This window comes from Veillonella sp. CHU110 (assembly GCF_003992255.1).
Taxonomy (GTDB): Bacteria; Bacillota; Negativicutes; order Veillonellales; family Veillonellaceae; genus F0422.
Window position 1 is genome coordinate 57,672 of sequence record NZ_RQVA01000007.1, and the last position, 49,693, is coordinate 107,364.

Annotated in this window: 44 protein-coding genes and 1 other annotated feature (1 of these 45 running past the window's edge); of the genes, 40 read left to right on the forward strand and 4 right to left on the reverse strand. The window is 39.3% G+C overall.

Features of this window, described 5'->3' with window-relative positions; all coding sequences use genetic code 11:
• A protein-coding gene (locus EO122_RS04330; RefSeq protein ID WP_127009530.1) for an FprA family A-type flavoprotein crosses the window boundary here: on the reverse strand, positions 1-800 show its 5' portion. It extends 433 nt beyond the left edge of the window; only the first 800 of its 1,233 coding nucleotides appear in the window; the start codon lies at positions 798-800; the stop codon falls past the left edge of the window.
• A 234-nt stretch (positions 801-1,034) separates the two neighbouring features.
• On the opposite strand from EO122_RS04330, the gene EO122_RS04335 reads away from it, so the two are divergent.
• The 15 genes from EO122_RS04335 to EO122_RS04405 all read left to right on the forward strand — a co-directional run bounded on the left by EO122_RS04335 (position 1,035) and on the right by EO122_RS04405 (position 15,577).
• On the forward strand, positions 1,035-1,922 hold the full coding sequence (locus tag EO122_RS04335; RefSeq protein WP_127009531.1) for a LysR family transcriptional regulator: 888 nt from the start codon (positions 1,035-1,037) through the stop codon (positions 1,920-1,922).
• Positions 1,923-1,936: 14 nt separating this feature from the next.
• Positions 1,937-2,521, forward strand: a complete 585-nt coding sequence (locus EO122_RS04340) for a xanthine phosphoribosyltransferase (protein ID WP_127009532.1) — start codon at positions 1,937-1,939, stop codon at positions 2,519-2,521.
• 84 nt (positions 2,522-2,605) lie between these two features.
• Positions 2,606-3,136 carry a hypothetical protein gene (locus tag EO122_RS04345; RefSeq protein WP_127009533.1) on the forward strand — a complete coding sequence of 177 codons (531 nt, stop codon included), beginning with the start codon at positions 2,606-2,608 and terminating at the stop codon, positions 3,134-3,136.
• Positions 3,137-3,202: 66 nt separating this feature from the next.
• A complete protein-coding gene (locus tag EO122_RS04350) occupies positions 3,203-3,667 on the forward strand; it encodes a hypothetical protein (RefSeq protein WP_126936989.1) in 465 nt (154 codons plus the stop codon).
• A 261-nt stretch (positions 3,668-3,928) separates the two neighbouring features.
• The gene (locus tag EO122_RS04355; RefSeq protein ID WP_009353094.1) at positions 3,929-4,288 is read left to right on the forward strand and encodes a helix-turn-helix domain-containing protein; all 360 of its coding nucleotides are present in this window, start codon (positions 3,929-3,931) and stop codon (positions 4,286-4,288) included.
• A gap of 306 nt (positions 4,289-4,594) precedes the next feature.
• A complete protein-coding gene (locus EO122_RS04360; RefSeq protein ID WP_127009534.1) occupies positions 4,595-5,587 on the forward strand; it encodes a D-glycerate dehydrogenase in 993 nt (330 codons plus the stop codon).
• 138 nt (positions 5,588-5,725) lie between these two features.
• Positions 5,726-7,423: a glutamine--tRNA ligase/YqeY domain fusion protein gene (locus tag EO122_RS04365; RefSeq protein WP_127009535.1), complete on the forward strand. Its 1,698-nt coding sequence runs from the start codon at positions 5,726-5,728 to the stop codon at positions 7,421-7,423.
• 15 nt (positions 7,424-7,438) lie between these two features.
• Entirely contained in the window at positions 7,439-8,047 is a 609-nt protein-coding gene (locus EO122_RS04370; RefSeq protein ID WP_127009536.1) for a hypothetical protein, read from the forward strand.
• Positions 8,048-8,397: 350 nt separating this feature from the next.
• Positions 8,398-8,964: a DUF3793 family protein gene (locus tag EO122_RS04375; protein ID WP_127009537.1), complete on the forward strand. Its 567-nt coding sequence runs from the start codon at positions 8,398-8,400 to the stop codon at positions 8,962-8,964.
• 11 nt (positions 8,965-8,975) lie between these two features.
• Positions 8,976-9,392 carry a flavodoxin domain-containing protein gene (locus tag EO122_RS04380; RefSeq protein WP_126936984.1) on the forward strand — a complete coding sequence of 139 codons (417 nt, stop codon included), beginning with the start codon at positions 8,976-8,978 and terminating at the stop codon, positions 9,390-9,392.
• 191 nt (positions 9,393-9,583) lie between these two features.
• Entirely contained in the window at positions 9,584-10,378 is a 795-nt protein-coding gene (locus tag EO122_RS04385) for a DUF3100 domain-containing protein (RefSeq protein WP_127009538.1), read from the forward strand.
• A 1-nt stretch (position 10,379) separates the two neighbouring features.
• A complete protein-coding gene (locus tag EO122_RS04390; protein ID WP_127009539.1) occupies positions 10,380-10,841 on the forward strand; it encodes a hypothetical protein in 462 nt (153 codons plus the stop codon).
• 162 nt (positions 10,842-11,003) lie between these two features.
• Positions 11,004-12,323 (forward strand): amidohydrolase, encoded by a 1,320-nt coding sequence (locus EO122_RS04395; protein ID WP_127009540.1) that lies wholly within the window; start codon positions 11,004-11,006, stop codon positions 12,321-12,323.
• 90 nt (positions 12,324-12,413) lie between these two features.
• Complete coding sequence (locus EO122_RS04400; protein WP_127009541.1) at positions 12,414-13,931, forward strand: NAD(P)/FAD-dependent oxidoreductase; 1,518 nt, start codon at positions 12,414-12,416, stop codon at positions 13,929-13,931.
• Between the two features lie 482 nt (positions 13,932-14,413).
• Entirely contained in the window at positions 14,414-15,577 is a 1,164-nt protein-coding gene (locus EO122_RS04405; RefSeq protein ID WP_240632654.1) for a cation diffusion facilitator family transporter, read from the forward strand.
• Between the two features lie 263 nt (positions 15,578-15,840).
• Here EO122_RS04405 and sstT read toward each other — a convergent pair whose 3' ends face one another.
• Complete coding sequence (gene sstT / locus EO122_RS04410; RefSeq protein ID WP_127009542.1) at positions 15,841-17,061, reverse strand: serine/threonine transporter SstT; 1,221 nt, start codon at positions 17,059-17,061, stop codon at positions 15,841-15,843.
• Positions 17,062-17,240: 179 nt separating this feature from the next.
• Between sstT and EO122_RS04415 the strand changes: the two genes are divergently transcribed.
• Positions 17,241-17,981, forward strand: coding sequence for a class I SAM-dependent methyltransferase (locus tag EO122_RS04415; protein WP_126936978.1), 741 nt, complete (start codon positions 17,241-17,243; stop codon positions 17,979-17,981).
• 59 nt (positions 17,982-18,040) lie between these two features.
• Here EO122_RS04415 and EO122_RS04420 read toward each other — a convergent pair whose 3' ends face one another.
• Positions 18,041-18,682: a superoxide dismutase gene (locus tag EO122_RS04420; RefSeq protein WP_127009543.1), complete on the reverse strand. Its 642-nt coding sequence runs from the start codon at positions 18,680-18,682 to the stop codon at positions 18,041-18,043.
• A gap of 185 nt (positions 18,683-18,867) precedes the next feature.
• On the opposite strand from EO122_RS04420, the gene EO122_RS04425 reads away from it, so the two are divergent.
• The 23 genes from EO122_RS04425 (at position 18,868) to EO122_RS08230 (ending at position 47,129) form a co-directional block, all read left to right on the forward strand.
• Entirely contained in the window at positions 18,868-19,458 is a 591-nt protein-coding gene (locus EO122_RS04425; protein ID WP_127009544.1) for a hypothetical protein, read from the forward strand.
• Positions 19,459-19,678: 220 nt separating this feature from the next.
• Positions 19,679-20,989 carry a nucleobase:cation symporter-2 family protein gene (locus EO122_RS04430; protein WP_371413185.1) on the forward strand — a complete coding sequence of 437 codons (1,311 nt, stop codon included), beginning with the start codon at positions 19,679-19,681 and terminating at the stop codon, positions 20,987-20,989.
• A 171-nt stretch (positions 20,990-21,160) separates the two neighbouring features.
• Positions 21,161-21,604, forward strand: a complete 444-nt coding sequence (locus EO122_RS04435) for an MOSC domain-containing protein (RefSeq protein ID WP_127009546.1) — start codon at positions 21,161-21,163, stop codon at positions 21,602-21,604.
• Positions 21,605-22,567, forward strand: coding sequence for a GTP 3',8-cyclase MoaA (locus EO122_RS04440; protein WP_127009547.1), 963 nt, complete (start codon positions 21,605-21,607; stop codon positions 22,565-22,567).
• A gap of 5 nt (positions 22,568-22,572) precedes the next feature.
• Positions 22,573-23,601 carry an aldose epimerase family protein gene (locus EO122_RS04445; protein ID WP_127009548.1) on the forward strand — a complete coding sequence of 343 codons (1,029 nt, stop codon included), beginning with the start codon at positions 22,573-22,575 and terminating at the stop codon, positions 23,599-23,601.
• A gap of 28 nt (positions 23,602-23,629) precedes the next feature.
• Positions 23,630-24,805, forward strand: coding sequence for an iron-containing alcohol dehydrogenase (locus EO122_RS04450; protein WP_127009549.1), 1,176 nt, complete (start codon positions 23,630-23,632; stop codon positions 24,803-24,805).
• A gap of 142 nt (positions 24,806-24,947) precedes the next feature.
• Positions 24,948-25,421 (forward strand): transcription elongation factor GreA, encoded by a 474-nt coding sequence (gene greA / locus EO122_RS04455; RefSeq protein WP_127009550.1) that lies wholly within the window; start codon positions 24,948-24,950, stop codon positions 25,419-25,421.
• Positions 25,422-25,448: 27 nt separating this feature from the next.
• Positions 25,449-26,966, forward strand: coding sequence for a lysine--tRNA ligase (gene lysS, locus EO122_RS04460; protein ID WP_127009551.1), 1,518 nt, complete (start codon positions 25,449-25,451; stop codon positions 26,964-26,966).
• 228 nt (positions 26,967-27,194) lie between these two features.
• Positions 27,195-28,472 (forward strand): serine--tRNA ligase, encoded by a 1,278-nt coding sequence (serS, locus tag EO122_RS04465; RefSeq protein ID WP_127009552.1) that lies wholly within the window; start codon positions 27,195-27,197, stop codon positions 28,470-28,472.
• 13 nt (positions 28,473-28,485) lie between these two features.
• A complete protein-coding gene (fsa, locus tag EO122_RS04470; RefSeq protein WP_127009553.1) occupies positions 28,486-29,130 on the forward strand; it encodes a fructose-6-phosphate aldolase in 645 nt (214 codons plus the stop codon).
• Positions 29,131-29,153: 23 nt separating this feature from the next.
• Positions 29,154-30,116: a class II fructose-bisphosphatase gene (gene glpX / locus EO122_RS04475; RefSeq protein ID WP_126936966.1), complete on the forward strand. Its 963-nt coding sequence runs from the start codon at positions 29,154-29,156 to the stop codon at positions 30,114-30,116.
• Between the two features lie 171 nt (positions 30,117-30,287).
• Entirely contained in the window at positions 30,288-31,544 is a 1,257-nt protein-coding gene (gene murA, locus EO122_RS04480; protein ID WP_127009554.1) for a UDP-N-acetylglucosamine 1-carboxyvinyltransferase, read from the forward strand.
• Positions 31,516-32,688: a rod shape-determining protein gene (locus tag EO122_RS04485; RefSeq protein ID WP_127009555.1), complete on the forward strand. Its 1,173-nt coding sequence runs from the start codon at positions 31,516-31,518 to the stop codon at positions 32,686-32,688. The genes murA and EO122_RS04485 overlap by 29 nt, the downstream gene beginning before the upstream one ends.
• A gap of 162 nt (positions 32,689-32,850) precedes the next feature.
• Positions 32,851-33,144, forward strand: coding sequence for a biotin/lipoyl-containing protein (locus tag EO122_RS04490; protein WP_127009556.1), 294 nt, complete (start codon positions 32,851-32,853; stop codon positions 33,142-33,144).
• A 15-nt stretch (positions 33,145-33,159) separates the two neighbouring features.
• Entirely contained in the window at positions 33,160-35,049 is a 1,890-nt protein-coding gene (locus EO122_RS04495) for a SpoIVB peptidase S55 domain-containing protein (protein ID WP_127009557.1), read from the forward strand.
• A gap of 154 nt (positions 35,050-35,203) precedes the next feature.
• Entirely contained in the window at positions 35,204-35,965 is a 762-nt protein-coding gene (locus tag EO122_RS04500; RefSeq protein WP_127009558.1) for an ABC transporter permease, read from the forward strand.
• An 8-nt stretch (positions 35,966-35,973) separates the two neighbouring features.
• Positions 35,974-36,738 carry an ABC transporter ATP-binding protein gene (locus tag EO122_RS04505; RefSeq protein WP_127009559.1) on the forward strand — a complete coding sequence of 255 codons (765 nt, stop codon included), beginning with the start codon at positions 35,974-35,976 and terminating at the stop codon, positions 36,736-36,738.
• Positions 36,735-38,039, forward strand: coding sequence for an MlaD family protein (locus tag EO122_RS04510; protein ID WP_127009560.1), 1,305 nt, complete (start codon positions 36,735-36,737; stop codon positions 38,037-38,039). Before EO122_RS04505 ends, EO122_RS04510 begins: the two co-directional genes overlap by 4 nt.
• Positions 38,040-38,078: 39 nt before the next feature.
• Positions 38,079-39,503, forward strand: coding sequence for a TolC family protein (locus tag EO122_RS04515; RefSeq protein ID WP_127009561.1), 1,425 nt, complete (start codon positions 38,079-38,081; stop codon positions 39,501-39,503).
• 20 nt (positions 39,504-39,523) lie between these two features.
• Positions 39,524-43,804, forward strand: a complete 4,281-nt coding sequence (locus EO122_RS04520) for a translocation/assembly module TamB domain-containing protein (RefSeq protein WP_127009562.1) — start codon at positions 39,524-39,526, stop codon at positions 43,802-43,804.
• Positions 43,805-43,817: 13 nt separating this feature from the next.
• Entirely contained in the window at positions 43,818-44,453 is a 636-nt protein-coding gene (locus tag EO122_RS04525) for a sigma-70 family RNA polymerase sigma factor (protein WP_127009563.1), read from the forward strand.
• A 158-nt stretch (positions 44,454-44,611) separates the two neighbouring features.
• Positions 44,612-44,832 (forward strand) — a binding site (T-box leader).
• A gap of 81 nt (positions 44,833-44,913) precedes the next feature.
• Positions 44,914-46,824: a threonine--tRNA ligase gene (gene thrS, locus EO122_RS04530; RefSeq protein ID WP_127009564.1), complete on the forward strand. Its 1,911-nt coding sequence runs from the start codon at positions 44,914-44,916 to the stop codon at positions 46,822-46,824.
• A 146-nt stretch (positions 46,825-46,970) separates the two neighbouring features.
• Positions 46,971-47,129: a hypothetical protein gene (locus EO122_RS08230; RefSeq protein ID WP_164725962.1), complete on the forward strand. Its 159-nt coding sequence runs from the start codon at positions 46,971-46,973 to the stop codon at positions 47,127-47,129.
• Positions 47,130-47,242: 113 nt separating this feature from the next.
• Here EO122_RS08230 and EO122_RS04535 read toward each other — a convergent pair whose 3' ends face one another.
• Positions 47,243-47,962, reverse strand: a complete 720-nt coding sequence (locus EO122_RS04535) for an SIMPL domain-containing protein (protein ID WP_127009565.1) — start codon at positions 47,960-47,962, stop codon at positions 47,243-47,245.
• A 146-nt stretch (positions 47,963-48,108) separates the two neighbouring features.
• Here EO122_RS04535 and EO122_RS04540 point away from each other — a divergent pair, with 146 nt between their 5' ends.
• Positions 48,109-48,849, forward strand: coding sequence for an NADPH-dependent oxidoreductase (locus EO122_RS04540; RefSeq protein ID WP_127009566.1), 741 nt, complete (start codon positions 48,109-48,111; stop codon positions 48,847-48,849).
• Positions 48,850-49,693: the final 844 nt, after the last annotated feature.

Consider the following 49,693-nt stretch of genomic DNA (forward strand, 5'->3'; position numbering starts at 1 on the left):
CCATACATGGAACCGAAAGCGATCACAACGCCTTTTTTCTCTGCGTTATATGTGCTCCAGTGCATATATTTGTTCACAATGTAAGAGATGCTTTCAGGGGTTCTCCAAATTGGACCATGAAGAGGCGCAATGTTATTGATTTGTAAAGACAAAGCTTTTTTCATTGCGTTTTGTACTTGTGCACCGTATTTACCTACGATATTCGTGTAGTAACGACGCGCTTCGTCTTCGTATAGACGGTCAAAGTCTAATTGATCAGCGAAAATATTGCCGTTGATTGTGCCGAATGTACCGAATGCATCAGCAGAGAACAATGTACCTGTTGTGGATTCGTATGTGCAAGTTACTTCTGGCCAGTGAACCATTGGCATAGTATACGTGTGTAATTTATGATGGCCAAGGTCAATTGTGTCACCCTCTTTTACTTCATAGTAATTATCAGGAGCAGGACGACCATAGAATTGTTCAAAGAAACGGAATGTAGTTTTGTTACCTACCATCTTTACATTTGGATAGCGGTCTAGTAATTCTACTAATGTAGCGCAATGGTCAGGTTCCATATGATTTACAATTAAATAATCTAATTGGCGGCCATTTAATAAATGTTCTACGTTATCGAAGAACTCTTGACGAATGCTGTCATCTACAGAGTCTACGATACAAGTTTTTTCGTCATCAATAAAATAGGAATTGTAGCTTACCCCATGTGGAATTGGAAATAGGTTTTCGAACCGTTCAGTGCTCCAATCGTTGCTACCAATCCAATAAATATGATCAGTCAATTTTTGTGCGCAATGCATAGTTAAATTCCTTTCATACATACGGGGGATTGTTATGCCCCAGATTTTCTTATCAAATATATATTACTAGTTTATAGGCTATAAAGCAACTGTTTTATCGGTGCTTATAGGAAATTTTAGATATAATTGTCTTACATCATTTGACAACATTTATAAATCTAGGTAAACTTATAAGTAATTATAATAGTTGATTAGAGAGTGAAAGGGTACTTTCACAATAGATTTGAGGTCAGTATGTCTGTGTCTGCAGAATTATTGCGCTCCTTTGTGGGCGTAGGTTTGCACCTATCTTTTTCCAAGGCGGCTAAAGCAAGTGGGGTTTCACAATCAGCCATTAGCCAGAGCATTAAGCAATTGGAGAAAGATTTGGGGATTCCCTTGTTTGAAAGGACGACAAAATCAGTAGCATTTACAAAAGCCGGCCGTGAATTGTTTGAAACGGCAGTAGAAGCATTTTCAATGTTAGATAATGGTCTTATGCAACTGCGAGAACGTCTATCTCGCGAATATAAGAGCTTGCACCTGGCAGCTACTGATACATTGAGTAAATATTTTTTATTGCCCTATTTTAAAATGTGGCAAGAAAAAGACCTTGATATTAGCTTACGCATTACCAATCGACCATCCCGTGAATGTGTGGCTATGGTGGAAGCTGGCGAAGCACAGCTAGCAGTTGTTCATGCGTATGAAGGATTATATGATAATAATCATTTAGAAGTTGTTGATTTGGCTGCTGTACGCGATATTTTTGTGGGTGGTACTACATACAAGGATACTGAAAAGGTTTGGAGTATTGATGATATTTTGGCTGAGCCACTATTAGTACTCACAATGGGTGCTAGTAGCCGAAACTTTTTTGATGCTGTTACCTACAATCGATGTACGAAACCAGCCTTTGAGCTTGGTAGTTTAGAGGTTCTTATTGATTTAGTAGAAATTAACTTAGGTCTATCATTAGTGCCAGAAATGGTAGCACGCGAAAAAATACGCAGTGGTTCATTAGTAGAGTTACAGACTAATTTGCAAATTCCAGAACGGCGAATTGTATTAGTACGATCGAGGATGGATGCATTAACGGAAGGCGTAACGCAATTTATTGATATATTAGATACAGGAAAATAATAAGGAGGATCATCGTGGATTTATTAAAACAACGTATTGATGCAGAGGGAATTGTATTAAATAATCGAGTATTGAAAGTAGATGGTTTTTTAAATCATCAAATTGATCCAAAGTTATTTGTTCAAATTGGTAAGGAAATTGCAAGACAATTTGCGGATAAGCAAATCGATCGCATTGTCACTATTGAAGCTTCTGGTATTGCTATTGCATTGCAAGTGGCGATTGAATTGGATGTACCATTGGTATTTGCACGCAAGAAAAAATCTATTTTGATGACAGAAGATGTATATCATTCTGTAGTGTATTCGTACACAAAAGAAGAAAATTATGATATGACAATTTCTAAAAAATTCTTACCAGCTGGGGAAAAAGTATTAATTATCGATGACTTCTTGGCCAGTGGTGAAGCAGCTATGGGGCTCGCAAAATTAGTAGAAGGTGCAGGAGATACAGTAGAAGGTATTGCTATTGTTATTGAAAAATCCTTCCAACCTGGTCGTGATCGTTTAGAAAAAGCAGGGTATGACGTGCATTCCTTAGTGCGTATTGCACGCTTTGAAAATGATCGTTGTATTTATGTAGAGGATGAAACTTGTTAATGAATTGATATTTTATACCAATGTATGGTATGATTATGGTAATGAGTTTTAATTTTAAAAGTGTTAGTAAATGGAGTTAAGACAGTGAATAAAAAAGCAGAATTATTTCAACAGTTTATTGTAGAGAATGAATTAACAAATCTTTTCACGTTGCGTGAGATTGAAAATGACCAATATAATACAGTAGTATTTGATGCTAGTGTAGAATACAATGACATTGTATTCCCATTATTTGTTGTATTAGATGATACACCATTTGGAATTGTGCGTTTAGAAATCGCTGGTGGTCGTTTTACACCTGAGCAACGCAAAACTACATTAGAGGTGTTGAATCAATTAAATAGTGAATTTAAATGCTTCAAACATTATTTAATGGAAGAAAATGGTTACGAAGCAATTATCTTAGATGTAAGCTTGATGGCAGGAGAAGAAGAGTTCAATCCAGCATTAGTAGCGTATACTATCTTTGAAGTGTTGTATCCACATACTCAAAAAGATTTAACTCGTATCATTGCGGCGTTAGAGAGCGTAAAAGTGGAAGAAGCTCCTGTAGAAGGACAAGAAGCTAAAAAAGAAAGCAAGCCACGCAAAACGACTAAATCCAAAAAAGGTTAATACACAGAGATAATATCATATGGGGCATTGTGACAAGCAATGCCCCTTTTTTACGAGGTGATATTCATGAATGAAAAGGCGAGAGTATTTGAAGAATTTTTAATCGAAGAAAAAATAACATGTTTTGAAAAACGAGAGGTTGGGGATGATGATCATACAGTTGTGTTCCGATCCTATGTGCAAACTGAGTTGGGTGATATTCCCGTATTCCTATTGTTAGATGATACGATCTATGCCACTATTCGATTTTTAATTGGTGCAGGTGTAGTCACAAAAGAAAATCGTCAAGAGATTCTGACATTTATCAATCGTGAAAATAGTACTTATAAAAGCTTTAAATATTATATTGAAGAAGATGATGATAGCGTATACTTAGATTGTATCAATCAAAGTGCAAACTCTCATTTTGACCCAAGATTGTTATATGTGCTAATGTCTCAAATTGTAGAGTATATTCCAGGAAAAATTGAAACTATAGGAAATATATTTGGTGTTGAACAGTTACCTCCACCTGAGCATGCACATGAATAATATGATTCTTTTTCGCAAAAAGAAACAATATCAATCAAAATATGATTAACGGCGCTCAAAAACGCTCAGAAAAACATATGTGCAATTGGAGTAAACAATTCAATTCGTGTAATACAATTCAAAAATGTTAAAAAATGTTGATAGATACACAATTCGTGATATGCGAATTCAAATGTATCTATAGCAAATGTACTATGTATCGTGCTATAATATGTGTAGGTTATTTATACTATAGCATCACGTAGTATAAGGGGTGATACAATGGCATTAGGTGAAAATTTAAGACATGCCCGTAAACGAATTGGGCGGAGTCAACTAGATGTGGCTCGTGATATTGGTATTAGTAATGCTGCCCTGTCAAATTATGAAACAGGATATCGAGAGCCTGATTTAGAAACCTTGAAGCGATTAGCTAATTATTACGATGTGACCATTGATGAACTGGCAGGTAACGCAAGTATGGCCAGAGAAATACTCTATGATCTAAGTAGCATTGTAAAAAATGGGCGGATTGCACATAATGGTGTAGAATATGTATTAAGTGATTCACAACGATTAAAATTAAGACGCCAAATTGCACATGCATTTGAAATGTTCAATGAAGGAAAATCTAATTGGTAGGATAAACATGTTATTCTAGAGACGTTTGTGGAATAGCATATCATCGTATAGAAAGCGCAGGGGCTCTCGGGTACGTTTGAGAGTGCAAGTACTGTATCTACAAAATGAAAAGAACAGTTCTATGAAAATAGGACTGTCTTTTTTATTGTCCAAGTATATATGATATAATTTACATAAGATTATATACAGGTGGATGCTAAGATATGATAGACTGTGTATGATATAGAATTAGCAAGTAAGATAGTACATGGTACTATCTGAGCAAGAAATTAGTTAATTATGAAATAGAATAGAGAATATGAAAGGATGCTTATGAGTAAACCAATCGTAGTTGTACCAGGTTTGGTACGTAAAGATGTAATAGCTTACCTAAGTGAGCATGTGACAGTTCGTCAATGGACTGAAAAAGAAAAGATGCCAAAAGAGGTATTAAAGGAATGGCTTCGTGAAGCGGATGGATTGTGGAGTATTAATCATTTTACAGTGGATGAAGATCTAGTAAAAGATGCTCCTAATTTAAAGGTCATCGCTCAGGCTTCTGTAGGGTATGATAATATTGATATCGATGCCTTAACAGCGCGCCATATTCCGTACGGAAATACGCCTGATGTATTAACGGAAACAACAGCGGAGTTAGCTTTCACATTGATGGCAGCTGCGAGCCGTAGAATTTATGAGAATGCCCAGTTTGTGAAAGATGGAAAATGGGTGGAACGACCTTCGAATATAAAAGGCAAAGATTTAAGTCGTATGACATTAGGTATTATTGGCATGGGTAAGATTGGTGTATCTGTATCTCGCAGAGCGCGTGCTTTTGGCATGACGGTGCAGTATCATAATCGAAATCGCCGCAATGATGATAGCTTGCTGATGACGACGTATGTATCATTGGGTAAACTATTAACGACTAGTGATGTCATCTTGGTGATGGCTCCGCTGACAGAGGAAACCCACCATTTAATCGATGCAGAAGCTTTTGAAATGATGAAAGAAACTGCTTTATTTGTCAATGTAGGACGAGGGAAAATTGTAGATACCGATGCATTAGTACATGCTCTAGAAACAGGTCAAATCGATTACGCAGCTCTCGATGTGGTAGATCCAGAACCAATTGGTGCGGATCATCCGTTATTAAAAACAGGGAAATGCCTAGTGGTGCCTCATATCGGGTCTTTCACAGATAGAACTCGGAAGGAAATGGCTATGCTCACAGCCAATAATCTTATAGCTGGTGTACATGGTAAACCGTTGTTGACCTGTGTCAATGAAAGTGTCAATTATATGGCAACTGAAGAGTAATAGAGACAACGTAGCCGGTATGATACGAAATACTAGGATTTGCAAGAAATCCATGAAACATGGAGTAGCCTGTGGTATAATAAAAGAATGTGCAGAACTTGCACGTGTGTATAATCAATATAAGAGAGGAAGAATCACATGGAATCGAAAGAGACGATGATGAGTACGGAAGAAACAACGCCTCAAACAGTTAACTTTATTGAAGCGATTATTAATACAGACAACGAAGAAAATACCTATGGAAAACGTGTCCACACACGTTTCCCGCCAGAACCTAATGGGTATTTGCATATTGGCCATGCAAAATCTATTTGCCTTAACTTTGGTCTTGGCAAATCATACCAAGGTTTAACAAACTTGCGTTTTGATGATACGAATCCGGTCAAAGAAGATATGGAATATGTAGAATCCATTGAAGAAGATGTAAAATGGTTAGGCTTTACATGGCATGGTGATGTACATTATGCATCTGACTATTTCGGTAAACTATATGAATATGCTCAAGTGTTGATCAAGAAGGGAAAAGCCTATGTAGATGATCAAACACCAGAAGAAATTCGTGCTACTCGTGGCGATTTTACAACGCCTGGTACGAATAGCCCTTACCGTGATCGCAGCGTAGAAGAAAACTTACGACTCTTTCAAGAAATGAAAGAAGGCAAATATAAAGATGGGGAAAAAGTATTGCGGGCCAAAATTGACATGGCAGACCCTAATATCGTAATGCGAGATCCTGTATTGTATCGTATTTTACACGCTGATCATCATCGTACAGGTTCTGAATGGAATATTTACCCTATGTATGACTATGCGCATCCAGTATCTGATGCGATTGAACGTATTACCCATTCTGTATGTACCTTAGAATTTGAAGTGCATCGTCCATTGTACAATTGGGTATTAGAAGATTGGGAAGACACAGAAAAACCAAAACAGATTGAATTTGCCCGCTTGAATGTGACAAATATGGTCATGAGTAAACGTAAATTGCGTCAATTGGTTGAATTGAATCTAGTGAGTGGATGGGATGATCCTCGTATGCCGACAATTTCTGGTTTGCGCCGCCGTGGCTATACACCAGAGTCCATTCGTGATTTCTGTGAACGCATTGGCGTAGCAAAAGCAGATAGCATGGTAGAAGTAGGACTATTAGAGTTCTGTATCCGTGAAGATTTGAAATTAAAAGCTCCACGCTACATGGCGGTATTAGATCCTGTGAAAGTTGTCATCACAAACTACCCAGAAGGACAGACAGAAACACTTATCATTGAAAATAATACAGAAAATGAAGCGATGGGGCATCGTGAAGTGATATTTGGTCGAGAAGTGTACATTGAACGTGGTGACTTTATGGAAGAACCAGTGAAAAAATTCTTCCGCTTAGCACCGGGTAAAGAAGTGCGTTTAAAAGGGGCTTACATCATTGAATGTCAATCTGTTATCAAAGATACTGATGGCAATATCACTGAAATTCACTGTACATACGACCCAGCTACGAAATCTGGAACAGGATGTCAAAAGAAAGTGAAAGGTATCTTGCACTGGGTAGAGGCATCTACTGCGGTAGATATGGAAGTGCGTCTCTATGACTATCTATTGAACTCAGAAAATGAGGAGACTGCAGATAAAGATTTCTTACAACAGTTAAATCCAAACTCCTTAGAAGTAAAAGCTGCGAAAGGGGAAGCTGCATTCCGTACTACACAAGTTGGAGACCATTATCATTTCTTGCGTACAGGCTATTTTGTGACCGATAAGGATAGCACAGCAGATCATATCGTGATGAATCGTACGGTAGGTATGCGCGATACATGGGCTAAGATGCAAAAGAAATAAGATTAGGCGATTAGTATGATGAAAATATATAGTGTAGTATCCTTAGCGGCGATTGCGGGAATCTTTGTATGGGGAAGTATTGTGTCTGATGTAGATGCGGCGAATACCGCTACAATCCGATGGCCTAAACATATGGTAGTGCAAGAAGGTAGTAGTCAAAGTATTATTTCTACGGGAATTGCACAGACGTTGGAATCAGGGATGCAACAAATTGGATTCGAAGTGACAAAGTCCTATATGATACTGGATAAGTCTGGAAATAATTACTATTATGCTCGTTATGGGGAAGGTACATTGTTGTATGGATTTGGCCCAGAGGCTGCTGATAGTGCGCATCCATTCCCAGCAGGAGATCGTATGGGTGAGCAGATGGTTCAGGATTACCAAACGTATATGGAAAGTCACCCAGAACTATTTACGATTGTGACTCCATTACATGTTGAGGGGAATCGACGCTATCGCGGAGAAGTAATTGTAAATTCTTGGTATAAACAGGCGGAGTACCCACTGTATATGCAAGTAGTATTTACCGTAGAAAGTAGCCACCCGCCACGTGTGCAATACGTATTAACCAGTGTAGATGATATACATATGCGTGATAAGTTACAATCGATTCTAAAATAAAAGAAGACTTCGAGAGATAGGTATGGTGTATAGCCAATACTATATCTTTCGAAGTCTTTTTATTGTTTGCTATATCTTGGTTCCTATATCTGTGTGTAAGAATTAATGGTGTGAGTATGGTGGTAGATGAGTGTATGGTTATAGTTAGATTGTATATATAAAAAGATATAATTGCTCATAATAATGAAAAAAGTTCTCATACTTATTGACATGAGTGTAAAATATTTGTATCATATTAATAGAAATAATTTTCAATTATTTTAGCTATCTTTTGATGGCAAATCCGGATTATCTATTTGCTGTGAGAGCAAGTGTTCTCCCCAAAATACGTAAAAAGGCAGGTACAACAAATGGAATCCATCGAGCAGATTATCGGATATCATTGTGCACCCGCAATTCGAGGTATCAAAGTGGCTAATTTAGTGGCTTTACCTCAACATCTAGGGGTCCATATGATACAGAAGACAAATGAGTATAATGATAAATTTAATCAAAAAGGGCTGTTCTTTTATGAATTATGCCATTGTGAAAAACGAAAATTATTACTCGTATTCCGAGAACGGATGCTTGATGAGTATTTGAGACGACCTGATGTGCTAGCGTTTCTCCAACAGTATGGATATGAATCTTATGAAACATTACAAGAGTGGTTATTACACTTACGTCATCGTATTGAAATGAGCGATGTGTTTCCCCATGAGATAGGCGTATTTTTAGGATATCCTCTAGAGGATGTCAAAGCTTTCATACAATTCCGAGGAGCAGGCTATAAAGTTTGTGGAGATTGGAAAGTATATGGAAACCAAGCGTCTGCTATGCACGCATTTCATTGTTTTCGAATGTGCCGTGACTATTGTCATGCACAATTGAATAAAGGAAAATCTTTAGAGTCTTTGGTTGCCGTAACGGCATGCTAGGAGGTAACATTATGATCGCTGTAATTTATTGGTCTGGAACAGGTAACACAACTGCAATGGCGGAAGCTGTAGGTAAAGGTATCGCTGATGCTGGTCAAGAAGTAGTAGTAAAAGCTGTTTCCGAAATCACGGCTGACGAAGCTGCGGGTTATGAAAAATTAGCATTAGGATGTGCTGATATGGGTGCAGAAGAATTAGAAGATGCAGAATTTGCACCTTTCTATGATGCATTGGAACCAAAATTAGCTGGTAAAAAGGTAGTATTATTCGGCTCTTATGGTTGGGGCGGATCCTGGTTAGATGACTGGGCTGTTCGTGTTGAAGGTGCGAATGGTGTAGTGGTAGATAAATTACCAGTACTAGGTGAACCTGATGATGCAGGCAAAGAACAATGTGAAGCATTGGGTAAAGCACTAGTAAACGCATAATCCAAATATAAAGCATATAACAAATCAATATACTAGCTCTTACTCATAAGAGGTGGATAGGTAGATCTATTCACCTCTTATTTTAGTTTTGCAACCTTCTTGCTAATTCGGAATCGATGACACATTGACCATGCACGTTAAACTTTACTATAATAAAGAAATCATATAGTTATTAGTATAGGAGGTATTGTATGCAAGTATTACAAAATTGGAAATTACATGCGTTGGCTCTTCTCATCACCATCATTGCAGAAATGATTGGGATTCAACGATTTGGAGCAGTCGTGTTTTTGCCGCTTCTCTACGCGTTGATTATGGGTCTATTTGTATCGATTCCATCATTAAAAATTTTAACTGTGGAAACGATGGAAAAATCAGCCGATTATCTAGGGATTGCAGTGATGTTGTTAATGGTGAAAGTAGGCTTAGGTATTGGTCCCAACTTGGAAATTTTGTCTACCGCTGGATTGGCTCTTATGCTACAAGAGCTAGGTCATTTCTTTGGTACGATTTTATTCGGCTTACCAGTGGCATTATTAGTGGGAATGCGCCGTGAAGCGGTGGGTGCTTGTTATTCTGTAGACCGTGAACCTAATGTAGCGATTATTATCGATAAATTTGGTTTTAGCTCTCCTGAGGGTCGTGGTGTTATGGGTATGTACATCTGTGGCGTATTGATTGGTGCTATGTGGGCCTCTGTGCTAGCAGGTTTCTTTGCACAAATGGGCTGGTTCCATCCATTGGCATTGGCTATGGGTGCTGGCGTAGGCAGTGCTAGTATGATGGCTGCTTCTACAGCCCCTATCATTGCGGTATATCCAGAGCATGAAGCCCAAATTGCAGCCTTAGCGGGGGCAGCCAATTTATTGACCACCGTATTAGGTGTGTACTTTGGTATCTTTGTATCCTTACCGGTGATGGAAAAAACCTATAATTTCTTTACAGGCCGTACACGTGAACAAGATTTAGCAGAGGAGGGAAAATAAGATGACTATCAGCGAAAAAATTACACAATTTATCATTGTCATATGCATTGCAGCTATCATGACGGCTGTAGGTAATATCCTTGATGGTAAGCATCTATTGGGACCAAGTCTTGTGGGGGTCTTTGTCATTGCGGGCTTAGCTATCATTGGTGCTATTATTTCTTATTTGCCATTAGCGAATCGATTTCCTATGGTATTCTGGGTGTCTTTAGTAGGCGTGATTGCATCTTTGCCAATGATGCCAGGTCAAGCTTGGATTATTGCACAAACAAAAGAAGTAACATTCTTGGCGACTACCACACCAGTATTAGCTTATGCAGGTCTTTCCTTAGGAAAAGATTTAGGCGCTTTCCGTCGTCTATCTTGGAGAATTATTCCAGTAGCGTTAGCGGTAACGGCAGGTACATTTATTTGCGCTGCTGCAATGGCTCATTTTGTATTACATATGCAAGGCGTTATTTAATATTGAATAGATGCATATAGATTGTAGATGCACTTAATAAAAGAGAGTTGATGATTTCCTATCAACTCTCTTTTTGATTTCATGGTACAATAGAGTTCAAGAGTCATACATAGATACCTTTTTGTGAAGGGTATTTTCATACAATATAAAAGGAGACAAACTATGTTAACAAAAGAAGAAGTAAAACAACGTGTGTGTGATGCCATTGTAGCAGGACAAGATCGATTGCGTGCATTAGCTAGTGCTATTATGGATGAACCAGAATTGGGTTATAAAGAGCATAAAACATCTCAAAAAGTACAAGATATGTTTACAGAGCTAGGGATTGCTTTTACAACGGGGCATGCTATTACAGGTGTAAAAGGACGTTTACAAGGTGGTACATCTAAGAAAACTGTCGCCATGATTGGTGAACTGGACGCGATCGTATGTCATCGTCATCCAAAAGCAGATCCATTAACTGGAGCAGCCCATTGTTGTGGACATAATGTACAAATTGCTAACTTATTTGCAGTAGCTATGGGCTTACAAGCGGAAGGGGTTATGGAAGCTCTTGGAGGAGACGTAGTTTTATTTGCTGTGCCAGCGGAAGAAATGATCGAAGTCGATTATAGGAATACATTGCGTGAAAAAGGAACAATCAAATACCTTGGGGGCAAACAACAGCTTATCTATGAAGGTGCCTTTGATGATATCCATATGGCCATGCAAATGCATGTGGAAACAGCGGATACACCTACGGGAGAAATGAACTTAGGGAGTACCTCCAATGGATTTGTGGCGAAACTGATCGAATACCACGGAAAAATTGCCCATGCGGCGGCAGCTCCTCATGAAGGGATTAATGCATTAAATGCGGCCTTGATGGGTGTTATGGGGGTACATGCCATTCGTGAGACTTTCAAAGAAAGTGATTATTTCCGTTTCCATCCTATCATTAATCAAGGGGGAACATTGGTAAATTGCGTACCAGATTATGTGCAAGTAGAAAGCTATGTGCGTGCGTCGAATGTAAAAGCGATTGTGGATGGCAATCAACGAGTGAATCGTGCTTTGAAAGCTGGCGGCGATGCAGTAGGAGCTACTTGTGTGATTCAAGATTTACCAGGTTATTTACCGATGCGTGATAATCCTGATATGAATCAGTTATTGCGGTCTAACTCAGAACCGCTATTTGGTACAAACAATGTACGTCAACGGGTACATATGACAGCAAGTACAGACATGGGTGATGTATCCCATTTAATGCCTGTTATCCATCCTTGGGTGGGTTGTATTGAAGGAGTGCTGCATAGTGCGGAATACAATATCACAGTACCAGACGTAGCCTATATTAAAACGGCCCAAGCATTAGCAATGACTATTGTGGATTTATTATATGATAAGGCGCAGGTGGCGGAAGAGATTCTAGAAAACTTTGAAGCTCCGTTAACGAAAGAAACGTATATTGAATTGTTAGATTCTATCGCTAGTGGAAAATAGTAAAAATTCTCATATCTAAAATAGTCGATGTATGATATACTATATATTAAAGAATAAAGATTATCCATTGGTTTAGAAAGGATGACGTAAATGAAGCAATATGATGTAATCGTAATTGGTACTGGCGGTGCTAGTTTAGTAGCTGATGCAGCATTAAAAGCAGGTAAACGTGTAGCTGTTATTGAAAAAACAGGCTTTGGTGGCACTTGTTTAACACGTGGCTGTATTCCAACAAAAGTAATGGTTACTGCAGCTGATGTGGTACATGAAAGCCATGGTTGGAAAAAAATTGGTGTAGAAACTGCTACACCGACTCTTAACTGGGATGTAGTAAGCGAGCGTGTATGGAAAGCCATCAATAAAAGCGAAGGGGTTAAAGAATTTTATGAAAGCTTTGACAATGCTGATGTATACCATGGAGCAGCTACTTTTGTAAGTGATAAAGTATTATATGTAACATTACAAGATGGCACAAAAACAGAGGAAATTACTGCATCTACCATTATCATTGGTACTGGTGGTCATTCTAAAGTGAACCATGTGGACGGCTTAGAAGAAGCAGGATACATTACTAGTGAGAAATTATTTGGCAATGAATATCCAAAAGTACCATATAAACGACTAGCTGTATTTGGTGGTGGTCCTATTGGTACAGAATTTGCAGGTGTGTTTGCCGCAGCAGGTACGGAAGTGACGTTAATCCAGCGCAATGTGCGTTTATTGCCAAAAGAAGATGAAGCTATTTCTGCTCATATTTTAGAAGAAATGAAAGCCATTGGAGTGAACGTATTAACAGATACTGTATGTGATAATGTGCGAGTAGACAATGGTGATAAAGTGATCACTGTGAAAAACCGTACTACTGGTGAAGTCTCTGAAATTCGTGTAGATGAAATTTTGGTGGCTACTGGTATCGCTCCGTCTGTAGAAGATTTACACCTAGAAAATACTCACATTGAACAATTGCCAGGTGGTTGGATTAAAACGAATGAATTCTTAGAAACATCTGTAGAAGGTGTGTATGCCTTAGGTGATGTAAATGGTAATGCAGCGTTCCGTCATCGCGCCAACTATGAAGGGGATATTATCTCTCATAACTTATATCGTGCTACATCTCCAACAGACTATCGTTGGGCACGCTATGATTTGATTCCTATGGTGACTTTCACATACCCAGAAGTAGGTCGTGTCGGTATGACTGAAGCAGAAGCCAAAGAGGCTGGTTATGATGTGGGAGTTGGTATTAACCACTATTCTAACTCCGCAAAAGGTATGGCCCTTGGTATTGACAAAGGTGATGTACATGATGGATTTATCAAGGTAGTGGTAGATAAAGCTACGAATCGTCTATTAGGGGCTCATATCGTGGGACCACAAGCATCGATCTTGTTCCAACCATATGTACATTTGATGAATAGTGGTGAAGTGAAATTAGTTCCTGTTCATGAAGAAATCGGTTCTACTACAACGAAAGAATTACGTGCACAAGGATTGACACGGTACTTGGATCCACAATCTGTTATCTCCATTGGTGAGGCTATGGCTCCACATCCAACACTGTCAGAAGTTTCTATGTGGACACAAGTGTTCTACGAACATAAATGGTAATCTATTAATAAGATATTTACTAAAAACTGTAGTGATGGGAATACTATCACTGCAGTTTTTTTATATTGTCATATGATGATAATTGATAAGTAGCGGTGCTGTTCATAAAGAAATCGGACATGAGTTTTTTTATTATCACATGATGATAATTGATATATTGTACAGTACTTATAAATAGAATGCGTTTATTCTGTATAGGCAGATATGAGTATGATATGTTAGTAATGCTAGAGGTGTAAGATAGTATAAAGATAGTATAAAGATAGTATAAAGAAATATACCCTACCTTATTGCATGAGTATATGACATAGGTTATAAGTATTTTGAAATCAAATATTCTCAATTAAAATTATAGTTGATAATAGTTGGATAATAGTGTATAATGAGAAAGTAAATGAGAATAAAAAGCTACCTCTGAGATATAGCAGATTAGAAGGGGGTAGAATTGTAAGTATATGTTAAATGGATGAAAGAGGTGTAGTATGACAGAAGTATTAATCCGTTTATTTGTAAACAATAAAGATGAAGTCAAAGATACTAATGTACGCCAACAATATGGGATTATGGCAAGTATCACCGGTATTGTGGTGAATGTGTTAGTTTGTTTAGGGGAATTGATCATTGGTTTTCTTATCGGATCCATTGCTATGATTAGTGATGCTATCCATAATGTGGCTGATGCAGGGGGATCCTTAGTATCCTTTTTGAGTTTTAAATTGTCTGGACGTAAAGCAGATGCAGAGCATCCATATGGACATGGTAGAATGGAATATCTATTGTCCATTGGTTTTTCTATTTTGCTGTTTGTAGTAGCGGCTCAATTAGGTATTGAAGCGGTAGACCATATTATGAACCCAGAGGTAGTAGAGTTTTCTATGTCTGCATTAGCTGTGATGCTAGGCGCTATGGTGTTAAAAATTTGGTTATCTTTCTTTTTACGTTCCATTGGGAATCGCATTGATTCTCCTATCTTGCGTGCTAACGGGAAAGAAGCTTTATCTGATGTATGGGCTACAGCAGCCATTGCTATCGGCTTATTGTTGGGCGGTATATTCCAGTTGAGCGTGGATGGGTATTTAGGCTTAATTGTGGCGATTATCATTGCAAAAGCTGGTTTTGAAGTGCTGAAAGAAGCTACAGATCGTTTATTGGGATTTGAGCCCAGCGCAGAACGAGTACAAGAAATCATTGAATTTGTAGAATCTAAGCATGGTATTTTAGGAACGCATGATTTGATGATTCACGATTATGGTCCAGGTCATGAATATGCTTCTATCCACGTAGAAGTAGATGCGAAACAAGATGCGATGACCATCCATAACATGGTGGATCGTGTAGAACGACAAGCTTTGAAAGAATTGCAGTTAAAACTGACTATCCATATGGATCCAATCGTTGTCAATGAACAAACCCTAGCTTTACAACAGCGTTTAGTAGCAGTAATTCAAGCCTATGATGAAAGCTTTTCTTTGTATGATATCCGCATCGATGTAGAGAATAGAAAGATTGGTTTTGACGTACAAGTACCGCATGATGTGAAATATACGAAAGAGGAACTTTCACAAAAGTTGAGGCAATTAGTAGAAGCGGTATTGCCGACTTATGAAGTGAAACCAAATGTAGTGCATGGCTACACTGGAGTATAACAGAATATAGTCTATATATACTAAAGGCAAGTTGAGTAAGAGGGCTCAACTTGCCTTTTGTGTTTGAGGATGGTTATTGCTGCAGAAAATATAGTATAGAACCATAAAAAATATTATAGAGCGGATAAGAAAAGGACTGGTGCAGATTGTACCAGTCCTTATTAGTGCCTACTTTCATAAGCTATATGTAATTATAAATTCTATTGGGCATCCCATACCAAAGAACAAGTAGACCTTTCAAACACTATGTGTAAAGAATACACTTATACTTTATCTGTAGGGTAGCCATTACGTGCATAGTCTACAGCGGCTGTAAATAAGATATCTGTAGAAGAGTTCAGTGCTGTTTCAGTGGAGTCTTGGATCACGCCGATGATGAAACCAACACCAACAACTTGCATTGCTACGTCGTTAGAAATACCGAATAAGGAACAAGCAAGTGGAATCAATAATAGAGAACCACCAGCTACACCAGATGCGCCACATGCGGAAATTGTCGCAATAATGCTAAGTAAGATAGCAGTGGCAATATCAACGTGGATACCTAAGGTAGATACGGCAGCCAATGCCATAACTGTAATTGTGATAGCAGCACCACCCATGTTGATCGTAGCCCCTAAAGGAATGGAAATAGAATATGTATCAGGTGTAATACCCAAACGTTTTGCTAGGTCCATATTCACAGGAATATTAGCCGCAGAACTACGAGTGAAGAATGCAGTCACACCAGACTCACGTAAGCAACGGAATACAAGTGGATATGGATTGCGTTTCATTACGATAGCTACGATGATTGGGTTGATAATTAATGCTACAGCAAACATGCAACCAAGAAGCACTAATAATAATTTACCGTATGTTAGAAGAGCACCTAAGCCATTCTCTCCAATGGATTGTGCCACTAAACCAAGAATACCAAGAGGTGCAAATTTAATGATCCATTGTACAGAGGTAGTAATTGCATCAGAAATGGATGCCATCACATCTTTTGTTTCAGTAGATGCGTTGCGTAGAGCTGCACCGAATATTAAAGCCCACCCTAAAATGCCGATGTAGTTACCGCCTAAAATTGCTTTTACTGGGTTTTCTACTACGTTTGTTAATAGGGTAGAAAGTACAGCAGTGATACCACTAGGAGGTGCTGTGTCTGCAGGAGATGCAGTTAATAACAATGTAGTTGGGAATAAGAAACTGCCTACAACAGCTATCGCTGCAGAAGCAAACGTACCTACTAAATAGAGTACGATGATGGATCGCATACCTGTTTTTTGTCCAGAGCGATGGCGGCAGATAGCAGAAATTACCAAGAAAAATACTAATACCGGTGCGACACCTTTCAAGGCCCCAACGAAGATTGTACCTAATAGTGAAAACTTAACGGCTGCCTCCGGTGCATACACGGCAATCAAGGTGCCGATAATAAGGCCTACGCAGATTTGTTGAATCAGGCTGAACTTATTGATGAAATTAAATAATGCCCTCATAGAAAACTCCTTATACTTATAAATACTTAAAATCGAGTACAAATATCTACTCATAAAAGACATAAGGACATTATAAACGGATTGCTCAGTTTTGGCAAGAGAAAAATATCACATATTATGGAATATACTTAGTCATTCGTGTATAATGAGTGTCATTAGAGTAACATTGGAGGTAGACCGTGGAATTTAAAACACATGATGATAAAAAAGCCTATGTACAGGATGTCTTTTCTCATATTGCAAAGCATTATGATATGATGAACACATTGTTGAGCTTTAACCAGGATGCGAGGTGGCGTAGATTTGCCATAGCACAATTACAGTTATCAGAAGGGATGCGTATTGCAGATATTGCTTGTGGTACATGTATGCTCACAAAGACGGCATTACAAGAAATTCCGTCTCTCCATGTGGAGGGGTTAGATTTTAGTCCGGAAATGTTAGCGGTAGGCCAAGATCGTTTAGAACGTGAGGGCTATACAGATAGAGTTACGTTAACACAAGGGGATGCGATGGATCTTCCTTATGAAAGTAATTCCTTTGATGGTGCTGTATCCGGGTTCGCTTTGCGAAATGTGCCAAGCATTGAACAGACGATTCGAGAAATGAAACGAGTTGTTAAACCAGGAGGGAAAGTAGTCACTTTAGAATTGGCTAAGCCTACCATGTTTGGTTTTAAACAAGCGTATTATCTATATTTTGAAAAAATCTTGCCTATCTTAGGCAAACTAAGTCGAGATCAATCGTCGTATGCGTGGCTTCCTGAGTCCTTGCGAAGATACGTAGGGCAAGAAGGGGTATTGCAGATTTTTAAAGACGTGGGATTACAAGATGCCACATACCATGAATTAACGGGTGGTATTGTAGCTGTACACGTAGGCACGGTACCTGAAGAGACGGAGGCTAGCCTTGGTGAATAAATAAAAAGCTGTCATTTATTGTGCAATGGATGACAGCTTTGTGGTTTCCAATATGTTACTTATTCATGGCCGAAGCGAGTAGGGTTCTTTAACGTAGCATCATATAATTGATTTACTTTATCCCAATTGATGATGGTAAAGAAGTTACGGATATACTCAAGGCGACGGTCTTGATATAGTCCGTAATAGGCATGTTCCCATAGATTGATGCCTAAGATGGCTGTTTGCATTTCCATGATAGGGTTATCTTCGTTATTGGTAGTTGTGATAGCGAGAGTGTTGTCTGGATTGATCACTAGCCAAGCCCATCCGCTACCAAAGTGTGCCATAGCAGCTTCCGTCAATGCCGTTTGGAATGCTTCGTAGGAGCCAAATGCTTTATTGATAGCTTCCGCGATAGGGCCTTCATACTTTGAAGTATTAGGCTTTGTTAGGATCTCCCAGAATAAATTATAGTTTTTATAAGCGCCTCCATACTGACGGACATCTTGACGAATTTCTTTAGGCACATGGCTTAAGGCCCCTAATAAACAATCTATATGACCAAATCTAAGATCGGGATGCTGTTCTAAGGCGTGATTCAACTTGTTAGTATAAGCTTTGTGGAATTTTTCATATTGAACTTCCAAGCTTGTACAGTCTATAACAGGCTCTAAGAAATCGTAAGAGTAAGGTAAGAGTGGGACTTCAAAATACTTCATAGTAACCTCCTTAATGGGATTTTCGATAATGATATATATTATCATAGTTACTATTATAGTAAGATATGGAACTATAAAAGTCAATAAAGTAATCGAACATAACAGATTGAATAAAAGGACCATAATCTGTATAATAAAGGTATAGAATCAAATAGAAGCGTGTCAATTGTTGAAAGGAGTTTTGTATGAAAATGGAAAGTAAACATTGGATAGTAGGTGCGGCAATCGCAGGTATGATGACATTGGGACACACGGCTTATGCAGCAGCAGATCCTTTGATGTTACCAGAAAAAGAAGGGTTACAAGCAATTACGGAGATGCAAGCTAAGATTACGGTAGAAAGTCCTAATTGGGAAGTAAAACAAATAGTTGATACCTACACAACATTTGGACAAGAGCATAGTAAGCAATTATTTGAATTGCAAACGAATCAAGTAATAACAGCTGGACAGTTAGATGTATCTAATGTTTTATTCTATATGAATGTTCGTAAGAACTTTTATATCGAAAGCCACCGTTGGAAAAAAGATAGTTATGGACGAAAAGTATTAAATCGATTGTATGATGAATACCAAACATACTTTAATAACCATCGTTTCGTTCCTAAGGATCAAGTGAATACTTACAAAGAAGGTATTCTAGAGATTTTAGAACGCCACTCTAAAAATGTATATAATGATGAGTTGCGTACGTACATGAATGAAATGGTTATTTTCAGTTTAGAACAATCCATGAAAGACCATAATCCAACGATTAAAGTGTACACAGGTAAATAATACTTTCACTTATACTAGGTAATTATCCAACTTGCAAAGGGGCTGTAACAAAATGTACGTTTTTGCATTTTTGTTACAGCACTTTTTTATTGAGTAAGAAATAAAAGGAATACCAGTATTTAATAAAAGGTATTTTGACAAACTATATAAGTTATGGTTTAATATGAGTAGATTATAATTAGTATAACTTCTTAATGAATGGAGACATGACATGAGTGAAATGGCAAAACAAGTCCATCCTGTGGACGAGATGCTTCCCGTATCAAAGTTGTTTTCCTATGGTCTGCAACATGTGCTAGCAATGTATGCTGGAGCTGTAGCGGTCCCGATTATTTTGGCAAATGCATTAGGATTATCGTCGGCAGACTTAATTCGGCTTATTAATGCAGATCTATTTGCTTGTGGTATTGCAACGTTGATTCAGACATTAGGGATAGGCCCTGTCGGTGCTAGAATCCCAATGATTCAAGGGGTAACGTTCGCTTCTGTAGCACCGATGATTATCATTGGTTCAGAACATGGCTTGCCAGCTGTGTATGGTGCGATTATTGTAGCCGGGCTATTTACTTTTTTGATTGCTCCTTATTTTAGTCGTTTGATTCGTTTATTCCCGCCAGTGGTAACGGGAACGATTGTGACGATTATCGGCATTAGTTTAATGCCGGTGGCTATTATGTGGATTGCAGGGGTCAATCCTGCTGCGCCTGATTACGCAAGTCCAACAAATTTATGGTTAGCGGGACTTACATTGTTGATTGTTGTCTTAGTGAACCGATTTACAAAAGGCTTTATTAGTAATCTATCGGTTTTGATTGGATTACTGGGTGGCACGCTCATTGCCTATGCCTTAGGTGTTGTTAATTTTCACGAAGTAGGGCAGTCCGATTGGATGGCGTTAGTGACACCATTAGCATTTGGTATGCCAACATTTGATGTTAGTTCTATTATTGCCATGCTAGTCGTTATGTCTGTGTGTATGGTAGAAACTACTGGTGATGCTATTGCAATTGGTGAGATTGTAGATAAAAAGATTGATAAAAAGACACTTGGTTCTTGTTTGCAAGCTGATGGATTATCCACATGTATCGGTGGTTTCTTGAACAGTTTCCCCTATACGGCATTTGCACAAAATATAGGATTGATTGCAGTAACTAATGTAAAAAGCCGATTTGTAGTGGCTACATCAGGCATTATTTTGATGGTTCTAGGTTTATTCCCTAAATTAGCCGCTGTAGTGGCATCGATTCCGAGTCCTGTATTGGGCGGAGCAGGGATTGCCATGTTTGGTATGATTATTGCTAGTGGTATTCGCTCGCTGGGTAAAGTAGACTATGAAAATAATCATAACTTAATTATTGTAGCATTAAGTATTGGTGTGGCTATGATACCAATTGGAGCACCTGAGTTCTATCATAATTTCTCTGCAGCAGCAAAAATTATCTTTAAAAGTGGCATTACCTTTGGTAGTATCTTAGCAGTCGTATTGAATGTAGTGTTCAATGGACTGGGCAAAGAAGATACAAATCAATAAAGAGTGTGATAGCTAGCATTGTTACTAGTGTTGAGAAAGAAGAGCACGTCCTTTGGCTAATAAATTTTTATTAGAATCTTTGAGGGCGTGTTTTTTGTTATAGCTTTACAAAATAAACATGTTATAATATGAACTATATAGGTAAATTTAAATATACTAATCTAAGGAGATATAATGAGCGCTAAAATTATTGCTATATCAATTAGCAGAGCAAAAGGTCAGAAAAAAACGAATATTCCTGAAGCGGAATTGTTGGTCAATCACGGTATTGAAGGGGATGCGCACGCAGGCTCTTGGCATCGCCAGTTAAGCTTATTGGGCATTGAAAGTATTGAGCTCATGCGAAAAAGTGGAGCAGATGTAAACCCTGGTGACTTTGCTGAAAATATTACTGTGGAAGGACTAACATTATACCAGTTACCAGTGGGCACTAAGTTAGAGTTAGGCAAAACGGTTGTTGAAGTCACACAAATCGGCAAAGAATGTCATCATGGCTGTGAGATTATGCAACAAGTTGGAAGCTGTATTATGCCGACACAAGGTATTTTTGGACGCATTTTAAAAGGTGGCATCATTCGTGTGGGAGATGCAGTGAGAATTATCGAGGATCAATAAATGCAAGATAGTCAAGGGCGTGTCATTGAATATGCACGCATATCGTTGACCGAAGCCTGCAATTTTTGTTGTACCTATTGTCGTCCTCATGAAATTACAGAAGCTATGGCCCCCGTGTTGCCCGCATCTTTTTGGATGTCCGTGTTAGAAGCTTTGTGGTTAGGCGGAGTCAAAGCAGTACGCTTTACCGGTGGGGAACCTCTATTGTATCCACACTTATATGAATTGTTAGAGGCGGTGCAAAAAAAAGGATGGTTTTCTGATATTTCGATGACTACTAATGGGAGCTTACTTTCACAACAGGCAGACAAACTATATACGGCCGGCGTGCGTCGATTAAATATTAGCTTGGATTCCGTAGAGGAAGAAGGGTTTGCACAAGCCGTTGGACGCTCGGGACAATTAGAGCGTGTATTGCAAGGAATCGAGGCGGCAAAAACAGTAGGCTTTAAGAATATAAAAATCAATACAGTTGTACAAAAACCTATGTCTGATGAGGAAGTTCGAGTATTGTTACACTATGGTGATACATGGAATGTGGTGTGGCGGTTTATTGAGTATATGCCATTTCAAGGTAAACAGAGTCATGTTCCTACATTTCAAGAATGGAAAGCACAGTTGGAACGTATTGTAGGGGCTCCTCTAGAGCTTGTGACAGATCGATTGGGATTCGGTCCAGCTCAATATTTCCGCTTACCTAGTGGGCAACGCATCGGGTTTATCTTCCCTTTATCTAATCAATATTGCTCTTCTTGTAATCGGATTCGATTTACGGCAGATGGCTATTTGCGATTGTGTTTGCTTCGAGATGAAGATTTAGAACTAAAACGTATGGTGCAACAAGGTGTCGATGCTCAGGCTATATTGCATTGTATAGAGGAAGCCTTGCAAGGACGATACGCAAGTCATGATGGAGAAGCTATTGAGAAGGTGGAACGACCAATGTGGCGCATTGGCGGATAGGAGATATGATGAAAGTAGAATCATTTGGACACTTACAAAATGGTCAAGAAGCAAAATTATATACATTAGAAAACGACACATTGCGAGTGCAAATTAGCAATTATGGTGCTACCATTGTAGCTGTCTATGATAAAGTATTAGAACGTCATTTGGCATTGGGTTATGATTCTGTACAGGATTATGAAGTGCGCCATGGACAGTTAGGCGCTACGGTAGGCCGTGTAGCTAATCGCATTGCTAATGCAAACTATACGTGGAATGGAGTGGTCCATCAATTAGAGGCTAATAATGGGCCTAATTTATTGCATAGTGGAAAAGGAAATATTGGACATCGACTATGGGATGTAGTGGAAGAAGATTGCTCTGATGTATCAGTACATCTATCTCATACCATTACTTCCGAAGAAGATGGATTCCCAGGGGATCTCTATGTAGAAGCTGTCTTTAGAGTGGTAGAAGAAACACTAGTAGTAACATATGTGTACACAACCTCAGAGGACTCCTTTGTGAATTTGACGAACCATGTATACTTTAATTTACATGGAGAAGGTGACTTATCTGGTCATGTATTAGAACTAGGGGCCCATCAATATATGCCATTTGGAGAACACCAAATTCCACAGATAGAACCAGCATCGGTAGAAGGAACTCCTTTTGATTTTAGAAAGGGGATAGATTTGCAAAAAGCCTTGGACTATTATGCAGATGTATTACATCCTTACAAAGGTTATGATCATGACTTTGTAACAGCTTCCGTTGATGGGCTGGATACAGAGGATTCTGTTGTACCATTTGCAGTGTTACAAGCTAAGGATGTGACTGCTGTATTTCATACAGATGCACCACATTTTCAGGTGTATACAGGGAATTGGCTAAATGAGGAAGGTAGAGAGCGCCCGTATGGAAGCCATGCTGGAATTGCGATTGAACCTCAGTTTGTGCCGAATGATATTAATGTGAACGGTGAAAGCAAAACTAAGGCAGATACAGTTTATGAAAGAACGATAGCCTATTCATTTTTTCACCGGTCTTAATATCTCTTAGGAAGGAGACAAGGGTCTTATGAAACCATTTATATACCATAATCCAACAAAAATCGTGTTTGGGAAAGACTGTGTAGTAGAGTCTTTGGCTAGTGAATTAGAACAATATGGGAAACGAGTGCTAGTCACCTATGGTGGTGGAAGCATTAAGAAAAATGGTGTATATGATACTGTTATCAATGTACTGCAAGAGGCAGGAAAAGAAGTTTTCGAATTAAGTGGTATCATGTCAAATCCACGTACTACAAAAGTGCGAGAAGGAATTGCTTTGTGTAAAGATCATCAAATCGACTTTATATTGGCTGTAGGTGGTGGCTCTGTCATTGACTGCACAAAGTTTATTGCTGGTGGGGCTAAGTTACCTGATGGTGTTGATTTTTGGCAAACCTTCTTTTTAGAGCATCAGCCAGTAACAGAGGCGATTCCTTTTGGTGTTGTGTTGACGATGGCAGCCACAGGTAGTGAAATGAATAATGGCGGTGTTATCACAGATTGGGAGACACAAAAAAAATTAAGCGGCTACGGACCAGCTATCTTCCCGCAATTTTCTATGCTAGACCCAACATACACATATACTTTGCCAAGAGAACAGGTGGCGTATGGTATTGTAGATATGTTATCTCATTTGATGGAACAATATATGTCGACCCCAGATGATGATAATGTAACAGACTCTGCCATTGAAGGGGTGTTTAAAAATATCGTTCGCAATGGACGTAAATCTATGGAGAACTTAGAAGATTATGAAGCACGATCTAATATTATGTGGGGTGCAACTTTAGCATTAAATCGTTCTTTAGGATTAGGCAAAGATCAAGATTGGATGACTCATGCTTTAGAGCATGCCCTATCTGCCTTTTATGATATTCCCCATGGAGAGGGCTTGGCCATTATGCATCCAGCCTATTTGCGATGGATTTTGCCAAAGGCTACCAATCGTTTGATGCGCTTTGCTCGTGAAGTATGGGGCATTGAACGTGGAAGTATGACAGAAGAGGAGTATGCCCTAGCAGGGATTGAGGCACTAGAAGCGTACTTCCGTGAAATTGGTGCACCTAGTACGTTACAAGAAGTAGGGATCCCGAAAGAATCTTTGGAAGCCATTGCGGAGAGTTGTGTACGGTATCCGACAGCCTACAGTAACTTATCAGTAGAAGATGCACAACTAATTTATGAAAGTGTCTTTGAAAAATAAGGGTTTACATTGACATTTCAAGGGAAAATCAGTATAATTATAACCATTGTAAAGAAGAAATTTAAGTAACTTTTTCATATAAGAAGCAGTGTCTAGTGGCACTGTTTTCTGTATATGAAGGAAAAGAAATGGAGAGACATATATGGCAGAGGTAAAAGAAACATTACTTACAGCCGAAGGCTTAAAGAAACTGGAAGAGGAATTAAATCATTATAAATCTGTACGTCGAATCGAAGTAGCTGAACGTATTAAGATTGCCATTTCCTACGGTGATATTTCAGAAAACTCTGAATATGATGATGCAAAAAATGAACAAGCTTTTATTGAAGGCCATATCATTGAATTAGAAAATAAAATTAATACAGCTAAGATCATTGATGAGAATGTGAAAGGCGATACGGTAGCAGTAGGTAGCAAAGTATTGCTATTGGATGAAGAATTTGGCGATGAAGTAGAATATACAATTGTAGGTTCTTCTGAAGCGGATCCTTTCAACAATCGTATTTCTAATGAATCTCCTGTAGGCATGGCCATTTTAGGCAAGACAAAAGGCGATACAGTAGAAGTCAATACACCAGATGGTGTGGTTGCTTTTAAAGTTTTAAATATTCAATAAGGGTAAAAAAACAAAAGGAGGCCCCTCATGAGCGAAGAAAGACAAGTACCTGAACAATTAGATTTGAATGATCAAATGTTGGTACGCCGCGATAAGTTGGCGCAATATGAAGCAGATGGTATTTATCCATTTGGACAACGATTTGTTGTACAACATAAGGCTCTCCAAATTAAGGATGAGTTTCGCGATTTTGATGGTCAACCAGTCGTATTAGCTGGTCGATTGATGACAATTCGTTCTCATGGTAAAACAGCGTTTGCTAATTTACGTGACTTATCTGGTGATATCCAAGTCTATTTCCGTCAAGATGTGATGGGAGAAGACGCTTACAAGTATGTAAAAATGCTTGATATGGGCGATCTAGTAGGTATTGAAGGTCACGTGTTTAAAACACAAAAAGGTGAGATTACAGTCAAAGTTAACAAATTGACTTTACTATCTAAATCACTTCGTCCATTGCCAGAAAAATGGCATGGCTTAAAAGATACAGAGCTTCGTTACCGTCAACGCTATGTAGATTTAATTGTAAATCCAAGTGTTCGTGAAACGTTTGTAAAACGTACGAAAATCGTTGCAAAAATCAGAGAATATTTGAATCGCAATCAGTTCATGGAAGTAGAAACACCTATGATGCATGCTATCCCTGGTGGTGCGGCAGCACGTCCTTTCATTACCCATCATAATGCATTGGACATCGATATCTATATGCGTATTTCTCCAGAGTTATATTTAAAACGTTTAATCGTAGGTGGCTTAGAACGCGTATACGAAATCAACCGTTCTTTCCGTAATGAAGGTGTGTCTATTCGTCATAATCCAGAATTTACTATGATGGAATCCTACCAAGCCTATGGTAACTTTGAAGATGCGATTGCCTTAACAGAAGGTATCGTATCCTACTGTGCGAAAGAAGTACTAGGTACGACAAAAATTAATTACCAAGGTATGGATATTGATTTAACTCCTCCTTGGAATCGTATCACAATGCAAGAAGGTATTAAACAATATACTGGTGAAGACTTTGATGCAGTAGAAACATTGAGCGAAGCTCGTGCTATTGCAGACCGTCTAAATGTAGAATATGGTGATGCAGATGGCATTGGTAAAATCATGAATCTTTGCTTTGAAGAATATGTAGAAGAAAACTTGATGCAACCAACAGTTGTATATGGACATCCAGTTGAAATTTCTCCATTGGCAAAACAAAATCGTGAGAAACCATTAACAACAGAACGTTTTGAAATCTTCATTTATGGTCGTGAATTAGCGAATGGCTATTCCGAGTTAAATGATCCAATTGATCAAAAACAACGTTTTGAGTCTCAATTAAAAGAACGTGAAGCAGGTGATGATGAAGCCCATCGTATGGACGAAGACTTCGTAACAGCCTTAGAATATGGTTTACCACCAACAGCTGGTTTGGGTATTGGTATTGACCGTCTTGTGATGTTCTTAACTGATTCTGCATCGATTCGTGATGTATTGTTGTTCCCTCTTATGAAACCAGAAGTGGCAAAACAAGAAGAGGAAGCTACAGAAGAATAACATGATGTAATATGAGCGGCTATGATGGAAATCTCATAGTGCATACACAAGCGGCTAAACTTTGTATGAGTTTAGCCGCTTTTTTGTATCTTTGCAGTGTATGGGGGCTAGTTATATAAAAACTTACCACACGGTACGTGCTGTATAAGGTAGAAATGTAATGGCAAATGTGCTAATATTAAAGATAGATTAATGAAGTACTTATATGAATTCTATGAGGTCATGACTATGTTGGATTTAAAATATGTCCGTGATCATATTGACACGGTACAAGAAAACCTAAATCGTCGCCATACTACGGGCGATTTAGACAGTTTTGTAAAGTTCTACGATGAAAGACGAGCTATCATTCAAGAAGTAGAACAATTGAAAGCGGTTCGTAATGCAGTAACCGCTGAAATTAGTCAATTAAAACGAAATAAAGAAAATGCAGATGATAAAATTGCAGAAATGCAACGAGTGGGCGATGAAATTGGCGCTTTAGATGCTAAGTTACGTGAAGTAGAGATAGAGTTACAACAAGTCGCGTTGATGTTACCGAATATGTGTGATGCATCTGTACCAGTAGGGGCTGATGAAAATGACAACATCGAGCAACGCCGTTGGGGTACACCTCGTTCTTTCGATTTTGAAGTAAAAGCACATTGGGACCTAGGTGAATCTTTGGGTATTTTAGATTTTGAAAGAGCGGCTAAAGAAAGTGGTGCTCGCTTTACAATTTACAAGGGCATTGGTGCTCGCTTAGAACGTGCATTGATTAACTTTATGTTAGATATGCATGGCAGTGCAGGATTCACAGAGATGATGACACCATATATTGTCACTCGTGAAACACTAACGAACACTGGGCAATTGCCTAAATTTGCGGAAGATATGTATAAAGTGGAAGGAGAAAATTATTTCTTGATTCCAACTGCAGAAGTTACATTAACGAATTATCATGCGAACGAAATTTTAACTGCAGCAGAATTGCCTAAATACTATACTGCATTTACGGCATGTTTCCGTGCAGAAGCAGGTTCCGCTGGTCGAGATACACGTGGATTGATTCGACAACATCAATTCAATAAAGTTGAATTAGTCAAATTTGCTAAACCAGAAGAGTCTTTCCAAGAGTTAGAAAGCTTAACAGCACAAGCTGAAAGTATTTTACAAGCTCTAGAATTACCACATCGTGTGATCACACTGTGTACTGGTGATATGGGCTTTGGTTCTGCAAAAACATACGACATTGAAGTGTGGATGCCAAGTCAAGGCGTGTACCGCGAAATCTCTTCTTGCTCTAACATGACTGATTTCCAAGCTCGTCGTGGTAATATCAAGTTCCGTCGTGAACAAAAAGGTAAACCAGAATTTGTACATACATTAAATGGATCTGGCTTAGCCGTAGGCCGTACGGTAGCAGCTATTTTAGAAAACAACCAAGAAGCAGATGGCTCTGTACGCATTCCAACTGCTCTTCAACCGTATATGGGAGGCTTAGCCGTAATTCATCCAGAGGCTTAGAAAGGAGTTTACTATGAAATTCTTTATTGATACAGCTAATTTTGATGATATTAAAGCCGCTTATGAAATGGGCTTTATTGCAGGGGTAACAACAAACCCATCTTTGATTGTCAAAGAAAAACGTGATTTACATGAAGTGATTCAGCAAATTGCGGATCTTGTAGAAGGACCTGTTAGTGCAGAAGTGATTGCGACTACGGCTCCAGAAATGGTGAAAGAAGCACATGAGTTAATTAAATTAGGGGATAATGTAGTTATTAAAGTACCTATGACAGCAGAAGGCTTAAAAGCTGTTACTATCCTTTCCAAAGAAGGTATTAAAACGAATGTGACTTTAATTTTCTCTGCTAACCAAGCCTTGTTAGCAGCTCGTGCAGGGGCTACCTATGTAAGTCCTTTTGTGGGCCGTGTAGATGATATTTCTATGGATGGTATTCAATTAATTGAAGATATTGCAGAAATTTTCATGGTTCACAATATTGCTACAGAAATCATTGCAGCTAGCGTCCGCACACCAATGCATATGACACAATGTGCAAAAGCTGGCGCACATATTGCTACAGTACCGTTCAATGTGCTACAACAATCTTTAAAACATCCATTAACAGATGCGGGATTAGCACGTTTTCTTGCGGACTGGGAAGCAGCCAATAAATAGTAGACACAAGTGGGAGGATCAAAATGGATCGCACATTAGCGTTAGAATTTGTTCGAGTTACGGAAACAGCAGCATTAAAAAGTGGCCGTTTATGTGGCCGTGGTGCTAAGGATGCAGCGGATCAATTAGCTGTTGATGGCATGCGCCAAACCTTTGATACAGTGCCTATTTCTGGTACGGTTGTCATCGGAGAAGGTGAAATTGATGAAGCGCCAATGTTATATATTGGTGAACGTGTAGGAGCCGGCGGAGAAGAAGTAGATATCGCTGTAGATCCTATTGAAGGTACAAATCTAATAGCAAAAGGTCAAAATGGTGCGATTGCTGTGTTGGCCATAGCTCCTAAAGGTGGTTTGTTACATGCACCAGATATGTACATGGAAAAACTATGCGTAGGCCCACGTGCCAAAGGTGTGATTGATTTAAATCAATCTATGACAGAAAATTTACGTCGTGTAGCAGCTAAAATGGAACGCGCCATAGATGATTTAACGGTTGTTATGTTGGATCGTGAACGCCATCAAGGATTGATGGATGAATGTCGTGCCGCAGGTGCTCGTATTCGTCTCATTACTGATGGTGATGTAAACCCAGCGATGGAATGCGGATTGGAAGGATCTGGTATTCATATGGTAGTAGGTACAGGTGGAGCTCCTGAAGGCGTATTGGCAGCAGCGGCTTTAAAATGTACTGGCGGAGATATGCAAGCTCGTCTAAAACCGGCTACTGATGAAGAAATTCGTCGTTGCCATGAAATGGGGATTACAGATCTAAATAAAGTATTGACCATTGATGATCTAGTGAGTGGAGATGATGTTATTTTCTCTGCTACTGCCATCACAGAGGGGAATGTATTGTCCTCTATAAAATACTTCCCAGGTGGTGCACGTACACATTCTGTTGTGATGCGATATAAAACGGGAACTGTTCGTTTTGTAGATACCATTCATCGTTTAGATAAAAAACTTTCTATGAAAGTAAAATAAGAAAGCATTAGAGTGGTAACTTTGGAAAGACCGTCTTTGAGACGGTCTTTTTTGTTGCATAGAGAGAAAAGATTTAGTATACTAAGATAGAATGTTTGTAAGATAAAATACATATGATTCAATCTTGTGATGATTGAGTTGTAACCATACATAAGATTAGGAGGAATTCAGTTGGAAAAGCTTATTATTCAAGGAGGTACGCCTTTAGAAGGTCGTATTCGAGTAAGTAGTGCAAAGAATGCAGTACTACCTATTATTGCTGCGACTTTGTTAGCGTCTACTCCAAGCACCCTGCTTGAAATTCCAGATTTGGAAGATGTTCATACTATTTGTGATGTCATTGCATCCTTAGGTGTGAAAGTAACAAAAGATGGAGACAATATTACGTTTGATGCGTCTACAATTTCTGCTGTAGAAGCACCCTATGATTTAGTGGGTCGTATGCGTGCATCCTTTTTAGTGATGGGTCCTTTATTGGCTCGTAAAGGGGAAGCTCGCATTGCATTGCCAGGAGGTTGTGCGATTGGTAGTCGCCCTATCGATTTGCATTTGAAAGCATTTGAAGCATTAGGTGCAACGATCACTATGGGTGAAGACTTTGTAGAAGCAAAAGCACCAGAAGGATTAAAAGGCAATTTAATTTATTTAGACTTCCCAAGTGTAGGAGCTACAGAAAATGTGATTATGGCAGCTACCTTTGCAGAAGGAAAGACGATTATTGAAAATGCTGCAGAAGAACCAGAAATTGTGGACTTAGCTACCTTCTTAAACAGTATGGGTGCTAATATTCGCGGTGCAGGTACAGATGTCATTCGTATTGAAGGGGTCAAAGAATTAAAAGGTGCTGTACACACAGTGATTCCAGACCGCATTGAAGCCGGTACGTATCTGATTGCGGCAGCCATGGCTGGTGGCAATGTATATGTAGAAAATGCACTTTCAGAACATTTAAAACCTGTAGTGGCTAAACTAAAAGAAGCTGGTGTCACAGTAGAAGAAGATATTGATGGTATTCGTGTTATCAGCGATGGTAACTTAAAAGCCACAGATATTAAAACCTTACCGTACCCAGGATTCCCAACAGACATGCAAGCCCAATTCATGGCGATGACAACCATTGCAAAAGGTAAAAGTACTGTTATGGAAACTGTATTTGAAAATCGATTCATGCATGTAGGAGAGTTGCAAAAAATGGGAGCCTCCATTGAGGTGGATGACCGCAAAGCATTTGTAACTGGTGTTGACCAATTAGTAGGTGCTGAAGTAGAAGCAACTGATTTACGCTGTGGAGCAGCACTAGTATGTGCTGGTCTAGCCGCAAAAGGCGTAACTAAGGTTGGTCAATTAACGCATATCGATCGTGGTTACGATAATTTAGTGACCAAATTAAAAGGGATAGGTGCTAACATTGTTCGGGTGGACGAGTAAGCGAAAAGAATCCAATACACAAGATGAGCGTCGTAAGCAACGACGGGTGCGAAGAAAACCCTTAGGTACTACGACAAAGCAGACTTCCTTGAAACGAGAACCACGAAAATTATCATTTTTAGAAAAAGTGGCACTCTTATGGACCACAGATATTGGTATCGATTTAGGGACTACTAATATCGTTATGTATGTCAAAGGTAGAGGTATCGTATTAGACGAACCTGGTTTTGTGGCCTGCGATACGAAGACTCGTGAAGTCATTGCGGTAGGTCATGAAGCGCGAACAATTTTAGGTAGAACACCAGATGGTATTGAAGTCATTCAACCTCTTAAAGGTGGAGTCATCGCTGATTACGATACAACGGCTTACATGTTGCGTCACTTTATTCGCCGTGTTATTCCCATATCAGGACTTGTGCGGTGTAGGATTGTTGCTTGTGTGCCATCTAGTATTACACCGGTAGAAAAAAGAGCCGTCCTAGAAGTATTGTTACAAGCGGGTGCGAAAAAAATAGTTCTTATGGAGGAGCCATTGGCAGCAGCCATTGGGACCGGTCTTGACAAAGCAGAACAAGTAGGGGCTATGGTAGTAGATATCGGTGGGGGTACCACGGATATTGCCGTAATTTGTGACTCTGGTGTGGTGGTTAGTGAAAGCTTGCGCACTGGTAGTGATGATTTTGATACAGCGTTACTACGCTATATGAAGCGGAAGAAAAAACTTCTCATTGGACCGTTGACAGCAGAAGATTTAAAAATCGAAGTGGGTACTGTGGACCCCCGATCAGGAGAAGAAAGAGCTATTGTACGCGGTAGACATACGAGTACTGGATTGCCGAGAGCTGTAGAAATTACTTCTAAGGATATGAAGGTAGCTTTGGAACGACCTATGCAAATGATCATCGAAGGTATTGTGAGCATTTTGGAGAAAACACCCCCAGAACTATTGGCACAAATTAATGATCATGGCATCATTCTTACAGGTGGAGGAGCCTTGTTGCGCGGGCTGGATCGAATGATTACAGAGCGGACGGGGCGGCCTGCATATGTAGTGGAACATCCAAGATATTCTGTGATTCTAGGGACTGGGAAAGCGTTATCGGAACTGAATCAATTACGAGATACATTAGAAGAGTTGCGATAGGAGATTCATCTTTCTTTCATGTAAGAACGATACAATATAGATGTATCTATAGCATGTAAAACATAGAATTCGCTATATCATGCTAATGGTAATACTACATGTTTGGCAGATATCAAAAATGTGATATACTGTATATAGAAAAGAACTAGGAGGTGTTTGTATATGAAAAAAACTCTCGTATATAGTTTAGGGGTCGTTCTTGCGGGCCTATTGATGGTAGGAACTGTGGAAGCAGCGCCAGTCAATCATGAAACAGTACTATCTGGTGACGTAGTGACTGTTGTTCCAGTTGGAACTGTGGTAAAAGAAGGAGATCCTTTATTAACCGTACAAACACTAGGTGGACCTATGGTGGCATCTCGTGCCACAGTGAATGGGGTTGTTGAGTCTGTATCTGTGGCACCAGGTGCGACAGTAGCAAGAGGACAAATTATAACCATTGTGAATAGTCAATAAGAAGAGGCGATATAGATGCAATTACATCGTTTTTGGCGTCGGTACACTAAGGGTGTGCTGGCGCTCTTATTGTGTGGGGCCGCTTTTACAAGTGCTCATGCAATAGAATTTATGAAAGTAGAAGATTTACATCGTGGCATGGTAGGTCATGCCGATACAGTCGTACAAGGTGACAAGATTGATTCCTTTAAGGTTGAGGTTCTTGGTGTTATGAAACAACGTGGTCCTTCTGGAGATTTAATCTTGGTAAAAGTATCAGGTCCTGTCATTGATGCATCGGGAGGTATCGTTCACGGTATGAGTGGTAGTCCTGTGTACATTGATGGAAAGCTAGTAGGTGCCGTTGCCTATGGCTGGGGATTTACGGATGGTACGTTGGGGATGGTTACACCCATCGATCAAATGGTAAAGTTGTGGGATGAAAAATACCAAAAAGATTTACCGAATCCTTGGAAAGATACACAACTCATTCCGTTGGGAACGCCTTTGATGGCAGATGGCTATGATGAAGCGTCCCTATTCTATTTAGGAACAAAGTTCAAAGACTTTGGTTATAAAGGATATGCGACGGCCAGTGATAGTACCGATGATATTGTGAAACCAATGGTGCCTGGTGGCTCTATTGCAGCTTTACTGGTAAAAGGCGATTTGAAGATGGGTGCCGTAGGGACTGTTACTTATGTTGATAAAGATAAGGTTGTTGCCTTTGGACATCCGTTTGATAAGCGAGGCTCTACGGGTTATTTTATGAATAACTCTAGTATTTTTACAGTAGTAAAAAGCATGGACTCTGGATTTAAATTGGGGTCGTTGGGCCGAGAAGTTGGTGTCATTACAGAAGACCGCGGGGCAGGCATTGCAGGAACTGTAGGCGTATTTGGAAAAGGTGTTCCTGTACGCATGAATTTACGAGATTTAGACCGTGGTGTAGAACGAAATGCAGGGGTTACCGTTGTAGAATCTCCTAAAATGACACCAACTTTAGTGGCTACATCTGTCTATAGTTTGCTTAATAAAACATTGGATCGTGTAGGCGGTGGTACTGCAAAAATAAATATTAAAATTACACCAGTGGACCCTAACCTACCTACTTTAGAACGACGCAATATGGTATATTCTAGTAGTGCAGTATCTGAAAAATCTATTGATGAGTTATTTGATATTGTGGAAAGTTTGATGAACAATGCTTTCAAACCATATGAAATTCGTGATATTCAAGTAGATGTGCAGGTAGAAGAGGCAAAACGAACGGCTACGATCATCGATGCTAGTGCAGACCAAGTGATTGTTTCTCCTGGCGATGATATTGCCATTACTGTGAATTTACAAGCCTACCAAAAGGGAAAGATTAAGAGAGAGGTTATCTTTAAAGTACCTGAGGATCAAAAATTAGGAACCTATACACTTGAAGTACGTGGTGGTGGCGTTATACCATTGCCATATTTGTTTGAAAAACAAAAATATAATCTCACTGATGAAATCGTAGAACGATTGAAAGTACATAAAGACTTTGATGAATACTTCAAGGATTTAAGTGAAGATGATCAGAATAACCAAATTGTAGCAGAGTTCTTGTCTGATGATATTAGCATGGTGGAAGAGTCTGGCGACAAGGTGAAAAAGCAACGTTTAGAAGCAGATGATGAAGATGTGGATGATGATGAGTTGCCAAATGGCGGCAAACATAAAAAAGGTTTACGAGCTTCTGATGATGATGAAAAAGAAAACAATGAAGCAACACGAGTAGTTGTGGATTACGTTGTCTTAGGTGATGGACAATTTACTGTGAATGTAGTTGATAAAAAAGATCGTGACCATCTACGAAAACAACGGATCAAAGAAAAGCTTTCAAAATTAGCAGACCAGAAGAAAGGTGAAACAAACAAATCTGATGCTAAAAAATAAGGAACTTGCATTTTAGACGAATTGTGTTCAACAGGAAATATTGGAGATGCTCCAGTATTTCCTGTTTTCTTTTTTGAAAAGTCTGGTGGTACTAGTGCACATTCTCGTAGTTTTGTGATATACTGAAGAATGATATATAGAATCAGGAGGGACTATGACTTGGCTAGAGTGGATAGGTAAAAGAATTATCTTTTTCTTATCGCAAATCGGGGAAGCAATGTTGCTCTTATGGCGCACCATTCGACAAGTACCGAAAGTAAATTGGAAGCTAACAATTGAACAAATGGCACATTTAGGTGTCAATTCATTACCTATATTAAGCCTTACTATGTTTTTTGCAGGTGCTGTTATGACATTGCAGATGGCAGATGTATTAATTCGATATGGAGCACAAGGTACCGTAGGCGGTATTATGGCCATCGCTATGGGGCGTGAATTAGGCCCTGTGTTGGCAGGTGTTGTATTGGCAGGACGAGTAGGTGCAGCGATTACAGCAGAATTGGGGACTATGAAAGTAACCGAGCAAATTGATGCACTGCGCGTTATGGCGGTGAATCCCATTGGATATTTGGTAGTACCAAGAGTCATAGCCTGTATGATTATGGTACCTATTTTGACATTTTATGGCATCCTCATTGGTACCGGTGGTGGTTATTTAGTAGCTACTGTGGTGAAAGGAATGGCAGGCATGACATACACAGATTCGATTCAAATTTTTTCGACCTTATCAGACTTAACGTATGGGTTGATTAAATCCTGCGTATTTGGAGCTGTCATTGCCTTAGTAGGTTCCTATAAGGGGATGTATACCAATATGGGTGCTACAGCAGTAGGTTATGCTACAACTAGTTCTGTAGTGACAAGTATCATTCTTGTCTTTGTATTAAATTACTTTTTATCTGCTTTATTATTCTAGGAGGGACTATGATTGAATTAAGAGATGTAGTTCTTGCCTATGAAAATCGAACTATCTTAGACCATGTAGACCTAACGATTCATGATGGAGAAACATTGGCTATATTAGGTGGCTCTGGAGCAGGGAAAAGTACATTATTAAAGTTGATTATTGGATTATTGCGTCCTACAAGTGGTACTATTTTAGTAGATGGAATCGATATTACAAAGATCTCTGACGAAGAGTTTGATAGGTTGCGCCAAACTATGGGGATGGTATTTCAATACTCAGCACTATTCGACTCTATGAGTGTAGGTGAAAACGTAGCCTTTGGCTTGCGACAACATACAACTATGTCAGAGGAACAGATTCAACATACTGTAGCGAGAAAGCTCAGGATGGTGGGGTTGCCTAAAACGGAGAAATATATGCCTAATGAGCTATCAGGTGGTATGAAAAAACGAATTAGTTTAGCTAGGGCGATTGCATTAGATCCCAATATTATTCTCTATGATGAACCTACATCAGGGTTAGATCCCATCACATCGGGCACGATTAGTCGCCTCATTCGCAGTATGCAATCCCATTTGGGATGTAGTTCTGTTGTGGTTACTCATGATATGCAGTCAGCTTTTTTTGTGGCCGATCGTATAGCTCTCTTAGATAAAGGTAAATTTATTGAAGTATCGGAAACGGAATCATTTAAGAATTCTAAGAATCCGAAAGTACAACAGTTTATTGAAGGACGAAAATCAGTGAAAAAAGATGAAATCGAGAAAGGAGAGATATCATGAAGTGGACTACGGAAGCAAAAGTAGGACTATTTACTGTATTGGGAATAGTTTTATTTGCAATTTGCATCGTATTCTTGGGACGATTTGATATATTTGCCTCTCCGAGTATGCATATTACAGGTTCTTTTCAGTCTGTTACAGGATTGAAAGAGGGAAATACAGTGCGCTTTTCTGGCGTGAAAGTAGGTAAAGTTGCGTCTATGGTGGTGACAAATAAAGGTGTCACTGTGACGATGGATATTGATAAAGATGTGAAGATTCCTACAGATTCGGCTTTCACAATGGAAAGCGATGGTATATTAGGTGATAAATTTATTCAGATTACACCAGGGAAAAGCACCCTATACTTAGATGATGGCTCTATGATCAAAGGGGATGGCAAAAGCGAAATCGATAAAACTATGGCACAAGCCACTAAGTTGATGGAAGCAGCGACCACAACCTTGGATTCTGTAAATGGAATTATCGGAGATGCAAAAACACAGGCAGCCTTACGCAATGCGTTACAATCTACAGAACTAATTGCTCAGAATACAGCAAATTTAACAGGACAAATGAATGAGATGTTGGCAGAAAATAGAGGAAATATCGCTTCTTTAACTGCTAATATGGTGAGCATTACTCGTAATATGGAATCCTTGACAAATCAAATGGATACAAATATGAAACAATTTAATGCAGATGGGCAAGCTGGCACAGAAATGCGTAAAATTGTAGATAATTTGAAAACAACGACTGATAGTATTTCTAAAATGGCAGGTGCTATGGAAGGTGTTGTGACAGATCCGAAGAGTGCTGCAGATATTAAGGAAACATTGCATAATACAGCGCAATTGACAACTAAATTAAATCGTCTCACAGGTGGAGATGTGAAAGCAGGCGATGCTGGAAAAAAGTCCGACCTTAAGGCGCAAGTGAGTGGTGAAGTTCTATATAATGCGAAAGATGCAAAAGTGCGGACTGATGCTGAAGTGCGGCTTATGATGAATGAGAATCTGTATGCGCTAGGTATCTCTAATGTAGGTAATGGGTCTAATTTGGATCTGACCTATGGAAAAGAAGTGCGTGATAAAGTGTATTTGCGAGGTGGTTTGTTTGATGGTAAGTTGGGGTTAGGTCTTGATGTGGGGGTAGGCTCACCAGTGACTCTTTCTGGTGCATTCTACGATTTGCATCATGGCTCGTATCGAGTCCGATCAGATGTGCGCCTATGGAACAATACGTATGCTGTAGGACAGTGGATATGGAATGGACAACATAAACATCATGACAACTATTTCGGTGTAAAAAAGGTATTTTAATGATAGATATTATATCTACGATATATTGTAGGAGGAAGTATGAATCGAAAAGTTATTACAATGGCAACTCTTTTAGCAGCCTATGCATGTACAGTGGGGGCGGCTACACCACATATTGATACAGTGAAGTTAGTATCGTATCAACAACAGGCAACTGCCCAAGCAACTATTATGACAAATACATATAAAAGTCAAGTGCAAACAAAACAACAAAGTATGTCTGTTACGCTGCCACAGTCAATTGAGTTAGCATTGAAAAATAATCGAGAACTACATCAAACACAATGGGATTATGAGGCGGCATTGGGTCAAGTAGATGTAGCACAAAGTGGTAAAAAGCCTGCTATTTCTTATGGATATAGCGCGAATCATGCAATTAAAGAAGTGGGATCTGTTCGTGTAACAGGTAATGAGTTTGGGCATAAAGTAGGCGTGAAAATGCCTCTATATAACCAAGCATTACAGGCACAAATAGAAGCCTCCAAATATAATCGAGATGGTAGTGGGGCTGCCGTAGAAGAGGCAACACAAAAGGCAAAATTAACGGCTACTTCTAATTATTTATCTTTGATTATGTCCCGTAATAAAGTAGGCGTAGCAGAACAAACCGTACGTGACTATGAAGAACATTTAAAAAATGCTAATTTACAATACAGTGTAGGCATTGTATCTAAATCTGATGTATTAGCGACAAATACACGATTGGAAAATGCTAAAACAACATTAGTAGAAGCGAAACATGCAGCGAGCGTTGCAGAAGCAAGATTTAATAATCATATAGGTGTACCTGTGTCTACCTCTATCGTAACAGCGGATAAAGAGTTGACATATAAACCGTATAAGATTTCCCTAGAAGCGGCGAAACAATATGGCGTATACCATCGTTCAGATATTGCTCGTGCAGCGATGGCTGTAAAGGCTGCTGAAGAATCTGCTCGTCGAGTGGATGCATCCGATATGCCTGTTGTAGATGCTAATGTCAGTGGCTCTATGGGAGGCACCAGTGTAGGAGCTACGGACAACAAAAATTGGACAATTGGTGCTACTGTATCTTGGAATCTTTGGGATGGCGGTGCATCTAAGGCTAATTTGAAAGTGGCTAAGGTGAATGTAGAAAAAGCAAAAGAGGCCTATGCGCAAACAATTGAAGCCGTAGAATTACAAATCCATGAAGCCTACTTAAACATGAAGTCTGCCGAACAAAAAATTGTTAGCACTCGTGCGGCAGTAGAAGCGGGACAAGAAGATTATCGTATCAAAACATTGCGTTATCGTTCTGGAGTAGGGACAAATGTAGATGTATTAGATGCGGAAACAGCATTAGCTACTGCTCGTAATAATTATGTAGATGTGTTATATACGTATAATCTTAATGTTGCTACCTTAGAAAGAGCGATGGGAGTACCAGTAACTACGGCGATTGGGGATGGTCTTTCTGTAGTCAATCAAGGAGCAAACAAATAAATTCCATGATGAGGTGATTCATGAAAAAGAAAGGGTGGCTGATTAGTGCCTTCATAGGGAGTACCATACTAGGAATTGGTTTTGGTTTACAACCGTTTAGTGAAGCCTATATAGGGCCTTATGTGCAAGAACAATTACATACAGCACTGAATGGAACCGTTTCTTATGAATCATTCCATGTTGGATGGGATGGATCCGTTCAAGTCGAAGACCTTACAGTGGATGATACTAAAGGAAATAGAGTGTTAACTGCTGATATGGTCACCGTCTCTATACAGTGGCTTCATGTGTTGCAATATCCATTTGGCAATGTATCTCCTGATGCATTAATCGGTACGATTACTGTCACAGCGCCGCATGTAAATGTGGTGCGAGAAGCTGATGGTGAGTGGAATCTGTCCAAGCTTATGAAGCACCGAGAGAGCGAGACTCAAAGCCAATTTAGTGGGCTTATTCGATTGGGAAATGGTACAGTATCTTTGATGATGCCTCAAAGGTCGCCGCTTGTATTGACGAATGTCAATGCATCCGTCGTGGGTGATGGAGGGCACACCTTGGAGAGCGTCATAGATACAACGCTAGGAAATGACAAGATTCACGGAAAGGTCACATTAGGCTTAGGGGAGACTACAGATAGATCTTTTTATTTAGAGTCTAGCCATTTAGAGTTGAAACCAATACTGGAAAGTTTCGATATTGTAGATGCAGAGCATGCCTTTACAGGAACACTAACTGATGTGGCTGTTACTATGCGCAAACGGAGTGGATTTTGGTATGGAGAAGGGCAGCTTTCCTTTGACAATGTTGGGGCTAAGGTAGATGGCTATGCATTACAAAAAGGTAAAGGGAGTGTTCAAATTCATGGTGATGTAGTTACGTTGCAGAATATAGAAGCTGAAATCAATGATGAACATCTATTCTTAGGAGGAACAGTGCATCATGTATTTGATGAGGATCCTACACTACATCTATCCATTGGACTGAAAGAGTGGAACTTAGCTCCATTTACGCAGGGGCAAGGTACAGGGTATATTTCTGGCGATGCGATTGTAACGGGGCCTATTTCTAACGTGAGAGGCAGTGCAGATATACAAGTACATGATGTCACGTATAATGGGATTACCTTAAACCGTGGCACAGCCCATGTTGCCTATGGCGATCAAACCATACAGATATCTGATATGATGGCGTATACTCAAGGTGGAACTGTAACGGGCTCTGGATTGTATCACGTAGAGGATGGCACATATATGGCTGCTCTTAGTGCACAGAATCTGTCCTTGTATCAATTACCTATCGATTCTATGCCACAATTACAAGGTGTAGTGAGTGGTGATATCACGATTCAGGGGGATCACAGTGGAATTACTTCTGTACAGGGGACCGTATCAGGTAAACAAGTGAGCTATCAATCTATGTTGCTAAATACATTGGAAGGTAGTATTGCTTGGGATGGCTCTACCCTTGTTGTTCCGTATATGAATGGCACTATGGGATCTGGCTCATTGACTGGTAGTGGACAAATAGGTAATGGTACATTTACTGTTAATGTACATGGCACTGAGATTGGGCTTTCAAATTTAAACGGATGGTCTCCAAAGCCGTTGAGCGGAAATGTATCGATGTCAGTTAACCTAGCAGGATCTTTGGAAAATCCTACTGGAACTCTTGAAATCAGTGGTAAAGACATGGGCTTTGGATCTATGAAGTTTGATCAGGCTCTAGTGAAAGCTACTATGCAAGATGGCAGATTACAGTTGACCACAGGTGATGTATCCTATAAAAATAGTCACTATCAAGTGCACGGTTCATTAGAACTAGGTGGAAATCAGCAAATTGATATGACGGCTAAGGCCGATGATGTACGGCTAGAAGAGGTCACCTCAAATGTAACATCTATGCCAATCACAGGTTGGGTGCAGACAGAGTTACAAGCACAGGGAACTTTGCATAATCCTCAGATATCAGGTCATCTGAAAGCTTGGGATGGTTCAATCTATGGAAAACTTTTTGAATCTATTGAGGGTGATTATTCCTTTGCAGATGGAGTGCTTACATTGCCTCGGTTAGAAATGAGTACGTATGGTGCATCAGTTATCGTAGATGGCAAATTAGATAATCGAAAATTAGATATCAATTTGGCAGCGAAGGCGTTGCCAGTGGGACCATTTATTCGCAATACTGGGGTGAATTTAGATGGGTATATTGAAGCCCAAGGATATCTAGGTGGTACTGTGGATGATCCAATTTTTGAGGGGGCTATTACATCTGATGAACTTCAGGTTCAGAAGTCTACATTACATAATGTAGCAGGTAGCCTATATATGACGCCTAAGGTGCTTAACTTACAAGAGTTGACTTTCACAGGGGCTGGAAATAGTCGCTATGAAATCAAAGGTGGAGTTCAGTTAGATGCGTCAAAACGGATATATGGATATGCCCATGTAGAAGATGGAGATATTCATCAATTACTATCATTCGGTAATGCTAATGTGCCAGATATTAATGGCAAGTTGCGAGGTACTGTTGATCTTGGTGGTACTACGGAAAACCCACGAATTGATGTAAAAGGGTCTATCGTAGATACCTCTATTCGCAATGAAGTAGTTGGAACGACTATGATTGATGCCACGTATGCGGGTCGTACAGTTGATATACGGACATTTACATTACCTATCAAAGAAGGTTTGATTGCAGCGAAGGGTAAAGCTGACTTAGATGGAGATTCAGATATACAGATAGTGGCGTCGAAAGTTCCGGTGGGAACTGTATTGCCACTAGTTACAACAGAGGTGCAAGGTCAAGGGGATTGGAACTTTATTATCAATGTAAATGGTAAGACGAAGTCTCCTAAAGTGGAGTTTTCCAGTGAAGTGGAAAATCCTGTTGTCAATGGAATTGCCTTAGACCAACTGAGTATCTTGGGAACGATGGAAGATGAAGTGATTTATATCCAACAGGGAATGATCAAGAAAGCAGATTCTTCTATCAAAGTTCGAGGTAAGGCTCCATTGGAGGCGATTGTTCATAATGAATACATGTCACCAGACCCTAATAAGCAATTTGACATCTATGTAGATATGAATGAAGCAAATCTATCAGTTCTTCCGCTCATGTTCAAAGGCGTTACTAGTGCAGATGGAGCTATACGAGGTGTAGTTCATGTGACAGGGACTGCTTCTAATGTATTGGCAAAGGGTACGGTGGAATTATCTGAAGGTACTCTTAAATTAAAGGCCATGAAAAAGCCTTTCGATAAGTTGAAAGCACAACTTGTGTTCAGAGGTAATCAGCTAGACTTGACCGGTAGTACTCTAGTGGGAAAAGGTAATGCAGGTATATCCGGTAGTATCGGATGGGCAGCTAATCATATTAACTCTTATTATGGTGCTTTGCAGATGAAAAACCTAGAGATGGATCATGAATTCTATACGGGACCTTTGGATGGGGAATTGTATATGGTGGATAAGAATAATATGCCAACTTTAGTGGGTACTATTTCCTTACATGATGTGGTGGCGTCGATACCACTTTCTTTTGAAAGTTCCGGAGAATCTATACCGCTAGGTCTTGATTTAACTATAGATGCAGGTGATAATGTGCGCTTGTATAATCCACTTCTCTATGATATGTATTTACAAGGAAAAGTAAAATTTGAAGGTACTCTGGGGGATCCTAAAGCCAGTGGTCAATTATCTGTTCGAAAAGGATATTTGAAATACCTGAAGAATCGATTCAAGATTACAGAAGGACAAGCAAAATTTGTATCTGGTAGTATTATTCCGGAGCTTAATGTACGCAGTATGTCCAATGTAAAAAGCTATCGTGTATCTTTACAAGCGGAAGGCCCGGCGACGCAGATGAAGTTAAAACTTTCCGCGGAACCAAATCTGTCAGATCGACAAATCATTTCGTTGCTGACATTTGGTAGGAATGTAGGGAATACGAGTGGCGTTACCTCAGAGGACGCTAATGCATTACTGGCATCTGGATTGCAATCGTTGGCCTTTGGCTATATCGAAGATGTGTTACAAGATTCTTTGGGACTAGATATGGTCAATATTACAACTGGTTCCCTAGATGGAAAAGATTCTAGAGATTTGCAAGAAAAAAATAATTTTAATGTGTCTATTGGGAAATATGTATTGCCAGATTTCATGGTTACCGTCACACGGGGGCTCAATAATGATCGAATGGCTTATGGATTCCAATATGACGTGAATCAAAGTATTAGTGCTACGGGATGGTTAGATAATAGTAACCGGAAATATCTAGGAGCGCAGTGGAGATATCGGTTCTAAAGGAGGTGAAAGTATGCTTAATGATTATATTGCCAGTGTTGATAAAATTGAACTATTGACGGCTGAGGAAGAACAGAAGTTATGGAAAGCCTATGAAGAATCAGAGGATATGCAAGCTCGCATGACAATCATTGAGCATTATCAACCTCTAGTATTAAAGGAAGCGAATGTATATAAGTCGACGAAAGTAGATATGATGGACTGCATTCAGGAGGGGACTATAGGTCTTATTGAAGCTGTGGAACGGTATGACTCAACAAAAGGGGTAGCCTTTTCTCTCTATGCAGTACATCGCATTCGTGGACGCATATTAGATTACCTACGAAAAGAAGGTAAAGAAGGCGTCATTTTACAGGAAGAAACCGAAGATGGTGAAACTTGGTGGGAACAATTACCTGCTGAGGGCCCTTCTACAGAAATCGTTTGCGAGGAACGCATGTATGGTGACATGGTCACATCCGCTATGAAGCAGTTGCCCTTGGCGGAGCAGCACGTAGTGGAAGAAGTCTATTACAAGGACCATAGTGTAGCCTCTATTGCAGACACCTTGGAATGCAGTCATAGTTATATCCATCGACTGCGAAGAAAAGGCTTAGCACGTCTGAAAGGAATGTTAGAAGCCGTAAAAGAAACGTGGGATGATAGTTAACTTTGATAGATAGAGCCTATTTTACTTATACAGCACTACCTAGGTGTCAGCGGGTAAGTTGATGACAGAGGTAGTGCTTTTTATATGTGAAGGCATATCGAAATAATTCACTTGACATAGATATGGTTTTTGTTTATTATAATTATATTATTATATAAAGAACAGTGATGCGAAGGACATGACCTTAATCATCTATACTTTCAGAGAAAGATACCTTGGCTGTGAGTATCTAGTGTAGACTTAGGAGTTACCACCTTCAAACTGGTTTGGTGAAGGCAATGCTTGTAATCGAATCCGTGGGGACACGTTATAGTCCGTAAGAGTGAGTCCGTTATATAGGACTAACTAGGGTGGAACCGCGAAGATCTTCGTCCCTTGTGTGGGAGAGGGTCTTTTTTTGTTGGTAAGATCATGGCCATCCCCAATGGCATATAATTGTTTAGACCTAGGGAGGTACAAAATGAGTGAAGTAAATATTATATTACCTGATGGAAGTTCTAAAGCATTTGCTGCAGGAACTACTTTGGGAGAAGCAGTAAAACAAATTTCAAACAGTTTAGCAAAAAAAGTATTGGCTGCAGATGTAAACGGTGAATTAACAGATCTTCGTGAAGTATTGGTGGAAGGCTCCAAAGTAAGCTTTTTAACATTTGCAGAAGACGGTGGTAAGCATGCATTCCGTCATACTGCATCTCATGTGATGGCGCAAGCAGTAAAACGCTTATGGCCAGATGCACAATTGGCGATTGGACCAGCTATCGAAAATGGTTTCTACTATGATATCGATATGGAACATAAATTAGTGCCAGAAGATTTGCCAAAAATCGAAGCAGAAATGAGCCGTATCGTAAAAGAAAACTTGCCTATCGAAAAAGTGTTGATGGAACGCCAAGAAGCATTAGATTTCTTCGCTGCAAAACATGAGAACTATAAAGTAGAATTGATTAATGACTTGCCAGCGGATGCAGTAATCTCTGCATACAAACAAGGAGAGTTCACTGACCTTTGTGCTGGTCCACACTTGGCAAGCACTGGTAAGGTGAAAGCTTTCAAACTACAAAGTATTGCAGGTGCATACTGGCGTGGTGATGAAAAAAATAAAATGTTACAACGTATCTATGGTACTGCCTTTGAAAAGAAAGAAGAACTAGAGGAATACTTACATTTATTAGAAGAAGCGGCTCGTCGAGACCATCGTAAATTGGGCAAAGAGCTTGGCTTGTTCGTCATCAAAGAAGAAGGCCCTGGATTCCCATTCTTCTTGCCAAAAGGTATGGCAGTGCGTAATGCTTTAGAAGATTTCTGGCGTGAAGTACATCATGATTACGATTATGAAGAAGTTCGTACACCAATCATCTTGAGCCAACATTTGTGGGAAACATCTGGTCACTGGTTCCATTACCGTGAAAATATGTACACAACACAAATTGATGAAGCAGAATATGCCATAAAACCAATGAACTGCCCAGGTGGTATCTTGGTGTATGCAAACGACATGCATTCCTATCGCGATTTGCCAATTCGTATGGCAGAGCTTGGATTAGTACATCGTCATGAATTGAGTGGTGCTTTGCATGGTCTATTCCGTGTACGTAGCTTTACACAAGATGATGCTCATGTATTTATGACTCCATCTCAAATTAAAGAAGAGTTAATGAGCGTTATCGATTTATTCGGTCGTATCTACTCTCAATTTGGCTTGTCCTATCATGTAGAGTTGAGTACAAAACCAGAAGGTGCTATCGGAGATGATGCAATCTGGGAATTGGCAACAGAAGCGTTGCGTGAAGCGATCGAAGCAAAAGGTATTCCATACCGTATTAACGAAGGTGATGGTGCCTTCTATGGTCCTAAACTAGACTTCCATATTCGTGATTCCATAGGCCGTACATGGCAATGTGGTACTATCCAATTGGATATGAACTTGCCAGAACGTTTCAACTTGGAATATATCGCAGAAGATGGACAGAAACATCGTCCAATCATGATTCACCGTGCTTGTTTCGGTTCTATGGAACGATTCATCGGTATCTTGATTGAACACTTTGCAGGGGCATTCCCAACTTGGATGGCACCAGTACAAGTGAAAATCCTTCCAATCAGTGAAAAACATGTAGAATATGCTGAAAAATTACGTAAAGCATTTAAAGATGCTTATGTAAGAGTGGAACTTGATGACCGTAGCGAAAAGATTGGTTACAAAATCCGTCAAGCCCAAATGGAAAAAGTATCCTACATGCTTGTTGTGGGTGATAAAGAAGTGGAAGAAGGAAAAGTGGCAGTTCGTAAACGTGGCGTAGGCGAACAAGGGGCAATTCCTTGGGAAGAATTCTTGGCAAACATCCAACAAGAAATTAAAGATCGTGCATAATACCCTCCTTAGCGTATCTAAGCAGAAAGTATCGTGTATACATAGGAAAAGCATCTTCACAAGAAGATGCTTTTCGTCATATAATAGAGGTAGAAAGAAGTTGGTCTTTCCTATTTTCTATTAATCTGAGCAGAGGTGATAGGATCATGATTACATTCGACGATGCAGAAAAACAAAAATTAAGTCCTGAAGATTTAGAAAAACTAAAAAAACACAATGACATTAATGAATGGCCTTGTCCATTGACTGATGAAATGAAGCAGCAAATGCACGATAGTTTTAAAATTGTACCTAAAAAGAAATAAGAAAAAGCAGTAGCGATCATAATTGAATTCGTTATGGCTTTTTGTATATAGAAAACCGTCATCTTTGTGATGACGGTTCTTCTATGTGTTTCTATTGAATGATTGGTGTAAGTTTATTGTAAATAGAAAACTACATTTGCTGTTTTGTTGGCGGCCATATCTCCTTTTTCTACAGGTGTAGAGCTAGATAAATCCATAGATTTTACTGCAAGCATAGCATATCTAGGGTTTACCTCCATAGTCTGTGTATGTGTAGTTCCTAAGCTTGCTGATTTAACTGGACCTAGTTCGCGGCCAAGAGACTTTGCAATCACTTCTGCTTGATGGCGTGCGTCGTTGATAGCAGAAGTAGACAGTTGATCTTCCATTTCTTGTGATACATCAGTTTGGAATGTCAGAGAATTAATATCAGAAGCGCCACTAGCAATAGCAGCGTCGATAGCCTTGCCTATAGAGGCAGTATCATAGATTCTAACGACAACAGTATTATTCACATTATAACCATTTAATTTGGAGTTTCCATCGATATAATCGTAGTTAGGATTAATCGTGATGTTAGATGTTTGAATATTGTTTCTAGATACGCCTAAATGTTGTAAAGAAGAGATGAGTTTAGACATAATTGTATCATTATGTGATTTAGCAGATTGAACGGAAACATTTTTGCTAGATACACCAAGATTTAACAATGCATACGAAGGTGCTACTTGATGAGCAGCTTGCCCTGTGACTGAAATTTCTCCAGGATTAATATCTGCTGCCATGGTGCCTAAAGTTGCAGATGCCATTAATGTGCCAATTGTAAAAGCTTTCAATAAAAGTGAGTGTTTCATAATTTTTCCTTTCCTTGTCATCGTGGATGTTGACAAATGAAAAATAGGTGACCTACAATGAAAGATGTATAGTGCTATGCATCCTTTTTATAGTTATTATACTACATAATAAAAATGAATTTAGAATGAAGGTTAGGAGTAGAATCATGAACCCAATTGATATTATGTTAGATCATAAAAGTATTCGCCAATATAAACCAATGCGAGTGTCACCTCAACACTTAAGTATTTTATTAGATGTGGCAAAACGAACGGCCACAAGTATGGGGATGCAAACATTCAGTATCATCCGTATTGTAAAGCCAGAAATTAAGGCGGCTATTGCAGAAGTATGTAAACAAGATTATGTGAGAGATATGCCTGAACTGTTTATATTTGTGGTGGATGCTTATCGCAATGCACAAATTATGAAAGAAAAAGGACTAGACCTTGATACGGCAAATGATGCAGATCGATTCTTCCAAGGTTGGACAGATGCGTGCTTAGCGGCGCAAAATATGGTAACGGCAACAGAATTAGCTGGATATGGGACAGTGTATTTGGGAAGTATTCTAAATGATACAGAAAAACTGATTGAAATTTTAAACTTGCCTGAATTAACATTCCCTGTAGTAGGACTGGGATTAGGTATGGCTGACCAAAAACCTGCTTTAAAGCCACGTATGCCAAGAGAAGCGAATGTGTTTGATGATGCATACAGCACGTTTGACAATTACCATGAACTACTGGAAGATTATGACGAAGAGATGAATCAATATTATGATCTTCGCAGCCCTAATTATCCATTGCCTAAGTTTACAGACCAAGTAGTAGGGCGATTGAAAATGAAAGACGAGAAGCGAAGTGCATTGATTAGAATAGCAGAAAAACAAGGGTTTCGTTTTTAATGCTATTCTGTTTTGCTTAAGTTCTTAATTGGGAAAAGGGAAACGAGCAACATATTCCTCCACAAACTGATCCTACGGTAGGTTTGCTCCGGAACATGTTGCTCGTTTCTGCGTTTCTACATTTAGGTAGAACTAACAGCATGAAACATTCTACGCATGATGACACTACAAGGGTGGTCTTGGAACATGTTGCTCGTTTCTGCCGTTCTATGTTTAGGCAGAAATAACAGCACAAAACATTCTATGCATGATGACACTACAAGGGGGGCCTTGGAACATGTTGCTCGTTTCTGCTTTTCTACATTTAGGTAGAAATAACAGGATGAAACATTCTACGCATGATGACAGTACAAGGGTGGTCATGGAACAGGTTGCTCGTTTCTGCGTTTCTACGTTTAGGCAGAAATAACGGCGTGAAACATTCTACGCAAAGATGGCGTTCCTTGGTAAATATAGTTTTTAATAAAGTTTGAAAATAATTGTGTTAAGGGGTTGCAAATAATTTGGAAATAGCATATAATACTTTTAGTGCTTGAGACACAAGCACTTTTAATTTTCTCAAATCATATTAGATGAAAGAAAATAAAAAAATGATTAAAATAACTGTTGACACAAACTTGTGAATCTGTTATCATAATCTAGTCGCCACAACACAGAGTTGTGAATGACAAAGTTGATCTTTGAAAACTGAACAATGTAAGGTAATTACTTCGAAAGAAGTAAACATAAGCCAGAGTGCGGGTTTCACATAGTTGAAACCAACCAAAAAATTCTAGCCAAGCAATTGGCAACAACGAAAATGAATGAGCTATCAAATAGCTTCAAGATATCTTGGAGAGTTTGA

Excerpts from the sequence above, each read along its gene's own strand:
- EO122_RS04335 (WP_127009531.1), top strand. The coding sequence starts at position 1,035 with ATGTCTGTGTCTGCAGAATTATTGCGCTCCTTTGTGGGCGTAGGTTTG.
- EO122_RS04350 (WP_126936989.1), top strand. The coding sequence starts at position 3,203 with ATGAATGAAAAGGCGAGAGTATTTGAAGAATTTTTAATCGAAGAAAAA.
- EO122_RS04355 (WP_009353094.1), top strand. The coding sequence starts at position 3,929 with ATGGCATTAGGTGAAAATTTAAGACATGCCCGTAAACGAATTGGGCGG.
- EO122_RS04360 (WP_127009534.1), top strand. The coding sequence starts at position 4,595 with ATGCTTATGAGTAAACCAATCGTAGTTGTACCAGGTTTGGTACGTAAA.
- EO122_RS04365 (WP_127009535.1), top strand. The coding sequence starts at position 5,726 with ATGGAATCGAAAGAGACGATGATGAGTACGGAAGAAACAACGCCTCAA.
- EO122_RS04370 (WP_127009536.1), top strand. The coding sequence starts at position 7,439 with ATGATGAAAATATATAGTGTAGTATCCTTAGCGGCGATTGCGGGAATC.
- EO122_RS04375 (WP_127009537.1), top strand. The coding sequence starts at position 8,398 with ATGGAATCCATCGAGCAGATTATCGGATATCATTGTGCACCCGCAATT.
- EO122_RS04380 (WP_126936984.1), top strand. The coding sequence starts at position 8,976 with ATGATCGCTGTAATTTATTGGTCTGGAACAGGTAACACAACTGCAATG.
- EO122_RS04385 (WP_127009538.1), top strand. The coding sequence starts at position 9,584 with ATGCAAGTATTACAAAATTGGAAATTACATGCGTTGGCTCTTCTCATC.
- EO122_RS04390 (WP_127009539.1), top strand. The coding sequence starts at position 10,380 with ATGACTATCAGCGAAAAAATTACACAATTTATCATTGTCATATGCATT.
- EO122_RS04395 (WP_127009540.1), top strand. The coding sequence starts at position 11,004 with ATGTTAACAAAAGAAGAAGTAAAACAACGTGTGTGTGATGCCATTGTA.
- EO122_RS04400 (WP_127009541.1), top strand. The coding sequence starts at position 12,414 with ATGAAGCAATATGATGTAATCGTAATTGGTACTGGCGGTGCTAGTTTA.
- EO122_RS04405 (WP_240632654.1), top strand. The coding sequence starts at position 14,414 with ATGACAGAAGTATTAATCCGTTTATTTGTAAACAATAAAGATGAAGTC.
- sstT (WP_127009542.1), bottom strand. The coding sequence starts at position 17,061 with ATGAGGGCATTATTTAATTTCATCAATAAGTTCAGCCTGATTCAACAA.
- EO122_RS04420 (WP_127009543.1), bottom strand. The coding sequence starts at position 18,682 with ATGAAGTATTTTGAAGTCCCACTCTTACCTTACTCTTACGATTTCTTA.
- EO122_RS04425 (WP_127009544.1), top strand. The coding sequence starts at position 18,868 with ATGAAAATGGAAAGTAAACATTGGATAGTAGGTGCGGCAATCGCAGGT.
- EO122_RS04430 (WP_371413185.1), top strand. The coding sequence starts at position 19,679 with ATGGCAAAACAAGTCCATCCTGTGGACGAGATGCTTCCCGTATCAAAG.
- EO122_RS04440 (WP_127009547.1), top strand. The coding sequence starts at position 21,605 with ATGCAAGATAGTCAAGGGCGTGTCATTGAATATGCACGCATATCGTTG.
- EO122_RS04445 (WP_127009548.1), top strand. The coding sequence starts at position 22,573 with ATGATGAAAGTAGAATCATTTGGACACTTACAAAATGGTCAAGAAGCA.
- EO122_RS04450 (WP_127009549.1), top strand. The coding sequence starts at position 23,630 with ATGAAACCATTTATATACCATAATCCAACAAAAATCGTGTTTGGGAAA.
- greA (WP_127009550.1), top strand. The coding sequence starts at position 24,948 with ATGGCAGAGGTAAAAGAAACATTACTTACAGCCGAAGGCTTAAAGAAA.
- lysS (WP_127009551.1), top strand. The coding sequence starts at position 25,449 with ATGAGCGAAGAAAGACAAGTACCTGAACAATTAGATTTGAATGATCAA.
- serS (WP_127009552.1), top strand. The coding sequence starts at position 27,195 with ATGTTGGATTTAAAATATGTCCGTGATCATATTGACACGGTACAAGAA.
- fsa (WP_127009553.1), top strand. The coding sequence starts at position 28,486 with ATGAAATTCTTTATTGATACAGCTAATTTTGATGATATTAAAGCCGCT.
- glpX (WP_126936966.1), top strand. The coding sequence starts at position 29,154 with ATGGATCGCACATTAGCGTTAGAATTTGTTCGAGTTACGGAAACAGCA.
- EO122_RS04490 (WP_127009556.1), top strand. The coding sequence starts at position 32,851 with ATGAAAAAAACTCTCGTATATAGTTTAGGGGTCGTTCTTGCGGGCCTA.
- EO122_RS04495 (WP_127009557.1), top strand. The coding sequence starts at position 33,160 with ATGCAATTACATCGTTTTTGGCGTCGGTACACTAAGGGTGTGCTGGCG.
- EO122_RS04500 (WP_127009558.1), top strand. The coding sequence starts at position 35,204 with ATGACTTGGCTAGAGTGGATAGGTAAAAGAATTATCTTTTTCTTATCG.
- EO122_RS04505 (WP_127009559.1), top strand. The coding sequence starts at position 35,974 with ATGATTGAATTAAGAGATGTAGTTCTTGCCTATGAAAATCGAACTATC.
- EO122_RS04510 (WP_127009560.1), top strand. The coding sequence starts at position 36,735 with ATGAAGTGGACTACGGAAGCAAAAGTAGGACTATTTACTGTATTGGGA.
- EO122_RS04515 (WP_127009561.1), top strand. The coding sequence starts at position 38,079 with ATGAATCGAAAAGTTATTACAATGGCAACTCTTTTAGCAGCCTATGCA.
- EO122_RS04520 (WP_127009562.1), top strand. The coding sequence starts at position 39,524 with ATGAAAAAGAAAGGGTGGCTGATTAGTGCCTTCATAGGGAGTACCATA.
- EO122_RS04525 (WP_127009563.1), top strand. The coding sequence starts at position 43,818 with ATGCTTAATGATTATATTGCCAGTGTTGATAAAATTGAACTATTGACG.
- thrS (WP_127009564.1), top strand. The coding sequence starts at position 44,914 with ATGAGTGAAGTAAATATTATATTACCTGATGGAAGTTCTAAAGCATTT.
- EO122_RS08230 (WP_164725962.1), top strand. The coding sequence starts at position 46,971 with ATGATTACATTCGACGATGCAGAAAAACAAAAATTAAGTCCTGAAGAT.
- EO122_RS04535 (WP_127009565.1), bottom strand. The coding sequence starts at position 47,962 with ATGAAACACTCACTTTTATTGAAAGCTTTTACAATTGGCACATTAATG.
- EO122_RS04540 (WP_127009566.1), top strand. The coding sequence starts at position 48,109 with ATGAACCCAATTGATATTATGTTAGATCATAAAAGTATTCGCCAATAT.